Source organism: Amycolatopsis camponoti (assembly GCF_902497555.1).
Classification (GTDB): domain Bacteria; phylum Actinomycetota; class Actinomycetes; order Mycobacteriales; family Pseudonocardiaceae; genus Amycolatopsis; species Amycolatopsis camponoti.
Genome location: NZ_CABVGP010000002.1, coordinates 3,004,505 through 3,061,281 on the forward strand (window position 1 = coordinate 3,004,505; position 56,777 = coordinate 3,061,281).

Here is a 56,777-nt window from a genome sequence, read left to right on the forward strand (position 1 = left end):
CACCACCGGCGCGGCGAACCGCCGGCCGAGGACCGCGGCGACGGCCAGCAGGCCGGCACCTTCGGACCCGAGCCGGGCCATCCGGGTGGCGACGCTGCCGGCCAGCGCCGCGGGCACGGTCCCGGTGTCCGCCAGCTGCCAGCCGCCGGGGTGCTCGGTCAGCAGCCGGTCGTGGACCAGCTCGTGCAGCAGTTCTTCGACGAGGAACGGGATCCCGGTGCTGAGCTGCCACAGGTGGGCGGCCGTCTCGGCCGGGACCCGCGCGCGGTCCGTCCCGAGGCACGCCGCGACGACGTCGTGCACCGCGGCGGGGCCGAGCCGCGGCAGCGTGCGCAAGGCGCAGACGCCTCGGCGCGCGGCGGACCGGGCGATGTCCCGGGCGGCGGACGGGTCGGCGCGGAGCGTGCCGATCAGCAGCACGCGCACGGACTCCAGGTTGTTGACCAGGTACTCCAGCACGAACAGCGTTTCGGCGTCGGTGTCGTGCAGGTCGTCGAGGACCAGCACGCAGCCGCCGGCCCGGCCGACCACGGCCAGCAGCCGCAGCACCGCCTCGGCGACGACCAGCAGCGGCGGTGCCGGGTCGTCGTCCGGGACCCCGCGCCAGTCGGGCACGAGCACACCCAGCGCCGGCAGGTAGGGCCCGAGCTCGCCGACGTCGACCGGCTCGGTGTCCCGGGTCAGGGAGAACAGCGCTTCGGCCAGCGGCCGGAACGGCACCACCGGCCCGACCGAGCTGCCCTGCCCGCGCAGCACCCGCGCGCCCCGGCCGGCCGCCCGTGCCGCCACCTCACGGGCCAGCCGGGACTTGCCGATCCCGCTTTCCCCGGCGAGGAAGACGGCGCCGCCGCGCCCGGCCAGCGCGTCGTCGAAGGCCGTGTTCAGCTCCCGCAGCTCCTCGTCCCGGCCGACCAGCTCCGGCGAGCGGATCAGCATGCCGGGAAAAAGGCATGATCATCGGAATAATCGTATTCACGCATCGAATGGTTCCCCCAGGTATCCGGCCCCCCCGTTATGGGATACACGACCGTCCGGACAACGCCAACCGGGACCGAATGCTGGAATTCACCGCGGCGATACCCGCCGGCCTTTCGGTGGGTGGTGGGGCAGGTTCCCCCAGGTTTCCCGCTCGGGCGGGAGGAAGGGCGATCCCGGCGAATGGTCCGTTCGGAGGTTGACACGCACCGGGCGGCCCGCGTCCCACGCCGGCGGCGTGACCAAGAGCGCAGGGAAAGGTTCAGGCCACTGGCGCCGAGGAGCTGAACAGGCAGGATTCGCCTGTTCGTGAGGAATTCGCGAAGCCGGCGAAAACTTGGGGGAGTCACCCCCATAGCGCCGCGGCGTCCGGCATGGGCAGACTGGCGAACGCCACGGCTGGGGTGAAGTGAACCGGGGCACTGGGGAACCACGGCTGAATTCGGTGCGGGCGAACCGCGGCCGGACATCGGCGTGGACTGGTTCCGGCGCGGCCGGATCAGGCCCTTTCGTGAGAACGATCGGGCATTTCGTTCTGAACAGGACAGCTCCTTCACGCGCCGCCCCGAATGCGGCGGCTCGGCAGAATGCGGGGACAACAAGTGGGTGCGAACGGAATCACCCGGGTCGGCGTGGTCGGCTCGGGCACGATGGGCGCCGGGATCGCGGAGCTCTGCGCGACCAGGGGACTCGACGTCCGGCTGGCGGTATCCCGGGAGTCGTCCCTGGTGTCGGCCCCGGCGCGGATCGCGGCGTCGCTGAGCCGCCGCGTCGAAAAGGGCAAGCTCACGGCCGGGGAACGCGACGCGGCACTGGGCCGGATCAGCGTCGGCACGGACCTGGCCGACCTCGGCGACCGGCAGCTGGTCATCGAGGCGATCCCGGAGGACGAGCAGCTCAAGCTCGGCCTCTTCGCCACCCTGGACAAGATCGCCGGCGACGACACGATCCTCGCCAGCACGACCTCGGCGATCGCGATCACCCGGCTCGCCGCCGCGACCGGCCGGCCGGAACGCGTGCTGGGCCTGCACTTCTTCAACCCCGTCACGGCGCTGAAGCTCGTCGAGGTCGTCCCCGCCCTGCCGACCGCGGCGGCCGTGACCGAGCGCGTGACCGCGTTCGCCGAACACACGCTGGACCGGCAGCCGATCACCGTCGCCGACCAGAGCGGCTTCGTCGTCAACGCCCTGCTGATCCCGTACCTGCTCGCGGCGATCCGCATGGTCGACACCGGATACTGCCCGGCCGAGGACGTCGACCGCGCCATGGAACTGGGCTGCGCGCACCCGATGGGCCCGCTGAAGCTGGCCGACCTCATCGGCCTCGACGTCGTCGCCGCCATCGCGGCCGCGCTGCACGAGGAGTTCAAGCAGCCCCTCTACGCCGCCCCGCCGTCGCTGTCCCGGCTGGTCGAAGCCGGCCACCTCGGCCGCAAGACCGGCCGCGGCTTCCACACGTACTGAACCGAGGAGAAACCGTGCACTCGTTCCTGAACATCAAGAAGTCCGCCCGGATCAGCGACGACTTCTGGGACGTCACCGACAAGGCCGGGCTGTTCGACGTCGTCGTGGCCGGCCTCGGCGACGGCCGTCACCGCGCGCTCGACGACGGCCACGAGTTCGTCAACATGTCCTCCTACTCCTACCTCGGCCTCGACACGCACCCGAAGCTGGTGCGGGCCGCGGCCGACGCCGTGCTCGCCGAAGGCGCGCTGAACACCTCGACGTCCCGGATGCGGGTCCGCTTCGGCGCGCTGAGGGACGCCGAAGCGGCGCTGTCCGAGTTGTTCGACGTCGAGGCCGTGACGCTCAACTCCTGCGCCGCCGCCGCGTGGGCGGCCCTGCCGCTGGTCGCCTCCGGGATCTTCACCGACGGCGAACCGCCGCTGATGGTGTTCGACAAGAACGCGCACTTCTGCCTCAACGCGATGAAGCCGAGCGTCGCCGACGAAACCGAGGTCGCGGTCGTGCCGCACAACGACGTCGAGGCGCTCGAGGAGCTGTGCAAGCGGCACAAGCGGGTCGCCTACGTCGCCGACGGCGTCTACAGCACCGGCGGGCAGGCACCGGTCAAGGAACTCCTGGCCCTGCAGGACAAGTACGGCCTGTTCCTCGTGTTCGACGAGGCGCACGGCATCTCGACGGTCGGCCACCGCGGCCGTGGCGTCGTGCTGGAGGAGCTCGGGCAGATCAACGACCGGACGATCATCATCACCTCGCTCAACAAGGGCTTCGGCGCGTCCGGCGGCGCGATCTTCCTCGGCAAGCGGGGATCCCAGTGGCGGCTGGACACCGCGCAGCGCAACGGTGGCCCGCTGATGTGGTCACAGCGGATCAACACCGCCGGCCTCGGTGGCCTGCTCGCGTCCGCGGAGCTGCACCGCACCGACGAGCTGACCGCGTTGCAGCAGCGGCTGCAGGACAACATCGCGCTCTTCGACCGCCTGGTCGAGACCGGCGAACGCGGCGACGGGCTGCCGATCCGGTTCGTGCGGGTCGGGTCGGAGGACGCGACCGTCCGGCTCGCGCAAGAGCTGTTCCGCAACGGTTTCTACGTCTCGCCGATCTTCTTCCCGATCATCGGCCGCGGCAAGGCGGGCCTGCGGATCATGCTGCGCGCCAGCATGACCACGGCCGAGATCGAGCGGTTCGCCGTCCTGCTGGGTGCGCTGGGGGAGGCGTGACGGCGCTGCGTTCGCACATCGACGTCGCGTCGGAGGGCTTCCGTCGCAACGCCGAGGACTTCGAGGTCAACCGCGAGGTCATCGCCCGGGCCCGGGCCGCCGCGCTCGCCGGGGGCACCGAAAAGGCCCACCGCAAGCACGCCGCGCGCGGCAAGCTGACCGCCCGTCAGCGCGTCGCCCGGTTGCTCGACCCGGGGACGCCGTTGCTGGAGGTCGGCCAGCTCGCCGCCCACGACGTCTACGACGAGCCGGTGCCGTCCGCCGCGCTGGTCACCGGGGTCGGGATCGTCGCCGGACGGCCGTTCATGGTCTTCGCCAACGACGCCACCGTGAAGGGCGGGACGTACTTCCCGCTCGGCGTCCGCAAGCACCTGCGCGGCCAGAAGATCGCCAGGGAGAACGGCCTGGGCTGCATCTACCTGGTCGACTCGGGCGGTGTCTTCCTGCCCCTGCAGGAAGATCTGTTCCCCGACGAGGACCACCTCGGGCGCATCTTCCGCAACATCGCGGAGATGTCCGCCGAGGGGCTGCCGCAGCTGGCCGGCGTGCTGGGCTCGTGCACCGCGGGTGGCGCGTACATCCCGGCGATGTGCGACGAGACGGTGATGGTCCGGGGCACCGGCACGGTGTTCCTCGGCGGCCCGCAGCTGGTGCGCGCGGCGACCGGCGAGGTCGTCGACGCGGAAACGCTCGGCGGCGCCGATCTGCACACCCGCGTCACCGGGGTCGCCGACCACCTCGCCGAGACCGACGACCACGCTCTCCAGATCCTGCGTGACCTGGCGGCCCGCAGCTCCCGGCCACCGCTGTCACCGCCGGCCAGGACACCGCGTCCGCCGAAGTACGACCCCGCCGAGCTGCCCGGCGTCGTGAGCGCCGGCCTGAAGGAGCACATCCCGGCGCGGGAGATCCTCGCGCGGCTGCTCGACGAGAGCGAGTTCACCGAGTACCGCGCCCGCTTCGGCCCGACGATCGTCTGCGGGACCGGGCACGTCGGCGGCTACCCGGTCGGCGTGCTGATCAACGACGGAGTCCTGTTCTCCGAGAGCGCGCAGAAGGCCGCGAACTTCATCGAGGTGTGCGCGCAACGGGACATCCCGCTGCTGTTCCTGCACAACATCAACGGGTTCATGGTCGGCGCCGAGTACGAGGCCGGCGGCATCACCAAGCACGGCGCCAAGCTAGTCAACGCCGTGTCGTGCGCGAAGGTGCCGAAGTTCAGCCTGGTGATCGGCGGCAGCTACGGCGCGGGCAACTTCGCCATGTGCGGCCGGTCCATGGGTTCGCAGCTGATGGCGATGTGGCCGAGTGCCCGGTCCACTGTGGTCGGTGCGGAACAGACGGCGAAGGTGATGACGCTCATCCGCGGTGACCAGCTCGCCAAGGAGGGCCGCGAGCTGACGCCCGAGGAGGAGGCGGAGATTCGCGAGCCGATCCTCGCCTCCTACGAACGGCAGGCGCAGCCGCTGTACTACGCGGCCCGCCTGTGGGTCGACGCCGTGGTGGACCCGGTCGAGACGCGCGACTGGCTGGCGCTGTGCCTGGCCATGGCCGCCGACGCGCCGAAGCGGGAAACCCGCTTCGGGGTCTTCAGGATGTGAGGGACGATGCCGAAACGTGTGCTCATCGCCAACCGCGGGGAGATCGCCCGCCGGATCGCGCGCACCTGCCGCCGGCTCGGCGTCGACCACGTCGCGGTGCACTCCACCGCCGACGCCGGGGCGGCCCACCTCGAGGACGCCGTCGAGACCGTCCACATCGGACCTGCGCCGGCCCGCGAGAGCTACCTCGACATCGAGGCCGTGATCGACGCGGCGCTGCGGACCGACTGCGACGCCGTCCACCCCGGCTACGGCTTCCTGTCCGAAAACCCGGAGTTCGCCGCCCGCGTCACCGAAGCCGGGCTCGTCTACATCGGACCGGACGCGGCCACGATCGCGGCGATGGGGGACAAGGCCCGGGCCCGGGAGCTGATGGCCGCCGCCGGGGTCCCGGTGCTGCCGGGCTCCGAGCACGCGACGGAGTCGGCGGACGTCCTGCTCGCCGACGCGTGCCGGATCGGCTACCCGGTGATCCTCAAGCCGGTCGCCGGGGGCGGTGGCAAGGGCATGCGCGTGGTCCACGCCGAAACCGACCTGCCCGACGCGGTCGCGGAAGCCGTCCGGCTGGGCCGGGCCGGGTTCGGCGACGGCCGGCTGCTGGCCGAGCGGTACGTCGCCGCGCCGCGGCACATCGAGGTGCAGGTCTTCGGGGACCGGCACGGGAACGTCGTCCACCTCTTCGAACGCGAGTGCTCGCTGCAGCGCCGGCACCAGAAGATCGTCGAGGAGGCACCGGCACCGCACCTGCCGTCGACCACCCGCCACGCCCTGCTGGACGCGGCGGTGCGCGGCGCGTCCGCGCTGGGCTACGTCGGCGCGGGGACGTTCGAGTTCATCCTCGATGGCGACGGCCGGTTCTTCTTCCTCGAGGTGAACACCCGGCTGCAGGTGGAGCACCCGGTCACCGAGGAGATCACCGGGCTCGACCTCGTCGAGTGGCAGCTGCGCGTCGCCGACGGCGAACCGCTCCCGCTGCCGCAGTGGCAAATCCGCGACACCGGGCACGCGATCGAGTGCCGCGTCTACGCCGAGGACCCCGAGCACGGTTTCCGGCCGGCGCCGGGGCACGCCGAGGCCGTCCGGTGGCCCCGGGACGTGCGCGTCGAGGCCGCGTTCGACGAGTCCGGCGCCGTGCCCGGGTTCTACGACCCGATGGTCGCCAAGCTGGTGGCCACCGGAGCGGACCGGCCCGCGGCGCTCGCCCGCCTGCGCACGGCGATCGCCGGAACCACGCTCGTCGGCCTGACCACGAACCTCGGCTTCCTCGGCGAACTGCTGGCCGAACCCCGGGTCGCCGAGGGCCGGGTGGACACCCACCTCGTCGACGACTTCACCGCCCGGCCCGCTCCGCACGACCGGGACGCGCGAGCGCTGGCGTGCGCGGCGGCGATGGCGGTCCCGGACCGGGCGGCCACGGCGTCGCCGTGGACCGGGACCGTCGGGGCGTTCGACCGCGCCGCCCTCGATCCGGACGCGCCGCTCGGGCGGATCGTCCTGCGCCGCGACGGCCGCGACCACGAGGCCCGGCTGGTGGCCCGCGACCGCGCCGGGCTGCACGTCGAGGCCGGCGGCCGTCGCTTCACCGTGTCCGCCGAACCGGTACCCGGCGGGCTCTTCCGCGGCACGGTGGGGACCACCCGCTGGACGGGTTTGCCCACCGCGGACGGCTACGAGATCGTCCTCGACGGCCACCGCGTCGCGGTGGCCCGCCGGACGTTCGCCGAAGGCGGCGGCGACGCCTCCGACGGTGCGGTGCGCACACCGATGCCCGGGGTCGTGGTCGGCGTGGCCTGCGAGCCCGGCGCGCGGGTCGAAGCGGGGGAGCTGCTGGTGGTCGTCGAGGCCATGAAGATGGAGAACCGCATCGTCGCGCCCTTCGACGGCACCGTCGACCGGCTGTCCTGCGCGCTGAACGACGGCGTCACCGCCGACCAGGTCCTCGTCACCCTGAACCCGTTAGGAGACTCCGATGTCTGACGCACCCACCCTGTTGTTCGTCGGCGGTGCCCGGCCGTTGTCCTTCAGCCTCGACATGGCCGCGGAGGCGCTCGCCCAGGCGGCGGCCCGCGGCCTCCGCGTGCACGTCACCAACACCGCCGAGGTGCTCGCCGCGACCAGGGACGTCGTCGCGAAGGCGACCGAAACGTCCACTGTGGACGTCCTGAAGCCCGGCGAGTCCGCGTCCTGGGCCCGGGAGCGGGGCGAGCGTTTCGACGCCGTCTACGCGCTGCAGGAGCTGGCCCAGGTCGCCGTCGCCGAGACGGCGGAAGCGGTCGGCGTCGCGGGGAACCCGCCCGATGCCGTGCACCGCGTCCGGACCAAGGACGCCTGCCGGGAAGCACTGGCCGCCGCCGGGTTCCCGCAGCCGGTCGTCCGGCTGTGCGCGAACGAAGCCGAGGCGGCAGCGTTCCTGGGCGAGTACGCCGGGCCGTGGATCGTGAAACCGCGCGACGCCATGGGCAGCACCGGCGTGAGCCTGGTGACCGAGCCCGCGCGGCTGCCCGCGGCGATCGCGCTGCTGCCGGACGCGAAGCCGTTCCTCGTCGAGCAGTTCGTCGAGGGCCCGGAGTTCAGCGTCGAGGGCGTCTTCCTCGGTGGCGTGCCGAAGATCCTCGCCGTCACCGCCAAGGAGAAGGTGCCGCCACCGTTCTTCGTCGAGACCGGCCACGTGCTGCCCGCGCCGCTGCCGGACGCCCGGCGGCAGGAGATCGAAGAGCAGGTGACGGGCGCGCTGAAGACGCTCGGGCTGCGGGTCGGCGGCTTCCACGTCGAGCTGTGGCTCACCCCCGCCGGGGTCGTGCTCGGCGAGGTGCACGGCCGGTTCGGCGGCGACTGGATCCACCGCATGCTCGCCCACGCCATCCCCGGCCTCGAGCTGTACGGGCTGGTCTTCGACGACCTGCTCGGCCGCCCGCGCACCGACGTCCCGCTCGAACCGAGCCGCGGTGCCGCCGTCCGGTACTTCACGCCGCCGCCGGGCCGGATCGCCGCCGTCGAGGGCTGGGAAGACGTTCTCGCGCACCCGGCCGTCCTGCACGCGGAACTCGGTGTCGGGCCCGGCGACGAAATCAAGCCGCTGACCCGGTCCGGCGACCGCGTCGGGCTGGTCGTCGTCGGTGCCGACACCCCCGAGGCGGCGAGCGCGCTGGCCGCCGACCTCGTGGACTCGGTGAAGTTCGTGCCCGAGTCCGCAACCGATCGCCTGCCGGGCCTGTGGGCCCTGCGCTGACCCCAGAGGAAGACACCGCGGACATGATCGACATCGGCATTCTCAGTACCGGCTCGTACCTGCCCGATCGGGTCGTCCCCAACGCCGAGATCGCCCCGGCGGCCGGGGTCGACGCGGCGTGGATCGAACGCAAGACCGGCATCCGCGAACGCCGGCACGCCGCACCCGGGCAGGCCACCTCCAACCTCGCGGCGATCGCGGCCGACCGCGCCCTGCTCGCCGCGGGCCTGAGCCCGGACGACGTCGACCACGTCGTCGTCGCGACCTCCACCCCGGACCACCCGCAGCCGGCCACGGCCAGCCTGGTCCAGCACCTCATCGGCGCCCGCTCGGCTTCGGCCGTCGACGTCAACGCCGTCTGCAGCGGGTTCGTCTACGCGCTGGAGATGGCTCGCGGGCTCGTGCGGGACGGCGGGCGCGCGCTGGTGATCGGCGCCGACATCTACTCCCGCATCCTGGACGTGCGTGACCGCAAGACCTCGATCCTGTTCGGTGACGGTGCGGGAGCGGTCGTGCTCGGCCCCGTACCGGCGGGAGGGGGCGTCATCGGCACGAGGCTGCGCGGACACGGCGACGCCCACCGGCTCATCGGCGTGCGCGCCGGCGGCAGCCGGCTGCCCGCGTCGGTGCGGTCGGTGCTGGACGGCGAGCACTTCTTCCGGATGGACGGCCGCGGGGTCCGCGAGTTCGTCAACGGCCACGTTCCCGACGCGATTTCCCACGCACTGCGGGAAAGCGGACTGCCCGCCACCGCCGTCGACCACCTGGTGCCGCACCAGGCCAACGGCGTCATGCTGCGCGAGCTGGGCGAGGCGCTCGACCTGCCGAACGCCGCCCTGCACCTGACCGTCGACCGGTTCGCCAACACCGGCGCGGCGTCCGTGCCGATCACGCTCGACGCCGCCCACCGCGCGGGCGCCCTGTCCGTCGGCGACGTCGTGCTGCTGGCGGCGTTCGGCGGCGGCATGAACCTCGGCGTGACCCTCTGCCGGTGGACCGCCACCCCGCCGCGCGGCGACCTCGACGGCCGGCACCGCGCCGATGCCCTGTCCCACCGCTGAGAAAGGCCTGCCATGCCCGCGCTCCTTCCCCGCGGCGGACCACCCCGGCTCCTCGCGGTGGCGACCCTGGTCACGATGACCGGCTACGGCGTCTACCTGACCGCCGGCGTCCTGTACTTCACCCGCGTCGTCCACCTGCCCGCCGGCCAGGTCGGCCTCGGGCTGACGGTCGCCGGCGCGGTGTCGCTCTCGGCCGGGATCCCGTTCGGGCACCTCGCCGACCGCCACGGCGCCCGCACGGTCTACGCGCTCACGCTGGTCCTCGGCGCGGTCTCCATGGCGGGACTGTGCCTGGCGCAAGGGTTCTGGTCGTTCGTCGTGTTCGCGAGCCTCGGCGCCGCGGCCCAGACGGCCGGGCCCGCCGCCCGCAGCCCACTGGTGCAGGAGTACGGCGGCGACCGCCCCGCGGAGTTCCGCGGCTACCTCCGGTCGGTGACGAACCTGGGCATCGCGCTCGGCGCGCTGCTGGCCGGCTGGGGCGTCGCGGCGGACACCCGCAACGCGTACCTGCTGCTCATCGCGGGCAGCGCGGTGGCCTACGCGGCGAGCACGGCCATCGTGTTGTTCCTGCCGGCGGTACCCCCGAAACCGGCCGGGACGGGCCCGCGCTGGGTGGCGCTGCGGGACCGGCCGTACCTGGTGCTGACGCTGCTCGACGGCGTCATGGCGATCCAGTACCGCGTGCTGACGGCAGCGGTCCCGCTCTGGCTGGTCGCCCGGACGACGGCGCCGAACTGGACGGTCTCCGGCGTGATGGTGGTCAACACGGTGATCGTGGTGTTCTTCCAGGTCCGCGCGAGCCGCCGGATCGACACGACGAAGGCGGGCGCGGTGGCGTTCCGGCGCGCCGGGTTCGCGTTCTTCGCCGCCTGCGTGGCGATCGCGGCGATGGCGGGCGCGCCGACCTGGCTCGCGCTGGTGCTCCTGCTGGCCGCGGTGATCGTGCACACGGTGGGCGAGATCTGGCAGGCGGCGGGCGGGTTCGAGCTGTCGTTCACGCTCGCGCCGCCGCACGCGGTCGGGCAGTACCAGGGGTTGTTCGGCATGGGGCTGGGCCTGGGCGTGACGCTCGGCCCGGCGGTCCTGATCGCGCTGTGCATCACCTGGGGCACGCCGGGCTGGCTCGTCGTCGGCGGCCTCTTCGCGGCGACGGGCCTCGCCGTCCCGGCCGTCGTCCGCTGGGCCGAGCGCGACCGGGCGCGCCCGGCTCTCGTCTGATCACCCGGCCAGCAGCGGGACGACGTCGCGGAGGATCCGCCCGGCGTCCTCGGGGAGCACCGCCGGCCGCAGCCGGACCCCGGCGAGTCCGTGCTCGTCGCGCCACCGGGTCAGGACTTCGGCGAGTCCGGCCGGGGAGCCGGTGAAGATCCCCGTGTCGGTCGTCCAGGGTGCGCCGGCTTCGCGGTCGAGCCGGGCGAGCCTCGCGTGTGCGTGCTCGTCGGTGTCGCCGAGGACCACCGCGATGTCCGCGTAGGCCTCGGTGGGCGTGGCGTCCGGGGTCAGGCCTTCGACCGTCCGGAAGGCGGCCAGCACCCGGGGAAGCGGGTGGTCGCCGGTCGGGGTGAGCAGGACCCGGTCGGCGACCGCCGCGGCGAGCCGGTAGGGCTCCAGGGCGTGGTGGGCGAGCGTGACGACCGGGGGCGTCGCGAACACCGGGACGTTCAGCGGGCCGGGGGTCGTGCCGATCCGGTCCGGTCGCCAGAACTCGTCCCCGGAACCGAGTGCGCCGGCGGGGAACGTCGTCCAGAGGTCGCGCACGGTCCGCACGTGGGTTTCCGCGTCCCGGAACAGATCCCGCAGGCGACGGGCGATCCGGGCCGGGACGTGGACGTCCTCGGGCCGCAGCTCCGGTGTCGGTGTCCCGCCGACGACCACGGCGTCGCGCGCGTTGGCCGACACCTGCGGCCGCCACGCCACCCGGCCCGGCCCGATCGCCGCCAGGGACGCCAGCTGGGTGGCGATGGGGAAGGGGCCGGTGTGCGTCACGTTCCGGGTGACCACGACCTCGCCGACGGTCGAGGCCGACAGCAGGACCGCGGCGGTCACCACCGGATCCAGCCGGCCGCGGACCCGGGCGGCCGGGTCCGCGGGGGCGGCGCCGAACTGCTCGGTCTGGGCGGTCAGGCCGTCTTCGAGCGTGATGAAGCCGATGCCGGCTTCCGCGCCGGCCCGGCCCCAGCCGGCCCAGTACTCGCCACCGAAGAGCGCGGCCGGTTCGGTCACCGCCGACGCCTGCCAGGCCGCGGGATGCCAGCCGACGCCGTCCAAAGCCAGTCCGAGACGAAATTCGGTCACCATGGATGGATTACAGGACCTTCACACCAGTGTGAGGGTCAACCGATCCCACGGCGTGGGCGACCGCGCGCAGCGTGGCGATCGGGTCGTCGCCGAGGGGGAAGACGCCGACCTGGTCCGCGCCCGCCGCCCGGTGGGCCAGCAGCCGCGTCGCGACCGTCGCCGGGTCGCCGTGGGCGACGAGCGCGTCGGTGAGGCGGTCGCTGCCGGTGCCGGCGAGGTCGTCGTCGGTGAAGCCCAGCCGGCGGAGGTTGGCGGCGTAGTTGGTGACGCCCAGCGCGGCCCCGGCCGGGCCCGACCGGGCGATCGCGCGGGCCCTTCCGGCATCGGGCTCGACCAGGGCGAAGTGGCCGGGCAGCACCAGCTTGCCGGCGCCGAGGACCGCCCGCGCCCGGCGGGTGTGCTCCGGGCTGACCATGCACGGGATGGTGCCGGCGGTGCGGTCGCGGGCCAGGCGCAGCATCCTCGGCCCGAGGGCGGCGATCACGATCCGGTCGGCCGGCACGCCCGCGGCGGCAAGCCGGTCCAGGTAGGCCACCAGCGTGTCGAACGGCGAGGCGTACTCGGTGTGGACTTCGCGGTGCCCGATCCCGACGCCCAGCAGGAAGCGTCCCGGGTGCCGGCCTTCGATCCGGTGGTAGGACGCGGCGACGGTCTCCGCGTCGGCGGTCCACACGTTCACCACGCTCGTGCCGATGACCAGCCGCGTGGTGGCGTCGAGCAGCTCTTCGGCCAAGGCGAGGTCGGCGGGTGGTGAGGCGTCCAGCCAGAGCGTGCCGTAGCCGGCCCGCTCGACTTCCGCGGCGCTTTCCGGGGTCACTTCGTGCTCGCGCAGGTGGGCGCCGAGCAGACCGAGATCGAGGTTCATGATCCGACTCCAGCACCGCGGCCCGCCGTGGACCAGGGCCAGTGCCGACGCGCAGCGATAACCTGGAGGCATCGTCGCAGGGGAGGATCGGTGGAACTACGGGCTTTGCGGTACTTCGTCACGGTCGCCGACGAGCTGCACTTCGGCCGGGCCGCGGACCGGCTGCACATCGCCCAGCCCGCGGTCAGCAGGCAGATCGCCCGGCTGGAGCGCGAGCTGGGGGAGCGGCTGTTCGACCGGTCGCCGCGGCGGGTCCGGCTGACCGCGGCCGGGCACCGGGTCCTCACCGCCGCACGGGAAGCACTCGCGGCCGCCGACCGGGTCCGGAGCGCGGCGGCCGGCCCCGCGGGAGTCATGCGCATCGGCACGGCCACCGGGGTCACCGCCCGGCTGGAACGCGGGATCGACGCGTTGCGCGCGCAGTCCCCGGCGTTCGACGTCGTGCTCGTCGACCTGCCGCCGGCCGATCGCCTGAACGCGTTGCGGCAGGGGGAGATCGACGTGGCGCTGGCGCGCGGAGTGGGCGCGGCACCCGGGGTGCGGGTGCTGCCGGCCTGGACGGAGCCGCTGTACGCGGTCGTGTCCACGCGGCACCCCGCCGCCGGCCGCGAGGTCGTGACCGTGGCCGACCTGGCCGGCGGCGACCTGCGCGTCCCGGACCCGTCCGTGCTCGCGGTGCTGCGGGAAGCGGGCGTCCCGGTGCGGCCGGGCCGTCCGGCGGGGACGGTCCCGGACACGATCGTCGAGGTCGGCTCGGACCCCCGGGCCTGGATGGTGCTGCCGGCCGGCCAGGTGACGGAGATCAGCTCCACGAGGGTCCGCGCGATCCCCCTCGCCCCGCGCACGACGATCACGGGCAGCGTCGTCGTCCCGGACGACCTCCCCCACACCTGCGCGGCGGCCACCCGGGCGGCGTTCGGCGATTGAGGCGGGGCTCGGTGGCGAAATGGTTGCGCCACTGGAGGTGCGCACGGTTCAGGCGGAGTGCAGCCGCACGGGCAGTTCGCGCACCCCCCAGGTGAAGTTCGACGCCGTGTAGCGGGGTTCGCCCACGATGTCCACGGCCGCTACCCGGTCCAGCAGCTCCTCCAGGAACACCGTGAGTTCGAGGCGGGCGAGGCGGGCCCCCAGACATTGGTGGCGGCCGCCTCCGAACGCGAGGTGGCGGTTCGGTGTGCGGTTCACCCGGAAGCGTCCCGCGTCGCCGAACTCGGCGTCGTCGCGGTTGGCCGAGACGTTCCACAAGGTCACCCGGTCGCCCTCGGCGATGTCGACGCCGCCGATCGTCGTGGGGGCGGTCGCGGTGCGCAGCACGTGCACGCCGGGGGTGGTCCAGCGCAGGACCTCCTCCACCGCGCTCGGCAGCAGCGCCCGGTCGGTTCGCAGCGCTTCCCACTGGTCCGGGTTTTCGATCAGGGCGAGCACGGCGCCGGCCGCGGAGTAGCGTGTGGTCTCGTTGCCGCCCGCGAGGACGCCGTTGCAGTTCACCACGATCTCGGTGTCGGTCAGCGGCCGCTTCGTCCCGTCCGCGGTGGACCGCCGGTCGGCGGCGATGCGGCTGACGAAGTCGTCGCCCGGGTTGTCCCGGCGGTCGAGCACCAGTTCCGAGAAGTACAGGAAGATCTCCGCGTGGGCGGCCAGCCTGCTCTGCTCGTCCTCGCCCTCGAAGGCATCGTTCATCGTGCCGCCGAGCCAGTCCCACTCCTCGCGCGGCACGCCCATCAGCGCGCACACCACGCGAGTCGGCAGCCGGCGCGCGGTCTCCACGACGTCCACCTCGCCCGCGGCGAGGGCGTCGTCGAGCAGGCCGCGCACCACGGTGCGCACCAGGTCCTCCGCGTGCGGGATCGCGGCGGGCGAGAACCCCTTGGCCAGCACGGTTTTCAGCTGCGCGTGGTCCGGCTGGTCGGAGACGATCAGCATCTGCCCCGTCACGGCGTCGACCGCGGTCGGGTTGGTGCCCAGCCGCATCCCGTGCCGGGAGCTGAACCCGGTGGCGTCGCGGTAGACCGACAGCACGTCGGCATACCGGGTGACCACCCAGAAACCGCCACGGGAGTCGGGGTGCCTGCTCACCGGGTCGTGCTCGCGCAGCCACGCGAAGTGCGGCCAGAACTCGGTGCCGGCGAAGCTCAGGTCGTCGGTCAGGTCCATCAGCACAGCAGGCTCCCCAGCGCGGGCACGGTCTCGTCGGCGAGGTCGGTCAGGAAGGTGTGGCCGCCGGCGAAGGAACGCCGGGTGGTGCCGGCGGTGCTGTAGCCGGCCCAGCCGTCGAGCAGGTGCCCGGGCACCACCGCGTCCAGGTCGCCGGACCAGGCGTGGATCGGGCAGTCCACCCGGAACTGTTCGGCGAGGACGTGGGTGTCGGCGAGCTTGTCGTCCCGGCGCAGCACGTCGAGCAGGAACTCCTGGCTGTCCTCGTCGAGGTCGCGCAGCTCGGGCGGGCCGGAGACGAACAGGTCGCGCAGGATCCGCTCGTCGATGACCAGGTGCTCGGCGGCCGACCGGTTGCCCGGGGGCTCGGTCGCGGCGAGCACCAGCGCGTCCGGGCCGGTCGCCCGAGCCAGCTCGTAGGCCAGCAGGCCGCCGAAGCTTTCCCCGACGATGACGAGCGGTGCGCCCGCCCGGAGCGCGGCGAGGTCCGCCGCGACTGCGGCGACGGCTTCGGCGAAGGTCGCCGGATGCTCTTCGGCGAACCGGTTTTCCCGCCCGGGCAGCTGCACGCCGACCACCGACACGGCCAGGCCGAGCCGGGCCTGCCAGCCGCGAAAGCGGTTGCAGCCGGAGCCACCCGGCGGTGCGCAGACCAGGGTCGGGCGGCCGGCGGGGGAGGGGTGCCACGGCACCACCCAGCCGCTCATGAGGACACCTCCGCGAGCCGGTCCAGCTCCGCGGCCAGCGCGGCCGGGTTGGGATTGCCCAGGAGCAACGGGATCGACGCCCGCAGCCCGGTCCGCTTGCGCAGCACCGCGACCATGCGCGCGGCGAGCAGCGAGTGCCCGCCGAGCTCGAAGAAGTCGGCGGCCACGTCGGCCACCGGCTGGTCCAGTACCTCGGCGAAGACCGCGCAGACCTCGTGCTCGCGGGCGGTGGCCGGCGCGCGCCCCGCGGACCGCGCCGCGTCGGCGGCCAGCGCGAGCGCTGCCCGGTCGACCTTGCCGCGGTCGGTGTAGGGCAGCGCCGGCACGAAGTCCACTGTGGAGGGATACAGGTGCTCGGGCAGGAAGGTCCGGCAGTGCTCGCGCACGAGCAGGGCGCCGGCAACCGGGTCGTGCCCGTCGGCGAGCACGACCGCGACACCGAGGGTGCCGCCCGCGGTCCGCACGAACGCCGTCGCCGCGATCACCGCCGGCAGCTGCTCCACGACCCGCTCGAGCTCGCCGAGCTCGATCCGGAACCCGCGCACCTTGACCTGGGTGTCGAGCCGGCCGAAGAACTCGAGCTGCCCGTCCGGGCGGGCGAGCACCTCGTCGCCGGTGCGGAACAGCCGTTCCCCGTCCACGGTCACGAACTTGCGCGCGGTGAGGTCCGGGTCGCCGCGGTAGCCCCGGGCCAGCGCGGGCCCGCCGAGGCACAGCTCGCCGCGGGTGCCCGCGGGCACCGGCCGCAGGTCGTCGTCGAGCACCCGGGTCAGGTAGCCGGGCAGCGCGCGCCCGATGGTCGTGACGTCGTCGCCGCGGGCGCTGTCGGCACACGTCGCGGCGATCGTGGCCTCGGTGGGGCCGTAGACGTTCAGCACCCGGTGCCGGGCCAGCAGCACCTCGAGCATCCCGCGCGGGCAGCGTTCCCCGGCGACCACCACGACCTCGGCACCGGCGAGCGCGTCGGCGCACGAGGCCAGCAGTGACGGGGTGAGGCTGGCCGTGCGCGGGGCGACCGCGGCGATCCGGCCGGCGAGGTCGACGTGCTCGCCGTCGTCGGCCAGGTCGAGGATCGCCGTGCCGACCCCGTTCAGCAGGTGCAGCAGCACGCACCAGAGCCAGCCGTCGAACGCGGGTGACAGCGGGTTGACGCCGAGGCCGCCCGGTCCGATGTGGATGGTGCTCATGGCACCCAGCGCCGTTTCCAGGCCCGCGTAGGTGACCTCGACACCTTTCGGCCGCCCCGCGCTGCCCGAAGTGTGGACGAGGTAGGCGATCTCTCCCTCGACCACCGCGAACGGGCCGCCTCGGGCGGTTTCCGGGTCGACGAAAGGCAGCTCGGCCGGCGCACCCGGAGGCCGCCGCCCGAGGATCAGCGACACGCCGGCGTCGTCGAGCACCTCGGCGGTCCGGGCGGCCGGGTGCCGTTCGTCCAAAGGCACGGCCGTCGCGCCGAGGCGCCACACGGCGAGCAGGCTCGCCACGGCGAGCCGGGACCGTCCGGTGGTCAGCGCGATCGCGGTGCCCGGCCCCGCTCCGGCGGCGGCCAACGCCCCGGCGATCGCCGTCGTCCGCTCGGCCAGGCCGGCGAAGTCGAGCACGCCGTCCGGTGCGGAGCAGGCCGTGGCCGTGGGCCGCTCGGCCGCCCACCTCGCGACCGCGGCCTCCAGCGACCCGATGCCCCTGCTTCGGGCGGCGTGCACCGGCAACGCGAGATCCGTCATCGTGCTGGAATCCATTCTTTCGGACGCGACAATGAAAAGGCGGCTGATCGCTGGAGAAGCTACGGCGGAACCGGGGCCGAGGCAATACTGCGCCAAGGTGATCGGCGCCGGTGTGCGACCGTTCGTGGCAGGGTGGGATAAGCCGATCAGCGTAAGTCTGCGGATTCCCCTGATTCGCCTCCGTCGTCCCTTCCCTGGTCCGATGTGGATGGTGTAGTGGACGGCCGCTCGGTGATCCACGTCACGACCGGTGATCCGACCTGCTTTTATTCGAGCACGGGGAAAAAAGGCGGTTTCTGCCCTGTCGGACGCGGCGCGGCGGCCCGTACGATGCGTCGTCGCCCGACCTGATCACATGAGGCCGACCGAATGAGGGACCCCGGATGTCACAGACCATCGGCTGGAACAGCTTCGTCGACACCCAGGCGGAGGCCGAGCACCGCCGGCTCCGCCTGCTGCAGGAGAGCTTCGATCCGTTCAGCTTCCGGCAGCTCGAAAACCTCGGGGTCCGGCCGGGGTCGCGGTGCCTGGAGGTGGGAGCCGGTGCGGGGTCGGTGGCGCGCAGGATGGCGGAGCTGGCTGGTCCGGACAACGTGGTGGCGACCGACCTCAGCCTCGCGTTCCTCGGCTCGCTCACCGATCTCGGGGTGACGGTGCTGCGGCACGACGTCACCACGGACGACGCGCCCGGCGAGTTCGACGTCATCCACACCCGGTTCGTGCTGGAGCACCTGCCCGAGCGCGAAGCCGTGATCAAGCGGTTGTCGTCGTGGCTCAAGCCGGGCGGGTGGCTGCTCATCGAGATCGGCACCCCGCTGCCCGAGCTGTCCTCGCACCCGGCGACCCGCCGGACGATGGCGGCGCTCACGCGGGTCATGGCGGACCGGGTCGGCACCGCCCCGGAGTGGGCCCGCACCCTGCCGGTCCCGCTGGAGGAAGCCGGTCTGGTCGACTGCGCCGCGGAGGGCCAGGTCCTGCCGGCGCGGGGCGGGCAGCCGCTGGCGGGCTGGCTCAAGAACACGACGAAGCTCGTCGAGGAGCACGCTCTCGCCACCGGCCTGGTCACCCGGGAGGTGCTCGACGAGGCCTACGCGACCTACGAGAACACATCCTTTGTGGACTACAGCTGGATGACGGTCGGCGCGCGCGGCCGCCGTGGCTGAGCGCTCCGCCGCTCTCCGGCCGGATTTCGCCCTGATTTCGCCTGCCGGATTCGACTTCCGTCTTCCACCGGCGCCCGAAGATCGATAGTCTCATGTCCTCGGTCGAACCTGCTTTCGGTGGAAACACCGCGGCCGAGCGCTGCCCGCCCGACCTCGGCCTGCTGAGGCTCGGCGAGTGGCAGGACCCCGTGCGCCTGGTGAGAGGCGCGCGGGGTCCTACGCGTTTTTCGACGTGGTCGACCGGGTCCCGGCGGCCCTTTGGGGGCTTTCCTTCGCAAGACTAAGCATTATCCTGTGGGCATGAACAAGCGCACTGTCCTTGACGCCACCCGCGAGCTCCTCCGGGAACTCGGCCTCACCACAGTTTTCGGCAACCCCGGCACCACCGAGGTCCCGTTCCTCACCGACTGGCCGGACGACTTCGACTACGTCCTCGGCCTGCAGGAGTCCACCGTCGTGGGAATGGCCGACGCGTTTTCCCAAGCCACGCGCCAGGCCGTCCTCGTCAACCTGCACTCCGCCGGGGGTGTCGGACACGGTCTCGGCAGCCTCTACACCGCCCACCGCAACCGAAGCCCGTTGATCGTCCTCGCGGGACAGCAGAGCCGGAACCTCCTGCCGCACGATCCCTTCCTCGGTGCCGTCGACGCCCCCCAGTTTCCCAAGCCGTACGTGAAGTGGTCGATCGAGCCCGCCACCGCCGAGGACGTCCCGGCCGCGCTCGCCCGGGCCTACCACGTCGCGATGCAGGCGCCGGCCGGGCCGGTTTTCGTGTCCGTTCCGGCCGACGACTGGACCGCCACGACCGAACGCCCGATCATCAGCCGCCCGCGGATTCGCGGCTACGCGGCGGATCCCGCGGCGATCGAGGAGCTGGCGACCGCGCTCGCGAGCTCCGAACGGCCGGCGTTCGTCGTCGGGAGCGCCGTCGACGAGGACGCCGCCGTCCTGGAGACCGTCGCGCTCGCCGAGCGCGTGAACGCCGGCGTGTACGTCGCGCCGATGTCGTCACGGTGTTCGTTCCCCGAGGATCACCCGCTGTTCCAGGGTTTCCTCGAACCCGAACGCGGTGCCGTCTCGGACAAGCTCGCGGCGCACGACCTCGTCGTCGTGCTCGGAGCACCCGCGTTCATCTACCACGTCGACCGCGGGCGCGGGGAAGCTCCGCTGCCGCCGCTGTTCATCGTCAGCGACGACGAGCAGATCCTCGCGCGCGCCTTCGAAGGCACCGGTATCCGCGCCACCCTGAAGCTCGGCGTGCACGCCCTGCTGAACGCGGTCGACCGGAGCGAGCGGCCCGCGCCGTCGCCGCTCGAGCGGCCCGCGAAGCCGAGCGGGGAGAAGCTCACCGGCGGCTTCGTCTACGCGACGCTCGCGGAGTTGTTGCCGGACAACGCGATCGTCGTCGAGGAGGCGCCGAGCCACCGCGGCGTCCTGCACGACCACCTGCCGATCACCCAGACCGACACCGGTTTCCTGACGATGGCGAGCGGCACGCTCGGCTACGGCGTCCCGGGCGCGGTCGGCGCGGCGCTCGCCCGGCCGGACCGCAAGGTCGTCGGCGTCATCGGTGACGGTTCGAGCATGTACGGCATCCAGGCACTGTGGACGGCCGCGCGCCAGAACGTCCCGGTGACGATCCTGATCATGGACAACACGGAGTACGCGGCGGTCCGCATCTTCGGCGACTCGATCGGCGGCGACAAGATCCCGGGCACCGAGCTGGGCGGCATCGACTTCGCGGCGCTGGCGGCGAGCATGGGCTGCCAGGGCGTGACGATCACCGAAGCGTCCGGTTTGGTCCCGGGGTTGACCGCGGCCCTGGACGACAAGCGTCCGACGCTGGTACACATCCGCGTCACGTCAGCGGAAAAGTCGCTGTACTGACGCACCGGGAAAGCTGCTCGTTTCACGAACGAAGCCCGTCGTCAGCCGCGAGGAACCGCGGCTGACGACGGGCTTCATTCAGGTCGGCTCGGTCAGGTGGTCGCCTGCGGCGCGATCATCGACGCGGCGTCGACCTTGGTCGTGATCGCGCCCATCTGCAGCATCAGGTCGGGAACCCGCTGCAGGCGCCGGGCATCCAGCTTCGCGCTGAAGCTGGGCAGGCCCATCAGCTTGGTCGTGTCTTCATCGGTCTTCACGTACTTCATCAGCAGCGGCTCGATCTTGGACCGGTCCTTGTTCGTTTCGCTGGTCGCCTTCTGCAGTGCGCGCTGGAAAGCGGCGAGGGTCTTCGGGTTCGCCTGCACCCACTTCGTCGCCGCGCCGTAGCCGGAAAGCGGGAAGTCCTGAGTGGCGCCGGTGTTGACGTCGATCACCGGGATCGCGCCGGCGGTCTTGGCGGCCTGCGAGAGGAACGGCTCGGGCAGCAGGGCCGCGTCGACCTGGCCCTGCGCCAGCGCCGCCGCGGTGTTCGGGAAGGGGCTCGGGATCCAGTTCACCTTGGTCATGTCGACGCCGTGGTCGGCCATCAGGGACTTGGCGAGCAGGTCGCTCGCCGTGTTCTTGGCCGTCATGGCGATGCGCCGGCCCGCGAGGTCCTTGATGCTCTTCACCGGCGAGTTCGGCGTGGTGACGATCGCGACGGACTTCGGGCTGACCGAAGTCGCGTCGGCGACGAGCTGGATGTCGGCCGCACCCGTGCTCTTCGCGACGAAGAACGGCATGTAGCTCGAAATCGCGATGTCGGTTTCGCCGGAAACCGCTTTCGTCAGTGCCGCCTGGCCGCTCGAGGCCATGACCGTCTCGACCTCGAGCCCTTCGGCCTTGAAGTAGCCGGCGTCCTGCGCGAGCCACAGCGGAGCGGTGTCCACCGTGGGCAAGATGGCGACCTTGATCTTCGACTTCTCCAGGCCGCCGCCCCCGGTCGACGAGGCGTTCGAGTCGTCCGAGCCGAGCGCGCTGCAGCCGGTGAGGGCTGTCGCGGCGACGACGGTGAGGGCGAGCCCGAGCGCGGCGCGGCGAGTGCTAACCCGGCCACTGCTCATGGCGTTTCCAAGCAAGGCCTGCTCCTTGAAAGAGGTGTTGGTCCGTGAACCGAATCCGATGGGAGATGTGACTCGATCTTCAGAGGCACCCGGGACACTGTAGAGAAGGTGACTGCTTGCTCACAACGGGTGCGATCTACACCCATGAGGGTGACGCGCGTCACTCTTTCGGCCTCTGGTCTAGATCTACTGCTCCACTCGTCGTAATTGAGCACCCAGCGTGAGGTGCGGATCTTGAATCCAGGATTTCGGGGCGTCCGAGCGGCGAAGTTCTCCGGCGTCACCGGCATCGCCGTTTGCCGACGCCTGCCTGTGGACGGCTCGCGTCCGTTCGACTATTTCGATGGATTTTCGGCGTGGTCGCGGCGGGGCGGACTTCCCGGTGAGGCCGCACCGTGAAGACCTGCCCCGCGGGTGCGCGAGCCGCGAACCGAACTGGAGCTGCGCCGAGCCGGGTCGTTTCAGGAAACCGCTCGGGATCGCTTTGGCAGTCCAGAATGCCGAACGCTCCGGTGAATTGTCACTGTGCAGTACTGCGGCTCGGACCCAGCGTCGGCTCGCTCGATTCCGATGGACCCGTCCGGGGTTCCTTGAGCTCGACGAAGATCGAGTGTGTCGGAGTCTCGCCGATGTTGTGGCCGGCGTGTTCCTGCGCGCCGACCCAGCGCGCCGTCCCGGCGGGAAGGTCGACCTCGATCGAGGTGCCGCCGGCGCTGATCCGGCGTCGGAACGCGCTCAGCGTCACCATCACGGAGTCCGGGTGCCGGTGGGGTGAGGTGTGATCGCCGGGGGCGTCCAGGTACTCGAGCACCCGCACTCGGTCGTTCTCCAGCACCACGCGGTAGAGGTCGGAATCGGTCTCGACGGGATCGGTGGTCATGAGCGGCTCCGTTCATGGGACTTCGGTACCATGATGGCATGGAAGTTCCATATGAGTCCACGGGTCGCCGCCGTCAAAAGGAACGGACTCGTGCGGCTTTGGTCAGCGCGGCGCGGGATCTCCTCGCTGAGGGTCATTCACCGACGGTCGAGGACGCCGCGACCCGGGCCGACATTTCCCGCACGACGGCGTACCGCTATTTCCCGAGCCGACGCGCTCTGCTGCTCGCCGCACACCCCGAGATTCGCGAAGGCACCAGCCTTCTGCCCGCCGACGCGCCCGCCGATCCGGTCGCCCGGCTGGAACTGGTGATGCGTGAGTTCACGCGAATCACCGTGGAGTGGGAGCCGCAGCTGCGAGCCCAGTTGCGGCTGTCCCTCGAACCCGGTGTCGACCAACCGGTGCTGCGTCAGGGGCGCGCGATCGGCTGGATCGCCGAGGCGCTGAGCCCGCTGAGCCGCAGTCACCCGGACATCGACGTCCACGATCTGGCCGTGGCGATCCGCTCCGCGACGGGCATCGAGTCCCTGATCTGGCTGACCGACGTCGGCGGACTCGATCGGCAGGACGCCGCGGCGACGATGACGCGGTCCGCCGTGGCCATCCTGCGGGCGGCGATGACGCCTTGAGCGCCCGCGGGCGGTCTCAAGCCCCGAAGATGGGGACCGAGGTGCAAGCGTTTCCGTTCACGCCCTGGCAGCAGCCGGGCCGACGAGTGCCGAGCTGGCTGCGCCTCGATCACGCCGGGCCGCCACCTCGACAAGCGGCACTGGATCTCGCTGGGGCCGAAACCGGGCGACCGGTCGCCGACGCGGTCGAGGATTCCTGCGAACTGGTCGTCGAACGGCCGCCGCGGCGCGACCGCCCTCATGCTCGGTGAGCCGATTTTGTCGGTGTCCCGTGCCAAGCTCGTCATGCCCGCCTGTCCACCTCCGAGCCGAGAGTCCGATGGAACCGACCGAACCCACCCTGCCGCTCTTCGACGACGAGCCCGGTCGGCCCCTCGCCGATCGCCTGCGCCCCACGCGGCTCGACGATGTCGTCGGGCAGGACCACCTCCTGGCCCCGGACGGCCCGCTGGGCCGCATGGTCGCCCAGCAGCGCCTGGGCTCCGCCATCCTGTGGGGGCCGCCCGGCGTCGGGAAGACGACCATCGCCCGGCTCCTCGCCGACGGCGGCAACCTGGTCTTCGAATCGGTGTCGGCCACCTTTTCCGGCGTGGCCGAGCTGCGGAAGGTCTTCGCCGCCGCGCGGAACCGGCGGAGCGTCGGCCAGGGCACCCTGCTGTTCGTCGACGAAATCCACCGCTTCAACCGCGCCCAGCAGGACAGTTTCCTGCCCTACGTCGAGGACGGCACGATCACCCTGATCGGTGCCACCACGGAGAACCCGAGCTTCGAACTCAACGGCGCCCTCCTCTCGCGCACCCAGGTCCTCGTCCTCAAACGCCTCGACGAAGCCGCGTTGTCCACGCTGGTCGACCGCGCCGAGCAGCTCACCGGCCACCCGGTGCCCCTGGACGAAGACGCCCGCCGCGCCCTGATCGCCATGGCCGACGGCGACGGCCGCTACCTCCTGAACATGGCCGAGCAGCTCCAGGCCCTGCCGGCCGCCGAGACGCCGTTGGACACCACCGCGCTCGCCCACCACATCCAGCAGCGCGCCCCGCTGTACGACAAGGCGCAGGAAAGCCACTACAACCTGATCTCCGCGCTGCACAAGTCGATGCGCGGCTCCGACCCGGACGCGGCCCTGTACTGGCTCGCCCGCATGCTCGACGGTGGCGAGGACCCGCTGTACGTGGCCCGCCGGCTGGTCCGCTTCGCGAGCGAGGACATCGGCATGGCCGACCCGCAGGCGGTCCAGCAGACGCTCGCCGCCTGGAACGTGTACGAGCGCCTCGGCTCCCCGGAAGGCGAGCTGGCGATCGCGCAGGCCGTCGTCTACCTCGCCACCGCCCCGAAGTCCATCGCCGTCTACCGCGGCTTCGGCGCGGCACATCGCGCCGCCCGGCGCACCGGCTCGCTCACGCCTCCCGCCCACATCCTCAACGCCCCGACCCGGCTGATGAAAGACCTCGGCTACGGCAAGGACTACGAATACGACCCGGACACCGCCGACGGCTTTTCCGGCGCCGACTACTTCCCCGGTGGCATGGACCGCGAGACGTACTACCAGCCCACCCGAAACGGTTACGAAGCCGAGATCACCGAGCGCCTGCGCCAGTGGGCCGCCTCGCGTGCGCGCCGACAACGCGGATGACATTCCGGCACCCGCGCGGCGAGCGGCGGCGGCGACACCCGGCGTCCGCGTCTGCACGGTCCGCCGAAAGCCGAACCGGCCACGCATCCGAACGCCGGAAGGGCCGCGCTCCCGGACGGTCGGCGCCTCGACGTCGAGGGTCGGTCAGCCGGGGCCGGGGGAGTCGCCCGAGCTGACGTCGGTGCACGTCCGCGGCGCCGGGTCGATGGCCGGTCTTTCGCGGAGGATCCGCCAGCACAGGTAAATGCAAGCGCCCGCCGCGGGCGCGCCACCCAGCAGCGTGGCCGCGATGCCGAGTGCCGTGGTCTGCCCGGCCAGGTACAGGGGCAGCTGCACCGCCGTGGCGATGGTGCACTTCACCACGAACACCGCCGTGCACCACTGGTAGCGCCGCCGCTGGGCCGGATCGTGCCGCCAGGACCGGTCGCGACGCACCGCCGCCACGGCCACCCCGACCATCGGCCACCGCACCACCATGGACAGCAGGAACACCGCCCCCTGCACCGCCTGGACGAGCACGGCCGGCAGGTAGAAGTTGATCGCCTGCCCGGTGCTCCCGGCCAGCAGGGCGGACCCGCCGACGATGGCCAGCCCGATCGCCGCCGGCCAGTAGCGCCGGTCGGTCCACGCCCGGGCGGCCGCGAGCACCGCCACCCCGCCGACCGCGATCAGCGCGGAGGTCCACACCCGGCCGGTCAGCAGGTAGGCGAGCAGGAACACCACCCGGGACGCGACACCTTCGGCGACCGTGCGCCAGCCGCCCACCGCGTCGAACAGCGAGAGGGACTTCCGGGTCAGCACGTCAAGGCTCATGCGCTCGCCTTCGCCGCGACGGACGTGAAGCTGGTGCGGCGCATCGTGTCCTCGTAGGCGCCGATCGCGTCGAGCAGGCCGAGCCGGCCGCCGCACGCCTCGGCCAGTGCGTCGCGGAGGCGGTGCGCGTCCCGCATCGCCAGGTTGGCACCGAACCCCGGGGCCAGGTGGATGGCGTCGCCGATGACCGTCACCGCGGTGGCGGGCCAGGCGGGCACCGGCGGGATCGTCCCGATCCGCAGGGCGGCCGTGACGTCCGGCCACGCCTGCGCGACGACCGACCGCAGGGCCGGGTGCAGGTCCGCGGCCAGCTCCCCGGCCTGCTGCCACACCGCGGCCGGTGAGCGTGCCGCGCCGAGCCGTTCCCGGGTGACGGGCACGGCCCACATCACGTAGTCCTCGGCCTCGGCGACCACGCGGGAATCCAGTGCGGGCAGCCATTCCTCCCGCGCGAGCGCCGGTCGCCGGGCGAACCGCAGCACGCCCAGCACCATCGTCGTGCCGCGCACCTGCGCGGCGGCCGGACTGTCGCCGATCAGCTCCGGCAACCCGGTACCGGCCACCGCTCGCAGCGGAGTCGCGCCCATGATCATGCGCCGTCCCGTGTCGAGCACCCGCGCGTCCGGCAGGTACCGGCGGCGTACGGCCGAACCGATGCCGTCCGCGCCGACGAGCACGTCCGCGGTGTCCGTGCGGCCGTCGGCGAAGAACGCGTGGACCGTGCCGTCGGCGCGCTGCTCGAACCGCGTGAACTCCGCCCCGAACCGGACCACGTCGTCCAGCCCCGTCAGCAGCACCGCCCGGAGCAGCGGCCGGTGGACCTGCCGGCCGGGGCGTGCCCGGCCCGCGAGCCCGTCGGACGGCCGGGTGCCCTCGACGGCGAGTTCCCCGCCCGCTTCGGACAGGGTCAGGGGCCGCTCACGCGGTCCTCCCGCGGTGGCCTCCACCATGGCCACGTGCGCCGGGGGCAGGCACGCCCGCAGCGCCGCCGCGCCCCGGTCGTCGAGGTGCAGGCTCACGCCCTGCGGACGTCCCCGCGCGCTGTCCCGTTCGTAGACCGCGACGTCGATCCCTCTCCGGCGGAGCCCGTGGGCCAGGGTCAGCCCACCCGGACCGGCGCCGATCACGATCACCTTCATCCTCGTCACCCTTTCTTCACCGCCTGGTGAAGAACACGCTACGGCGAGTCCGGGCAAAACTCCACCGACTGATGAAGAAAGAGTGTTAAGCTCCGGTGGTCATGGCAGAACACGACACCCCCGGCCGCCCCGGACGCTGGCGGTCCGGCGCGGAGAGCAAGCAGCGGATCCTCGATACCGCGCGCGAACTGTTCGGCGAGCACGGCTACGGCGCCACGACCGTGCGCGCGATCGCCAAGGCGGCGGGGGTCGACCCGGCGATGGTGTTCTACTTCTTCGGCACCAAACAGGACCTGTTCGGCGCCGCCGTGGACATGTCCGGCGCCGTCCCGCCCGCCATCGCGTCGATCTTCACCGGCGGTCTCGACACGATCGGCGAGCGCATCGTCCGGACCCTGGTGGAGAACCTCGACAAGTCCGGCCGCACCCCGTTGGTGATGCTGACCCGGTCGGCGCCGACCGACGCCCGGTCCGAGACGCTGCTGCGCGAGTTCATCGACCGGGAGATCACCGACCGCCTCGCGGCCCTGCTCGGCACCCCGGACGCCACGGTGCGGGCCGCCATGGTCAACGTCCAGATCCTCGGTCTCACGGTCGCGCGCTACATCATGCGGATCGAGCCGATCGCGTCCGCCTCCGTCGACGAACTGGTCGAGCGGTTCGGCCCGCTCGTGCAGTACTGCCTGACCGGACCACCGGCGGCGTGATCCGCGGGGTGGGCCGGCTGCCGGTGCAGCCGGCCCCTCCGAGCCCGGCGACGAAACTCAGGCGGTGGCCGGCACCGGCTCGACCTGCAGGACGACGGCCGTCCACGTCATGCCGACCCCGATCCCCAGCAGCAGCACGTGCTCGCCCGGGCCCGCTTCGCCGGTGCGGAGCAGGTGGTCGAGCGCCACGATCTGGTCGCTGGCGCCGAGGTGGCCCACGCGCAGTCCCAGCCCGGTCATCGTGCGGGACTCGGAAATGCCGAGCGGGCGCAGGATCTGCGTCTCCACCAGCCGGCGGCCGTAGTGCGGGGCGCAGATCTTCGCGATGTCGGGAAGGTCGAGGCCGACGTCGGACAGCGCTGTCTTGACGACCGCGGTCACGCCGTCGGCGTTGCGGCTGTCGACGTGCGCCGGACCGCCGTGACGGCCGAGCCACTGCCGCTTGCGGCGGCGGATGTCCAGGGACCGGTGGGCGGTCACGCTGGCCGTGCGGAACGGTTCGTCGCCCCGCTGCAGGCCTTCCAGTGACGGGTCCGTGTAGGACGCGATCGCGCGGACGCGCGCCAGGCCCGGCCGGCGGGACAACACGACCGCGCTGCCCGCGTCGCCGTAGACGATGCCGGTGTCGGTGTTCCAGTGCGGGAACCCCGGCGCGCCGAACCGGTCGCCGGCGGTGATGAGCGCGGCGTCGTGGTCCGGGCGGCCGCGCAGGACGCTCGCCGCGACGTCCAGGCTCGCCACCACGCTGTTGCTCATCGCGCCGAGCTCGAGCGTGAGCCCGGGACCGGCGCCGACACCGAGCCGGTCGCGCACGAAGGACGCCGCGTGCCAGAAGTCGATGCCGGCGTGGTAGATCCCGGCGTGCAGGCACAGCATCGGCCAGACCGGCTCGCCGGTCACGGTTTCGGCCTGGCGCAAGGCTTCCCGGCCGGCCCGCACCGCGAGCTCGGGGCCGGGCAGCGCGGCGACGGCGGTGGAGAGCTGACCGGTCCGGTCGGCCTCGGCGGTGGTGAACTCCCCGGCCGCGAGCGGGACGGCGACCGGCGTCAGCGCGCCGACCTCGCTGCCGATCCCGGTGAGGTACAGGTCATCGACGCGCATCCGGGGTCACCTCCGGGAGCACGGCTTCGATCTCGGAAAGCATGTCGTCGAGGTGCAGCGGGGGAGCGGACACGCACCCCGCGGCGGCGAGCTCGGCAGCGACGGCTTCGGCGCTCCCACCGGCGAACCGGTGAAAACCCGCGAAGCAGGCGAGGCCACTGCCCGGAACGGCGATGGCCAGGTGCGCCCAGCCGGTTTCGCGGTCCCAGCGCACGATCAGCCGGGCGATCCCGGTGACGGTGTGGGTTTCGCGCAGCACCCGTGTCAACGTCGTGGCGGTCAAGCAACTTCCTTTCGGCACGGCGAACAGCACGCACCACCGGGCGCGCGCTGCTGGAAAGGGGGTGGGAACCGCGTCGTCGGGGCCCCGGGAACGCCGACAAACCTACCGCGTTGATCATGCGCGCCGAGTCACCCCCTGATACGCAGAGTGATCGCGGCTGCTGGTACGGGGAGCGGATTGCCGAAAACAGTGGGGTTTTCGGCCAAGTCGATCATGAGGTTCCTTCGGGTTAGTCTCACGCTCCGTAGTTGTGGGTCTGGGTGCCTCGGGGTTGCGGCGCGCTTCCTGACCGTCGGCCAGCTATCGGTCTTCCCAGGTCGTGACGTGCAGGATGACCGCGTTGTCGGCGTCGCGGCGAAGAATGGATACGTACCCGGTGTGCTGTTTCGATGAGCGGAAACAGAAGGATCCGCCGACGCCCAGGGAGGGAAAAGGTGGCCAGGCGAACGTGTCCTGGCAGCTGAAGTAGAGTTTGGCCGGCGCGGTGACGGCCGGATAATAGTAGACGTTGGGCGCGTTTACGGCTTGTACGGAATCGTATTGGTTTCCTCCTCCTTCGTGGTACAGGTCGTAGTCGCCTGTGGCGCCGTTTTCGTTGTCCGGCTTCACGACGGGCGGCGACCGGTCCACGTCCACGGCGGCGTGGCGCGGCAGCGTGATGGTCTGGTCGACGAGTTTCCGCGGCTGGTCAGTGTCCGGTGCCCCGGTGGCGCCGCCGGGATCCGTCGTCTGCGTCTGTGGTGGAGCCGAACTGGTTGAAGGTCGAGTGGTGGGTGGGGTCGGTGCCGGCAATACGGCAGGCGTGCTGCCCGAGTTGATCAGGTCTCTGATCTTCATCGTGCCGCCCGCTCCCAATATCAGGCAGCCGACGACCAGCAAGGCCACGGCCGGACCGGTTCGGCGGCGCCAGAACCAGGAACTGGCGACGAACAGGAATGCGACGATCGTGAGCACCGTCAGCAAGATGTCGGAGTTCAGGAAGCTGTACAGCCCCGCTGCCGCGGCAATTGTATCGGCAACGACCCCGACTCGCCATAGCCGGTTTCGGTGCGTTGCTCCGGAATCGGACGGTGGTGATTCCGGTGGGGCGTGCTGTTCGTTCATGGACCTGTTCCGGTGGGTCGCGTTTTTGAGAGGTGGCCTGGAAGGGTGCAGTGAGGAAATCTGCGTTGTCGAACCCAGGTTGGCGGCCATAAAAGTTACTGTTCAAGCGCTTGGCGTGTGCGTTCGAGAATTTTCGTGATCAATTTTCCGCAAATTGGGAAATGGTGGTCGTTGATGTTCGGAAAGCGGCACCGTCTGGCAATCCCTCGGCTTTGCCGGATCCGGTTCCGCTCAGGCGGCCGCGCAGGTTGCCGGCAACGGGTCCCGCGGCACCCTCTCCGTCTGCCGTGCGACGATCTGGGGGATGCCGGATCGGATGAAGGAGCCACAGACCTTGCCCCTGGTGCATGCTCTGTGGTCGCCGGGCCGGGGGCTGGTGCTCTGGGCGGAGCACGACCGGCGCCCGGCCGGCACGGCGAGTCGCTCGGCGCAGATCGCGCTTCCGCATCCGTTCGCCGTCTCCAGCGCGAACCTGACCGCCCTGCACCCCGGCAAGCCCACCTCGGCGACCTTGCTGCTGCCGTCGCGGGCGAATCGGCCGCTCGCTTCCTCCGAGGCGGCGGCGACGTCCGGCAAAAGGCGTGGCCCGACACTGCGGCCCTGGTCGGTGCCAGCCTTGATCGTGGACGCGTCCGAGCTGGACGACCTCGACGACGCCGCCTCGTACGGCGCTTCGGTCACCTACCTGCGGGCGGTGGCCCGCCTGGCCGCGGATCTGGTGCGACGCGGGCGGGTGCTGCCGACGCTGGTCCGCCAGGGCGACGCGGCGGAGGCCCGGTGGCGGCCCGTGCTCCAGGGCGTCGACTTCGTCGCGTTCGACGCGCTGGTCGCGGCCATGCCGCCGGTCGGGCGGGCCGAGCAGATCGCGCCGCTCACCGGGGCCTCGCCGCGCGCGCTCGTCACCGATGCCCTGCACACCCTGGTCGACGCGGCGGTCCGGGACCGGCTGGCGCGGGCGGATCCGCCCGTCGACCTGCGCGGCGACCGGGGCGCGGCCGGCGTGTGGCTGTCCGCTCTGCAGGGCGGCGATCCCCGGGTCGAGCTGCCGCTCGACGAGCTCGGGGTCGTGGCCGGCGCCGTCGCGAAGTGGGATGAGGTCGCCGACACCGACGTCGTCGACGGCCGGGCGTGCTTCCGGCTGGCCGAGGTCGCCACCCTGCGTCAGCCGGCCGACGACGAGGACGATCCCGACGACCAGACCGGCGACGGCACCAAGTGGCAGCTGCGGTTCCTCCTGCGCGCGACGGCCGATCCGAGCCTGCTGCTCTCAGCCGGGCAGATCTGGTCGGGCGAGGCGAACGGGCTGGTCAGGGACCCGAGAGGGTTGTTCGCCGCCGAGCTGGGCCGGGCCGCGCTGGTGGAACCGATGCTGGCGCCGGCGCTGCGCAGGACGCAGCCGTCCGAGTACGACCTGACCGTCGAGGAAGCCGAGCGGTTCCTCACCTCGGGCGCGAACCGGCTGGTCGAGGCCGGGTTCGAAGTGCAGCTCCCGGCCACCTGGGACGGCAGGCGCCGGCTCGGGCTGCGGCTCTCCGTCCGCGGCACGCCGTCGGAGCAGGTCGTCGCCCGCAGCCGGGTGGGCCGCGACGAGCTGGGCGGGTTCCGCTGGTCGATCGCGGTGGGCGACGACGAAATCGGCGAGGAAACCCTGGCGAAGCTCGTCGCGGCGAAGACACCGTTGGTGCGGCTGCGGGGCCGGTGGATCAGCGTCGACGCCGACCGGCTCCGCGCCGGTCTCGAATTCCTGCGCCGCGACCCCCATCGGCGCGGTCAACGCCCCACCGCGGCCGAGCTGCTGGCGCTCGTCCACCTCACGCGGGAGGCGCCGCTCCCGGTCACCGACGTCAGCGCCGACGGCTGGGTCGGGGACATCCTGGCCGAGCGGGTCCACCGGACGCTACGGCCGGTCGAGCTGCCGCCGTCGTTCCGCGCCACCCTGCGCCCCTACCAGCAGCGGGGGGTCGCCTGGCTGGCGTTCATGTCGGCACTCGGGCTCGGTGCGTGCCTGGCCGACGACATGGGCCTCGGCAAGACCGTCCAGACGCTCGCGCTCGAGGCCGTCGAGCGAGCGGCCGGTGATCGCCGTCCGACGCTGGTGCTGTGCCCGATGTCGCTGGTCGGCATGTGGCAGCGGGAGGCGGCGAAGTTCGCCCCGGGCCTGCGCGTCCACGCCCACCACGGCAGCGCCCGCGCGCACGGCGACACGCTCGCCGAGCAGGTTGCCGCGGCCGACCTCGTCGTCACGACCTACGCCACCGCCGCCCGTGACGCCGACGAACTCGCGAAGGTCGCCTGGCGACGCCTGGTGCTCGACGAAGCGCACGCCATCAAGAACGCCGACACCGCGACGGCCAAGGCCGTGCGGCGGTTCCCGGCCGGGCACCGGCTCGCGCTGACGGGCACCCCGGTGGAGAACCGGCTGGCGGACCTGTGGTCGGTGCTGGACCTGCTCAACCCCGGGCTGCTCGGCAGCAGGTTCGAGTTCCGGCAGCGGTTCGCGGCCCCGATCGAGCGCGGCGGCGACACCGCTACGGCCGCAGCGCTGCGCCGCCTCACGCAGCCGTACCTGCTGCGCCGGGTGAAGACGGACCCCGCGATCGTTCCCGAGCTTCCCGAAAAGCTCGAAATCACGCAGGAGTACCGGCTCACCCGCGAACAGGGGACGCTGTACGCCGCGATCGTCGACGAGATGATGAAGAAGATCGAGAACAGCCAGGGCATCAAGCGCCGGGGCAACATCCTCGCCGCGATCACGAAGCTCAAGCAGGTCTGCAACCACCCCGCGCACCTGCTGCACGACGGTTCCCCGATCGGGCGGCGCTCCGGCAAGGTCGTCCGCCTCGAAGAGATCCTGACGGAAATCCTGGCGTCGGGCGATCGGGTGCTGTGCTTCACGCAGTACACCGAATTCGGCCACCTGCTCGTGCCCCACCTGGCGGACCGGCTCGGCGTCGAGGTCGCGTTTTTGCACGGTGGCCTGGCCAAGGGAGCGCGAGACGCGATCGTGGAACGCTTCCAAGCCGGCGACGGGCCGCGGATCCTCTTGCTCTCGCTCAAAGCCGGCGGCTCCGGGCTCACGCTGACCGCCGCCAGCCAGGTCCTGCACCTGGACCGCTGGTGGAACCCGGCGGTGGAGAACCAGGCCACCGACCGGGCGTTCCGGATCGGGCAGGGACGGAACGTCCAGGTCCGGAAGTTCGTCTGTCCCGGCACCATCGAGGAACGCATCGACACCCTGATCGCCCGGAAGCGCGCGCTCGCGGGCCTGGTCGTCGGCGAGGGCGAAAGCTGGCTCACCGAGCTGTCCACGGACGCGCTGCGCGGCGTGCTCACCCTGGGGGAGGAGGCGATCGATGACTGATCCGCTCCCTTGGTGGCCGACCCGGTTCATCCGTGCGCTGACGGCGATCGGCGTCCTCCTGCCCGCGCCGGGCCAAGGTCGCGTCGTGTCCATGGAAGTCGGCGCCGGGCGCGTCGACGCCGAGGTGCACGACGGCCGCCCTCGCCAGGTGCGCATCGGGCTGACGGCGTTCGGGAAAGCGGACTGGGCGGCGATCACCCACGCCCTCGCCGCGAAAGCGTCGCTCACGGTTCTGCTGCTCCGCGGTGAGCTGCCCCGCGACGTCGAACAGATCTTCAAGGCGGTCCGGCTGCCGCTGTTCCCGTCGTCGGCGCGGGAGGTGTCCCTGGACTGCACCTGCCCGGCCGTCGAGGTGCCGTGCGGCCACCTGAACGCCGTGTTCACCGCGCTCGTGGCGCGGGTCGACGACGATCCGTTCACCGTGCTCGCCCTGCGCGGCCGGACCCGCGAAGCGCTGCTGGAGGAGCTGAAGAACCGGCTCATCTCCGCCGAGCCGCTCGACCCCGACGACCGGTCTCCGGCCTTGACCGAGGTCATGGACACCTTCTTCGAGTGCGGCCCGGCCCCGGGCCTGGGCGGCGCGGCGCCGTTGCACGGGCCGCGGACGTCGTTCGACGCGCTGCTGGACCAGGCCCCGCCGTTCGCGATCACGGTGGGCGGCGAAAACGTCGCCGACCTGCTCCGGCCGGTGTACCGGGCACTCGCGGACGGCAGTTAGCGGTCCTGGTCGGCGCCGCGCCACCAGGCCGCGGTGGTGGCGACGCCGGTCGCCCCGACGAGGAGCACCAGGAGGTATCCGACGACGCCGGGCGGGTCGTGGCCGGGACCGGCCAGCCCGGTGAACAGCGCGGGGACGGACCAGGGGAAGTAGCGGCCGTAGCCGACGAGCGCGACGACCTGGGCCAGGAAGACGGCGGTGATCAGGGCCGCGACCCCGGCGAGGTAGCCCCGGCCGAGGCTGGCGGCGAACGCGAACGGCGTCACCAGCAGGATGGTCATGACCGCGGTCGCGAGGACCTCGCCGAGGCCGCGGGCCGCGACGGCGGCCGACCAGCCGCGCAGTCCGATGGTGGTTCCCAGGAGCAGGCCGAGCAGCAAGAGGTAGCCGGCCAGTGCCAGGCACCACAGCGCCGCGACGGCGAACTTGGCGCCGACGACCGTGGTGCGGGCCGTCGGCAGCGCGAGCAGGTCCTTGATCGTGTGCTGGCTGAACTCCCGGCCGAACAGCCAGATCACGACGAGCCCGAAGACCCCCACGCCGCCGACCGCGACGATCTGGGCCAGCAGGGCGAAGGAGGCCGGCCAGTCGGCGCTGCCGCCGGTGAGCGACGCCTTCGTGCCCAGCAGGCCGAGCGCCCTCGCCCGGGACAGGTCCTGCAGGACGAACATGACCAGCGTGCCGAACACCCCGGCGACGGTGAAGGCCAGCACGGTCACCCACGGCAGCCGGGAGCGGCGCGCCTTCAGGACCTCGGCCCACAGTGCGCCCCTCACGGCGTGCCGACCAGGCGCAGGAAGCAGGTCTCGAGGTCGTCCTGTTCGACGGCGAGCCGGGTCGGTGGGCAGCCCGCTGCGGCCAGGAGCGCGGCGACGTCGTCGGGACGCCGGATCGCGGTGTCCTCGCTCAGGACGAACCCGGGTTCGCCGGTGTCCTCGGCGCGGTAGCCGGCGGCGTGCAGGGCCGCCGCCCCCGCCACCCGGTCCCGGACGGCGACGCGCAGGCGGGGCCGCGCCCGCGCGACCAGGTCGGAGGTGGCGCCTTCCCAGACGAGCCGGCCGCGGTCGAGGACGCCGATGCGGCCGGCCAGCCGGGCGACCTCGGTGAGGATGTGGCTGGACAGCAGGACCGTCACCCCCTCGCGGGCGAGGTCGTGCAGCAGCGCGCGGATCTCGGCGACGCCCGCGGGGTCGAGGCCGTTCGCCGGCTCGTCGAGGACCAGCAGCTCAGGCCGGTGCAGCAGCGCCTTGGCCAGGCCGAGCCGCTGGGCGTTCCCCAGCGACAGCGTGCGGGCCCGCCGGGTGGCGTAGGGCTCGAGCCCGAGCCGCGCGATCACCTCTCCGACCGGAGCGTCGCCGAGCCCGCGCAGGCGGGCGGCGACGGCGAGGTTCTCGGCGACCGTCAGCTCCGGGTACGCGGCGGGGGTCTCGACGAGGTAGCCGACCCGCGACCACACCGCGCGCGCGGCCGGGCGGACCGGGGTGCCCAGCAGGGAGACCGTGCCGCTCGTCGGCCGGACCATGCCGAGCAGCATCCGGATGGTGGTGGTCTTGCCGGCGCCGTTGAGCCCCAGCAGCGCGTAGATCTCCCCGGGCGGAACGCGCAGCGAGAGCCGGTCGACGGCGACGACGTCGCGGTAGCGCTTGGTCAGCTCGGTGGCGGCGATCGTGGTCACGGGAAGCCCTTTCCTCGCACGGCGATCTTCTCGCCGACCAGGCTTCCCGGCACACCGTTCCGTACTGTACGCCTCCCCGGGGCGAGCTACTTCTTGAGCCTGCGGCTGCCGGCGTGCCAGTCTTCGGTCTTGCCCGTCTCCCGCGCCGTGACGCCGAAGGACGGCAGTTGCGGACGCTCGCGCAGGCTCCGCTTGAGCTCGGCGAAGCCGGGGAACCGGGCGAGGCCGACGACGTGGTCCCACAGCTGCCCGGCCTGCTCCTCGTCGGGCAGCCGGCTGATCACCGGCCCGAAGAAGGCGACGCCCGCCGGCGGTTCGAAGTGGACGATCGGCGTGCCGACGTCCTTGCCCGTCAACGACAACGCCTCGTCGGACTCCGCCTGGATCCCGGCGTCACGCGAGGTGTCCTCGAGCGCGTCGACGAGCGAGGCCGGCAGGCCGGCTTCGGCGAGCGCGTCGGCGGCCAGACCGGGAGTGCCCTGCCAGCCGGGAGACCGCCCTTCGACGGGCTCGGCCTCGAAGATGCGCGCGCCGAAGGCGGCGTAGAGCGGGCCGATCGCCTCGCGGCCGTGCTGCTCGCGTGCCGCCGACGCCACCCGCAGCAGCCGCAGGCCCGCGGTGTGCTGCGCGGGGTAGTCCTCGGGGAAGTGGGTGTTGTAGTCGAGGTGCGAGTTGATGAGGCGCAGGGAGATGAACCGCCAGTCGACGGAGTAGTCGCGCTGCGCCTGGACGATCCGGATCCACTTGCTCGTCATCCAGGCGAACGGGCAGATGGGGTCGAAGTAGAAGTCGATGTCGGCGTGGTCCGCTGAACCGGTGCTCATGCCCGCGATCCTAGGTCGCCGGCGGTGAGGGTGTGCGCCGGCCGCGGCTGGTCCCGCTCCCGCGAACGGGACCGGCCGGGCGTTGCGGGTCAGCTCTTCTTGCTCTTGGTCTTGGCGGCTTTGACCTTGCCCTTCACGGTGCCCTTGGCGTCCTGGAGCGGGGCGTACGTGCCGTACAGCGCGGGGTCGGGCTTCGGTGCCGTTCCCGGGCCGCCGAGGGGTTCGGGGTCCATCAGGTACTCGATGCCGGCCTCGGTGGTCCAGCCGCCCTTGGCTCCGTCCGGGCCGTCCGAGAGGTGCCAGATGGTGTTGTTGTGCTTCTGGTCCTCCTCGTCGAGGAGCGCGTTGGGCGCGATTTCGTCCTCGAGGCCGTCGGCCTTCAGCTCTTCGATCGCGGCCAGCCACTGCTTCTGGTGCACGGTGTCGCGGGCAAGGTTGAACTGCAGCATCGCCTTGACGCCCGGGTCGTCGGTCATGTTGTACAGCCGGGCGGTCTGCAGGCGGCCCTGCGCCTCGGCGGCGACGTTGGCGCGGAAGTCGGCCAGCAGGTTGCCGGAAGCGACGATGTACTTGCCGTTCCACGGGGTTCCGTTGCTGTCGGCCGGAAGCGCGCCGCCGCCGGCGACGATCGTCTGCTGGACGTCCATGCCGCCGATCATCGCGGCCATCACCGGGTCCTTCACGGCGGCGGCGGTGGCCGTGGCGGGCGCGCCTTCGAGGAGGCGGGCGACCATGGTGGCGAGCATTTCGACGTGCCCGATCTCCTCGGTCGCGGTGTCCATGATGAGGTCCTTGTACTTGCCTTCGATGCGGCAGTTCCAGCCCTGGAACAGGTATTGCATCGTGACGCTCATTTCGCCGAAGGCGCCGCCGATGAGCTCCTGGAGCTTGTGGGCGTACACGGCGTCGGGCTTTTCGGGCTTGGCTTCGAACTGCAGCAGCTTCGTGTGACGGAACACGGTGGTCCCTCCGTCTTCGCAGATGGGGTTCCGCCGGACATCGGCGGTCGCTGCTCTGATTCCCGGTTAGCGGGCGGTTAACCGTGGCTTCGAAATGCGCGGGATTTCCTTGCGGACGCGGAAAACCGCGTGGGTGAAGGCATGACCTTCACCCACGCGGTTTTCTTCTGTGGCGCTGCGAATTCAGCTCAGGCGGGGGCGCCGAAGACCTGAACGAGGCTCTTCTCCGTGTCGGCGCCCACTTTTTCGAACACGATCTTCGTCAGCGGCGCCGCCAGTTTCGCGGCTCCGCTGAATTCGATAGTCGCGTGGTAAGTGATCGTCGTTCCCGATCCGTTCGCCGCGGTGACGCCGATGTCGTCGGTGGAGGTCGCGGTGTCGTTGCGGCCCACGAACACCACCCGGCCCGGCTCGAGCCGGGTCAGCTCGTACGTCAGCTCGGTCTCGATGCCCGCGATCTTCGAGACGTTGCGCCACCGGGAACCGACCTCGACCGGGCCTTCGACGAGCGGTTCGCAGGAAACCGTTCCGGGGTCCCATTCTTCGGCGTTGGCGAAGTTCTTCAGGTAGTCCAGCACCCGCTCCGGCGGTGCGGCGACGTCGAAGCTGCGGGTGACATCGACCATGGGGGCTCCTTGCCTGGTGGGTGTCTTCCGGGTCAGTCGGTGCGCTGGCCGGGGCGGTCGACGTCGCCGCGCCACGCGCCCGTCTCGTGGCCGTCGCGGGTCTCGATGAACGTCTTGAACCGGTCGAGGTCGCCCTGGACCCGGCGGTCGAGGATGCCGAGCTTGTCGGCGACGTTCTCCACGAAACCCTCCGGGTCGACGTCCATCTGCACGGTGACCCGGGTGCTGGTGTCGTCGAGGCGGTGCACGGTGACGACACCGGCGTGGTCGGGGCCCGAGTCGGACTTCCACGCGACCCGCTCGTCCGGGTTCTGCTCGGTGATCGTCGCGTCGAACTCGCGGGTGACGCCGGCGACACTGACTGTCCAGTGCGTGTGGGTGGCGTCACGCTGCTCGATGTGGTCGACGCCTTCCATGAACCGGGGGAAGTCGGCGAACTGGGTCCACTGGTTGTAGACCGTGGTCACATCGGCGTCGACGTCGACGGACTTGGTGATCGTGCTCATGCGCGGATCAGCTCCTCGGGGGTGCGGGGGAATGAGCGACTGCTTCCCGGCTACCCCCTTCGCCGGGGGACAAACGCGCGAGCGCGGCGTCGTCGACGATCGCGCCGGGGCCGTCGCGCGCCACCCGGACCTGGCGCTCGGCCCCGGTTTCCCCGGCGACGACCCGCCGGAGCAGCGCCTGGGTGACCGCTTCGTCGCCGGCGGCGGCCAGCGCCGGCCGGACGTGGTTCACCAGTTCGTGGAGCAGGGCCGTGGCCGGGACGCGCCGGCCGGTCAGGGGATCGACGCCCGGTCCGTGGATGCCGTGGCGCGCGGCGGTCCACAACGCCGCGGCGGCGAGCTGACCGTCCACATCGGGCGCTTCGACGCCGCGGCCGAGGTCGGCGAGTGCGGTGCGGACCAGGGCCCGGGTGAGCGCCACCTGCAGGAGGGCTTCGTCGACCGTCCGGGCGACGTCGGCGATCCGCACTTCGACGGTCGGGTGCGCCGCCGACGGCCGGGCGGCCCAGAACGTCATCCGGTCGTCGACGAGGACGCCGCTGTCCACCAGGCGCCCGAGGCAGCGTTCGTAGGCGCCGAGGTCGCCGAAGCGGGGCGGGATGCCCCCACCGGGCAGCGGGGCCTGCTGGATCACGCGCCAGCTCTGGTGACCGGTGTGCTGTCCGTGGTGGACGGCGGAGTTCCCGGACAGCGCGAGCAACGTCGGCAGCCGGGGCCGCAGGTGATCGACGACGGCGACGGCGTGCGCCCGGTCGGGGACGCCGACGTGGACGTGGCAGCCGCAGGTCTCGTAGCCGGCGAGGACACCCCGGTAGGTGTCCCCGATGGCGTGGTGGCGCGGGCTGCCGGTCAGCCGGGGCCGGTCCCCGGCCAGCGGCGGCGTGCCGAGCGGCACGACCAGCGCGTCTTCCTCCTGCGCGGCGCCGGCCAGCACCGCGCGCTGGACGCGCAGCGCCCGGCCGACGTCGCGCAGGTCGGTGTGCACGCCGGTGACCGCTTCGACCTGCGACTGGTACAGCTCGGGCACGAACGTGCCGTCGTCCGGGAGACGGGCGAGGATCGCCGTCGCCCGGGACGCCGGTCGCCGGGTGGCGGCGTCGACGATGAGGAACTCCTCTTCGACGCCCACGGTTTCGATGCCTACGGTGCTGCCGGCCGTCATCGCCGGCCTCCTGGCTTGGCCGGGCACCGGGCGGGGTACCCGGGGCCGGTGAACGACGACACGACACGCGCCACCGTCACCCCGTACGAAGACGGCCCGCTGCTGCTGCGCGGCGACTTCGAAATCCGCTCACCGGACGGCGAGGTCATCGATCCCGGCCGGAGCACCGTCGCGCTGTGCCGGTGCGGCCTCTCGGCCGTCAAACCCTTCTGCGACGGAACGCACAAGGTCCGCGGCTTCCGGGCCCGGGGTGGCCGCTGAGCGCAGCGAAGACCGGCCGTCTTCCCAGCGCGTCAGCAGCATCCGGGCGAACTCGGCGTCCACCGCGAGCCCGCACGCCGCGCCGAAGACGACGTCGGCCGCGGCGGCCGGATTCTCGCGGGCGAACGTGCCGCAGAGATCGTGGGCGGCGATCTGCTCGTGGACGGCGTCGGCTTCGACGTGCACGTCGAAGAACCGCGTCGCGTCGGCGTCACCGCCGAGCCGGCGCAATCCGTTGCCGTAGCGGCGGTTCGGCAGCGACGAGGTCATCTCGAACGCGGCCAGGTGCCCGAGCGTGGCGCCGAGCCAGCGCCGGTGGAAGCCGAACAGCGACATCAGGTTGCTCACCGCGAGCGTCACGGCGGGGACGTCGTCGATGTAGTGGCCGTAGGCGTCGTCGAGCCCGAGCCCGCGCATGGTGGCGCGGAACAGCTCGGAGTGCATGCGCTCCAGCCTGCCGTCGCCGTACTCGTCGGACTGGATCTCCAGGAGGGCCACCTTGGCGGCGCCGGACAGGCGGGGAATGGCCCAGCTGTGCGGATCCGCTTCCTTGAGGTGGTAAACCGAGCGGTGCACGACGAACTCGCGGAACTGCCCGGCCGAAGCGCGGCGCTGCAGGAACTTCGCCAGCGAGGGCCCGTCGTCGTTCCGGACCAGCTCGAGGAGCGCTTTCGGCACGTCCTCGGGCCGCACGGCGACCGTGGGCACGAGCTCGCGCAGCCCCGCCAGCCAGCGCTTCTCCGCCTCCCGTCTGACGCGGTCGACGAACGGCGTGTGCTCCCAGCCCGGGTCGACGTCGTCGAAGCCGCGGTAGCCGAGTTCGTAGCAGATCCACAGCGTGAGCTGCAGATCGTCGTCGTGCAGCACCGGCAGCTCCGCGAAGCCCGGCAGGGGACCGCCGTCGGTGTCGTCCGGCTTCCCGCCGAGGAGCCGGTGGGCGACCGCGGTGCTCAACGGGCCGCGGGGGTGGGGCAAGAACATGGAACCTCCTGATCACTGGGCGCCCCGGATACCCATTCGGACGCTCTTCACGCGTGGCCGGACGAGCGGCCGAAGAGGAACGGCGGACCCCGCGGCACCGTTGTTCCGGCCGGCCCGCAGGTGCTATACCGGCAGCTGCCCGGTGTCGCGACGACGCGATGCCCAAGCGAGCGGAGTGTCTGGTGGCGAACCGTGCTTTGCGCTCATCCGCCGTGGTGGCGGCCCTGACCGCGCCCGTCCTCCTGCTGGGGACCGCGAGCGCGGTGGCCGCGCCCGGCTCGCCACCGGGGCGGCAGCTGACGATCGAGACGGTCTCGAACCCGCGGCCGTCCCTCGTCAGCGGGGGACAGGTCCTGGTCAGGGTCGTCCCGCCGGAGCGGACGCACGCCGGGCGGGTCACCGTCAGCGGCAACGGCCACGACGTCACGTCGAGCTTCCGCACCCAGCCGGACGGCAGCCTGCTCGGCCTGGTGACCGGCCTGCGCGACGGCGTCAACGACCTGAGCGCCCGGGCCGGCGGACCCGGCCCGGACCAGCGGGCGAACCTGCGCGTCACCAACCACCCGATCACCGGGCCCGTCTTCTCCGGCGCGCAGCAGCACCCGTTCTACTGCGAAACCCAGGCGTTCGGCCTGCCCGCGGCCTCCCAGCCCCTCTGCAGCGCGCCGACGCAGGTGAGCTACCAGTACAAGACCACCGCCGGGGCGTTCGCGCCGCTGGCGGACCCGGCGACCCGGCCCGCGGACCTCGCGACGGCCACGGTCAACGGACACGCGGTGCCGTACGTGGTCCGCGTCGAGCGCGGCACGATCGACCGCGCCGTCTACGAGATGGCGGTGCTCTACGACGGCGCGCCGTCGCCCGTCGCCCCGGACGCCGGCTGGAACGGGAAGCTGGTCTACACCTTCGGCGGCGGCTGCAACGCGGGCTACCACCAGGGCGCCGCGACCGGCGGGGTCGTCAACGACCTGTTCCTGGCCCAGGGCTACGCGGTCGCGTCGTCGACCCTGAACGTGCTCGACACCAACTGCAGCCCGATCATCTCGGCCGAAGCGGCGATGATGGTCAAGGAGCACTTCATCGAGACCTACGGCCCGGTCGCCCACACCATCGGCTGGGGTGGCTCGGGCGGGGCGATCCAGCAGTACGACATCGCCGAGAACTACCCCGGCATCGTCGACGGCATCATCCCCGGCGTCTCGTTCCCGGACCCGCTGAGCGTCGGCGGGCCGGTGTCGGACTGCCGCCTGCTCGAGCAGTACTTCGCCGGGCCGGGCGCGTCGTTCACCGCGGCGCAGAAGCAGGCCGTCGCGGGCTTCGCCAGCTACGACTCCTGCGTCTCCTGGAACCTGACCTTCGCCAGCCGCGCGACCGCGACCGGCAGCTGCAACGCGGCGATCCCGGTCGCGGCGCGGTGGGACCCGGTCACCAACCCGCGCGGGGTGAAGTGCAACTCCAACGAGCAGCTGGTGAACCAGATCGGGCGGGACCCGAAGACCGGGTTCGTGCGCAGCCCGCTGGACACCACCGGCGTGCAGTACGGCCTGGCCGCGCTGAAGGCCGGGAAGATCACCGCGGCGCAGTTCACCGACCTCAACGCCGGCATCGGCGGTCTCGACTACACCGGAAAGCCCGTGGCGCAGCGGATCGCGGCCGATCCGAAGGCGCTCAGCGCGGTTTATGCCGACGACATCATGAACTCGGCGTCGCAGGGCCTGCGGGAGACGCCGATCATCGACCAGCGGACCGATCTCGACCTCGCCGGGTTCGGCAACGACATTCACACCACCGAGTGGTCTTACGTGATGCGGCAACGGCTTCTGCGGGCCAACGGCACGGCGGCCAACCAGGTCATCATCGAAAACCACGCCACCCCGGCCGAAGCGGCGGCCGCCAGCGTCTACGAGCTGGGCGCGATGGACCGCTGGCTGACCGCGATCGACGCGGACCGCTCGCACCGGAGCCCCCAGCAGAAGGTGCTGGCGAACCGGCCGGCCGATCTCGGCGACGGGTGTTACCTCTCGGCCGCGTCGCGCATCACCGAGAAGCTGACGTACCCGGCGAGCGGCCAGTGCGGCGCGCAGTACCCGGTGGCGGCCAACACCCGGATGGTCGCGGGGGAGAGCCTGGCCCTCGATGTGCTGAAATGCCGGCTGAAGCCGCTCGACTTCCGCGACTACCCGGTCGCCTTCACCGCCGCGGAACGGCAGCGGTTGCGCGCGACGTTCCCCGGCGGGGTGTGCGACTACGGCCGTCCGGGCGTCGGGCAGCGCGCCCCGATCGGGACCTGGCTGAGCTACGGCGACGAACGGACCGGCACCACCCCGCCGACGAAGGTGTGGTGACGGAGGCGGGTCAGCCGGGCGGGTTCCCGTAACCGCGCAGGAACAGCGCTTCGGTCAGCGCCATGGCCGCGATCTCCTGGGGTGCCACGCTTTCGTTGGGCGCGTGGATGCGCGACCGCGGTTCCTCGACGCCGATGAGGAGAATCTCCGCGTCCGGGTAGGTTTCGGCGAAGACCGTGCACAGCGGGATCGACCCGCCCTGCCCGAGCCGGCTCATCGGGGTCCCGTACGCGGTCCGCATGGCCTCGCCCAGCACGTGGTGGGCGAGGCCGTGGGTGGCCGGGCGGAACGGGCGGCCGCTCGCCTCGATCGCCACCGACAGGCGGGCGCCGCGCGGGGTGGCCGCGATCAGGTGCTCGGTCAGGGCGCGCGCCGCTTCGTGCGGCTCGATGCCGGGTGGGATGCGGAGGTTCAGCCTGGCCCTGGCCCGCGGGGTGATGGCCGCGGCGGAGCCGACGACCGGCGGGCAGTCGATGCCGAGCACCGTCAGCGCCGGCCGGGCCCACAGCATGTCCGCGACGCCGGCATCACCGTCGGCACCGAGCAGGGCGGCGTCGGGGGACAGTCCCGCGTCCGCCCGGAACTGGGCCGCCGGGTAGGGGGCGCCGGACCAGCGGCCGTCGCCGGGCAGGCCGTCGACGGTCGTGGCGCCGTCGGCGTCACGCAAGGAGGCCAGCACCGACACCAAAGCGGCCAGCGCGTCCGGGGCGGGGCCGCCGAACATGCCGGAGTGCAGCTCGGACGGCAGCGCCTCGACGGAGACGACGACGTTGACCATGCCACGCAGGCTGACCGTGACGGCGGGCCGCCCGACCGCGACGTTCCCGGTGTCGCACACCAGGATCGCGTCCGCCCGCAGGAGGTCGGCGTGCTCCGGGACGAACGCCTCCAGACCGCCGGTGCCCTGCTCCTCCGAACCTTCGACGACCAGCTTGAGGTCGACCGGCAGGTCGTCGCCGAGCGCGCGCAACGCCGTGAGGTGCATGAGGATGTTGCCCTTGCAGTCGGCCGCGCCGCGCCCGTACCAGCGGCCGTCCACCTCGGTCAGCCGGAACGGCGGTGTCCGCCAGGCGCCGGGGTCCAGCGGCGGCTGGACGTCGTAGTGCGCGTAGAGGAGCACCGTCGGCGCGTTTTCCCGGCCGCACGAACGGAAACCGAGCACGGCCTGGCTGCCGTCTGGGGTGTCCGCCACCCGGGTGTCGAACCCGGTGTCCGCGAACGCGCCGGCCACCCAGGCCGCGGCCCGCCGGCACTCTTCGGGTGGGAACTGCCGCGGGTCCGCGACGGAGGGGATCGCGACGAGGTCGGCGAGGTCTTCGCGCGCTCGTGGCATGAGCCCGTTCACGCGGGCACGGAGGTCCATCGCGCTCACCCGCCCGTCGCGAGCTTCTCGGGACAATAGATTTCGATGACGAGCCGCTGTGCGCGCGCCGCGGCTTCGGGCGAAAGCACCCGGCGGGCCCCGGGCGTGGGCGTCGCGCCCGGGTCGGCGCAGGTCGAGCCGCCGTCCGTGCCGAGCAGCCGGACGACCTGGTCCCGCGACGGCGTCCGCGCACCCGCCTGGGCCAGCCGCGAGACGAGCAGGTCGGCCTTCGCCTCGGCTTCGGCGGAGACCCGGGCGGAGTGGAAGAGCAGGTACCCGGCCACCAGGAGGCCGCCCAGCACGACCCCCACGACGAGGTAGACCACCACCCGTTGCCCGCCGGTCGATCGTTCGTCCACAGTGGTCACGACGTGCTCACCTCCGGCAGCCGCCACGACGGCTTGCGCAGGCGGTAGAACAGGAAGGGCACCAGCAGGCCGAGGCCGAGGGCGCCGCCCGCGACGACCCCGAGGTAGATCCACGGGTTGCCCGAGCCGAACTGGGACGGCGGGACGAACCCGACCAGCAGTGCGGCGAGGGACGCGCAGAACCCGACACCGCACAGCCCGAGCAGCATCGGCGCGCGGTACCCGCGCGGGTGTTCGGGGTGCTTGCGCCGCAACCGCACCGCCGCGACGAACATCAGCAGGTACATGATCAGGTACACCTGGGTGGTGATCACCGAGAAGATCCAGTACGCGCTCGAGACGTCCGGGATGAACGCGTAGCACAGGGCGATCAGCGTGGTGAGCACGCCCTGGGTGACGAGGATGTTCTGCTGCACGCCCTGTTTGTTGAGCCGCTGCAGGAACGGCGGCAGGTACCCCTCCTGCCGGGAGATCAGCAGCAGGCCCTTCGACGGGCCGGCCAGCCAGGTCAGCATCCCGCCGAGCGAGGCCAGGACGAGCATGACACCGATCAGCGGCGTCAGCCACTGGATGCCGAAGGTGGTGAACACGGCTTCGAAGGCCTGCATCACCCCGGCCGTGAGCGACAGCTGGTCGGCGGGGATGACCCAGCTGATCGCCAGCGCGGGCAGGACGAAGATGAGCAGCACCAGCCCCATCGCCAGGAACATGGCCCGCGGGAACTCCTTGCCCGGTTCGCGCAGCGACGAGACGTGCACGGCGTTCATCTCCATGCCGGAGTAGGACAGGAAGTTGTTGACGATCAGCACGAGGCTCGCGAGCCCGGCCCACGCGGGGAGCAGGTGGTCCGCCGACATCGGCGCGGCGGAGGGGTGGCCCTGGGCCAGGAACACGATGCCGAGGACCACGAGGAGCGCGCCGGGAACCAGGGTCCCGATGACGAGCCCGCCGCCGGCGAGCCCGGCCACGCCCTTGGTGCCGCGGGAGGAGATCCAGACCCCCGACCAGTAGGCGACGACGATGACGGCGGCGGTCCACCACCCGTTGTCCGCCAGGCTCGGGTCGAAGACGTACGCGAGCGTGCTCGCGACGTACCCGAGCAGGCTCGGGTAGTAGAAGATCGTCATCGCGAACTGGCACCAGACCGCCAGGAAGCCCATCGGCTTGGAGATCCCGAGCGCCACCCAGTTGTAGACCCCGCCCGGCCAGCCGGAGGCCAGCTCGGCCGAGACCAGGGAGGTCGGCAGCAGGAACACGATCGCCGGGACGACGTAGAGGAAGACGGCGGCGAGGCCGTAGACGGCCATCGTCGGCGCCGGGCGCAGGCTCGCGACGGAACTGGTCGTCATGAGCGCGAGCGCGATCCAGGAGATCCACGCGGCGGCCGGCGGTTTCGCGCGGCCGGTTCCCGCGGTGGCCGGCGGTGACGCCCCGGGTGACTCCGGTGGCCGGTGCGGTCGGTTCGTGGCGGTCATGGGTGGTGGCCTCCCGGCTTCACGTCGGTGGGGTGCCTCATCGTGTTCCGCGCCGGGCCCGGCCGGGTCACCCGTCGCGGGCGAGACCGGCGGGCGGCGGGTCAGCCGAGCGCGGCGTCGAGCGTGACGGCGGCGTCGATGAGGGCGAGGTGGGTGAAGGCCTGCGGGAAGTTGCCGAGCTGCTCGCCGGTCGGCGCGATTTCCTCGGCGTAGAGGCCGACGTGGTTGGCGTAGGTGAGCATCTTCTCGAACGCCGTGCGGGCTTCCTCGAGCCGGCCCGCGCGGGCCAGCGCGTCGACGTAGGTGAAGCTGCACAAGGAAAAGGTGCCTTCGTCGCCGCTGAGACCGTCCGGGGACGCGGCCGGGTCGTAGCGGTAGACCAGGCTGTCGGTGACCAGCTCGGCCCGGATCGCGTCCAGTGTGGACAGCCACAGCGGGTCGTGGGCGGGGAGGAAACCGGTGCGGGGCATGCGCAGCAGGGCCGCGTCCAGCTCCTCGCCGGTGTAGTGCTGGACGAAGGCGTTGCGCGTCCGGTGCCAGCCGCGGCCGAGGATCTGGCCGTAGATGGTGTCGCGCTGCCAGGCCCAGTCCTCGACCGGCGCGGGGCGGCCGTGGGCGGCGGCCAGCCGGATGCCGCGGTCGAAGGCGACCCAGCTCATCAAGCGGCCGTAGGTGAACGACCGGCGGCCGCCCCGGGTCTCCCAGATGCCTTCTTCGGCCTGGTCCCAGTGTTCGGCGAGCCAATCCAGCGCCGCCCGCAGGGCGGTCCAGCCCTGGTGGGGGAGCTCGAACCCGGCGCGGTCGGCGGCGTAGACGCTGTCGAGGGCCTCGCCGTAGATGTCGAGCTGCAGCTGCCCGGCCGCGTCGTTGCCGATCCGCACCGGGCTCGACCCCCGGTAGCCGGACCAGTGCGCGAGGCTCTCCTCCTGCAGGTCGGTGGCGCCGTCGACGCGGTACAGCACCGCGAGCGGCCCGCCGCTGCCCGCCCGGCCTTCGCGGATGCGGTCGCCCAGCCAGCTCCCGAACCGGGCCGCTTCCTCGGTGAAGCCGAGGGCCAGCAACGCCGAAACCGAGAACGACGCGTCCCGGACCCAGGTGTAGCGGTAGTCCCAGTTGCGCTCCCCGCCGATCCGCTCGGGCAGGCCGAGGGTGGGCGCGGCGACCAGTCCGCCGGTCGGTGCGTAGGTGAGCAGCTTGAGGGTGATCGCCGAGCGGGCCACGACCTCCCGCCAGCGGCCGCGGTAGGTCGAGCGGGCCAGCCACGCGCGCCACCAGTCCACGGTGGTGTCGAAGAGCTCCGTGAACTCGGCGACGCGGATTTCGCGCGGGGGCGCCGCGGCGTCGGTCTCGAGCACGAGCCCGCGGACCTGCCGCGCGGTCAGGGTGAGCCGCAGGTGCACGTCGCCCTCCTCGACGCGCGCGTCGGCGAGGTGTTCGTCGCCGGGCTCGCGGACCGCGTGCAGCACCAGGGAAGTACCCCGCGCGTTGAACACGGCCCCGCTCCGGACGAGCGTCGCCTGGTGCGGACGGCGGCCGTAGTCGAAGCGGGGGGCGACCAGCACGTCGAAGGTCATCCGGCCGCGGACGCAGCGCACGAGCCGGGCGATCCGGTGTTCGGTGGTGGCGGCCGGGCCGCAGGGCGGCATGAAGTCGACCACCTCGCCGATGCCGTCCGGGCCGGAGAAGCGGGTGATCAGCACCGCGGTGTCCGGGTGGTACATCTGCGACGTCGTGTGCTCGCCGGCCGGGCGGATGCGGAACCGGCCGCCGCGTTCGTCGTCGAGCAGCGCGCCGAAGACCGACGGGGAATCGAAGCGGGGGCAGCAGAACCAGTCGATCGACCCGTCGGTCGTCACCAGCGCGGCGGTCTGCAGGTCGCCGATGATCCCGTGCTCGGCGATCGTCGTCTCGGTCATGGGCTCCTCCACGGCAGGCGGGTCCGGTCGCCTGCACCGTCGCGGGAGCGGGTGGGCGCTGCCTCATCCGCGTGGGGTGAGGTGGCCCGGCGGCGGTCGCGCCACCGTGTGCGGTACCCGACCGGAAGGCCCGCCGATGATCGTGCTGCCCCTGGCGCTCGCCCAGTTCGTCGCCAGCTACGCGGCGACCACCATGACCGTGGCCGTCACCGACATCGCCGCCGACCTCGGCACCACGGTGATCGGCGTGCAGACGGCGATCACCGTGTTCACCCTCACCATGGCGTCGCTCATGGTGCCCGGCAGCAAGCTGAGCGACCTGCTGGGCCGCAAGCGGTGCTTCCTGGCCGGGCTGGTCGTCTACGGCGCGGGCGCGCTGCTGGCCTCGGCGGCCCCCGGACCGGGGCTGCTGATCACCGGTTACTCGGTGCTGGAGGGGATCGGGTCGGCGCTGATGATCCCGCCGATCTACATCCTGGTCACGGTGACCAGCCGCGACGTCGAGACCCGTGCCCGCGCGTTCGGCGTGGTGAGCGGGGCGGGCGCGCTGGGTGCCGCGGCCGGGCCGCTGGTCGGCGGCCTGGTCACGACGTGGCTCGGGTGGCGTGCATCCTTTCTCCTGCAGGTGCTCCTGGTCGTGCTGATCCTCCTGCTGGCGCTGCGCCTCCCCGAGCCGCCCGCCCCGCCCCGCGAGAAGCGGTTCGACGTCGCCGGCGCGATCCTGTCGGCGGCCGGCCTGTTCTTCGTCGTCTTCGGCGTCCTGCAGGCGGGCACGTACGGCTGGCTGGTCTCACGGGCGGACTTCGCCGTCGGCGGGGTCGTGCTGCTGCGGGCCGGCGGGCTCTCGCCGGTGTGGCTGTTCGCCGGCATCGGCGCCGCCTTCCTGTGGGTGTTCTTCGCACACGTCCGCGCGCGGGAGCGGGCGGGCCGTGAGCCGCTCGTGCCCTCGGGGCTCTTCCGCGACCGCGTCACCGGGCTCGGGCTGCTGACCCAGCACGTGCAGTGGCTCGTCCTGCAGGGCTCGTTCTTCGTCGTGGCGGTCTTCCTGCAGCAGGTTCGCGGCTACGACGCGATCGAAACCGGGCTGATGCTGACCCCCGCGACGGTCGGCATCCTGGGCGCCTCGGCCACCGCCGGCCGGATGGCGCGGCGGCATCCCCAGCGGCGCCTGGTCCGCGCCGGCTTCGTCCTCGCCCTCGCGGGGCTGGTCCTCGTCCTGCTGCTGGTGCGGGCCGGCTCCGGCGTGGCGAGCGCGATCCCCGGGCTGTTCCTGCTCGGTGCCGGGGTCGGGATCATGCTGACGGCGTCGGTGAACCTGGTGCAGTCCCGGTTTCCGGACTCCGCCCAGGGCGACATCTCGGGGGTGTCGCGCAGCGTGTCGAACCTCGGCTCGGCGGTGGGGACGGCGCTCGCCGGCGCCGTCCTGGCCGGGACGCCGCACCTCGGCGGACGGTCCTTCGCGCTGGCTCTCGCGACCTTGGCGGTCGTGGCGGTGGCCGGGCTGGTCGCCGCCCTGCTGCTGCCGGCGCCGGACTGATCCGTCCCTTGTGGACGAACGCCGGTGCCGCACGGCGGTCACGATCACCCGCAGCACCACGCTCAGCACCACCAGGTCCGCGGCCATCTGGAAGGTCACCAGCACCCGGGCGGCTGGCGAGATCGGTGTGATGTCGCCGAAGCCGACCGTGGCGAACACGGTGACCGTGAAGTAGAGCGCGTCGGTGCGGGTCAGGCCGGTGCCGAAGGACCCCGGCCGGTCGTGGGCGAGCACGTAGTAGACGTCGGCGAACAGGAGCAGGAACAGCGGGACGACGAGCGCGAGCGCCTGGACGCCCTGCCAGGCGGGGTAGGGCGAGCGCAGGATCATCCGCACCTCGCCGGCGACCAGCAGGACCACGACGGCGAGACCGGCGGCGAAGACGGCCACCGTCCACGGCCGCAGGGCCTGGTCGACCGGGAGCAGGTAGTACAGGCAGAGCAGCGCGGTGACCGTCAGCAGGGGTCGAAGCACCGCGAGGTGGACGAACCGCCACCGCCGCGTCGCGGTCAACGCGCGAGAGCCTTCTGCTTGAGCGCGTGGTATTCCGCGTCGTCGATGACGCCTTCCTCCAGCAGCCGCCGGGCTTCGGCGATCTGCGCCGCGCCCGTGGTGTCCGAAGTGGACACCGAGCGGACGTAGTCCTCGAACCGGCGCTGCTGGGCCAGGTGGTACGCCCGCCGCCGTTCACCGAGGTGCCTGCCCTGGATGCCCAGGTACAGCAGGACGCCGAGGATCGGCAGCACGAGCACCAGCACCGTCCAGCCGGCCTTGGCCCAGCCGGACACGTCGGTGCGGCGGTACAGGTCGCCCAGTGCCACGAACAGCAGGCAGAACCAGGCGACCCAGCAGAAGAAGACCAGCATCGTCCCCAAGAGGTCGAAGAACGGGTACTCCGCGTTCGCCAGGGTCATGACGTCTCCTCACACACGGGATCGGGGCCGGGCACGCTCGGGCGTGCCCGGCTCACTCGACCGGATCCCGGGTCCGCCCGCCTCACCCGCGCCGGGTGGGGCGAGCGGTGCGTCAGGTCGTGAAGTCGGCGACCTCGGCGTCGAGGAGACCGCGCTCCTGCGCGATCGCCACCGCCTCGCGCCTGCTGCGGACGTCGAGCTTCGTGTAGATGCCGCGGACGTGGGTCTTGACGGTGTTCGGCGAGACGGTCAGGTCCTCGGCGATCTCGTCGATCGACCGCTGGGTCGGCAGCAGGCGCAGGACGCTGCGTTCGCGTTCGGTCAGCGGGGCCGGCATCGGCGGGGTGCGCAGCCGGCGTCGCAGGGCGAGGATCTCACCGGCGAACCGTTCGCCGGTGCCCAGGCCGCCCAGCCGGCTGGTCAGGAACCCGACCAGCTCCGGCGGGGCGAAGACGAACGGGAACCGGACGCCGGTCGGTTCGGCGACGCGCAACGCCTCGTCCAGCAAGCGGACCGCCCGCTCCCGCGCACCCGCCGCCAGCGCGGCCTGCACGCCGACGAGGGACGCCTCGATCGTGGCCCACGGCAGCGCCATGGGTGGTCCGTCCTCCGCCAGGGACCGCAGCACGGAGCTCGCCGCGAGGTGGCGGCCGAGCCGCAGCTGGGTCCGCGCGCGCATCAGCAGCAGCTCACCCGACCCGGCGAGGATCGGGTGGGCCCAGCGCACGGCCTCCCTGGCCTGGCTCGCCGCCCCCAGCCGCAACGCCGCGCGCTGTTCCAGCACGGCGCACAAAGCCGCGTGGCCGGCGGGGCAGGCCCGGCCGGTCCCGAGCCGGATGCGGGCCCGGCGCATCCGCCGCAGTCCCGCGTGCCAGCCGCCGAGCTCGAACTCCGCGGCTCCCCGCAGCGTTTCCGCGACCAGCCGGAGGTCCTGGGCCGCTCGCGCGGGGGCGTCACCGACGAGCTGTCCGATCCGCTTCGCGTGCGTCAGGGCGTCGGCGGGTTGGCCGCGCAGCAGGGCGCCGTAAGCGAGCAGGGCGCACGCTTCGGCTCCTTGCAGCGACCGGAAATGATCCTGCCGCGCCCGCCGGGCCTCGGCGCGGCGGGCGAGCGTCTCCATCACGCGGTAGTCGCCGTCGTAGCCGGCCAGCTCGCCCAGCGTGGTGAGGCACTGGGCGACCGTGAAGTCTTCGTCGCGCCGCTCCGCGGTGTCGAGGACCCGGACCAGCTCCGCGCGGGCCGCCGCGCGGTCGTGCGGGGCGAGGAGGACGGCGGTCCGGTGGAGGGTCGCGAGGTCACCGAGGCCGGCCTCGGCGGCCAGCCGCTCATCGACCTGCTCGGCCGCGCGGACGGCCTGCACCGGAGTGCGGTCGAGCCGGGTGAGCCGGGAGTACGCCAGCTGGCGCAGGACGGTCAGCTCCGCCGTCGGCCGGTCCGGCCACGCCACCTCCGCCCGGGCCAGCTGCAGCCCGGCCGCCGACGTCTCCGCGGCCTCCAGGCACAGCGCGGCCGAGATCAGCGCCGCCAGCGGATCGGCCGTGACCCGCCGGTTTTCGAGCACGGTCAGTGCCAGCCGCAGGACGTGGTGCTCGCCCGCGAGGAACAGCGGCACGGCGTTCTCCCGCAGCAGTTCGCCGACCCGGGCGGGATTGCCCGAGCGGACGCTGTGCAGCAGCGCCGGTGCCGGGCGGTCGTGTCCGGCGAACCAGCGCGCCGCCGTCGCGTGCAGGGTCCGGCTCCGGTCCGGGGCGCGCCGCTGCAGGTCCGCGCGCAGGTAGGTGCGCAGCAGCGGCGTCACGCTGTGGTGCGGCGGACTGCCACCGGACTCGACCACCCGGGTGGCCGGCTCGCCCAGCTCGCGGAGCGTCGCCTCTGCGTCCGCGCGGCCGCAGAGCACCGGCGCGAGCCCGGCCGGGACCTCGTCGCAGATGCTGATCGTGCGGAGCAGCTCCCGCTGCACCGGGGTCAGTGGGGCGAGGACTTCGTCGGTCAGGTAGTCGAGCACCGCGGTGTCGCGGCCGGTGTCGAAGTCCCGCAGGCTGCCGTGGCGGACGGCGGACGCGGCGGCGAGGCGCAGCCCGGCCGGCCAGCCCCCGGTCCGGGCGACGAGCGGGCCGACCTCGTCCGGCGGGACCGTCGCCCGGGCCGTGGCGAGCAAGGCCTTCGCTTCCTCGGTGGAGAACCGCAACTGCTCGGCGCCGACCTCGACGAGCCGGTCCGCGAGCCGGGCCCGGCCCAGCGGCAGCGGCGGCTCCCGCCGGCTCGTGACGGCCAGGCACAGGCCCGCCGGCTGGTGCCGGACCAGTTCCCGCAGCCCGTGCCACGGGCCGGGGGCGGTGATCTCCTGGGCGCCGTCGAGGACGAGCACGACGGGCTCGGGCAACGCGTCCAGTGCGTCGGCCACCCGGGCCAGGAAGGCGAGGTCGGTGCTGGGCTCGCCGGGTACTTCCAGCTGCCGCAGCGAGGAGCCGTCCGGGACGGGCCCGCAGCGGCCCAGCGACTCGAGGACCGCGGCCCAGAAGAGCCGGTCATCGTTGTCATCGGCGTCGGCGGACAGCCAGGCGACCGCGTCGCGGCCCCGGCGGCGCGCCCAGTCGGCGAGGAGCACCGTCTTGCCGAACCCGGCCGGGGCGCCGACGAACACGATGGCCGCCTCGCCCCTTCCGTCGAGGGGGCCGAGCAGACGCGGTCGCGACACGAAATCCGACGGCGGGCCGGGGACGGTGATCTTCGCCCTCGGGACCCGTCTTCGGGGCGAGTCATCGCGGCACGGGTTCATGCGCAATTCTCCTTCGCGCTCGGTTCCGGACATTCTCGGCGGATCCTGCCACGCAATTAGCTCGGCTCACCCGCTGCGGGCGACGAAAACGACAGCCGTGCGCAGAATCGTGTGCGCCGTGAAAAGTCGTGGAGATTCCCCGGAAAGCCGTCGCGGCGGCACGCGCCGATTCGCCGCCTCCCAGTTCCTCTGGCTCGGGCCGGGTGAGGTCGTGGTGCTCGACGTGGTGCGGACGGGCCGGATCAGCGTCGGCTCGGTCCTGCTCTGGCTGGTCGTGGCGCTGGCCGCCCTGACGCCGGTGGCCGAGGTGCGGGTCGGCGTCCGGGCCGGTGCGGACCTGGTCGCCCGGCTGCTGTTCCTGCCGCCGCGCGGGTGGTCGATGGCCGTCGTCCTGATCGACGTCGTCGTGCTCGCCCGCGCGTGGTATTCGGCGGGCCGGGCGCGGCGGGACGGGGGCACCCGGTGAGCCGGCCCGCCCTCCTCGGCTTCCGGGCGGGCGTGAATTACGTCTTCCGGGGGTGCGGGGCAATTCCGGAATGGGTCGTCGAAGGCGTCGACGGCTTTCGGGGTGTGCTCGTCGTCCCCGTTCCACCCGAAACAATCGTCTTCGGCACGCTGGGAGACCCCGGCAGCCTGCCCCGAATCCTGGGCAGGCTCGAGGCGCTCGGGATGCGCGTGGCGTCCGTGCACCGCGTCCGGGAACTCCCGGGGTCGCCGCCCGGCGGGAGTTCCTGACCCGCCGCCGGGCTCCGCCCGCGCGAGGCGGTCCGTCACGACCCGGACGCCGCCGTGACGTGGCCGAGCCGGATCGCCTGGCGCAGCGCCGCGTGGTCGCGTTCGTTCTGGTCGGCGCAGGCCACCGCGAACTCCCGGACGGCCTCGGCGAACGCCGGACCGGAGCCGAGGTACGCGGCGATCGCGAGCGCGTCGCCGGTGCGCGCGTGCGCCCGCGCCAAGGTCCACCCGCACAGGCGGGCGTGCGACCGCAGCACGTCCGGGGTCATCGTCGTGCCGTCGCCGGTGAGCCGGCCGCCGCGCAGCCGCCGGACGTGGAAGTCGCGGGGGCGGCCGTCGACGTCGGCGTCGTGCGCCCAGCCGAGGAAGACGTCTCCGGCGGCCTGGATCAGCCGTTGCCCGGCGACCACCCGCCGGCCCGGACCACCCGCCGCGGCGACGCCGGCGTACTCCTGCAGCACCGACGGCCCGGCCTCCTTCAGCTGAAGGAAGAGCGGATCCCCGGTACCGGTCCGCGCGAGCAGCGCCACCCAGCACCGCGTGCCGGCTCCGCCGGGGCCGGGCACCGTGCGGGCGACGTCGGCCAGCCGGTAGCGGTCCAGCAAGGCCCGCCGCGCCGGGCCGAGCGTGTGCCGGTAGCGCGAAAGCACCGCGCCGAGACGGTCCGCGAGCGTCGCCGGGTCACCGTCGCCGGCGAGGTGGCCGGCCGGGACGACCACCGGCGGACGCGTGGCCAGCCGCAGCTGCCCGTCGCGGATTTCGGTGAACCGGCGGCCGCCGGTGTCGCGGCCGGGTACGCCGGACCTCGCCGGACCCAGGTGGTGGGCCGCGACCACGCGCAACGTCCGGGCGTCGGCGGGGGCGAAGAAGATTTCGAGCGACGTCCGGCGGGCGAAGTCGTGCATCGCGAGGCGGTACGACTCCACCGCGGCGACCACCGTGCGCCGCCGCTGGGCCGGCGGGTGTCCCGTCTCCCGGCTCGTGACCTCGAAGCTCGCGGCGAGCCGCTTGACGTCCCATTCCCAGGGCGCGCGCAGGGTTTCGTCGAAGTCGGCGAAGTCGAACACGAGCCGGCGGCCCTGGGCGGCGAACAACCCGAAGTTGGCGAGCTGGGCGTCTCCGCACGCCTGGACCGGGAACCCGGTCCGCGGCGTCGTGGCGAGGTCGGCCGCGGCCGGCAGCGCGGCGCCGTGGAAGTAGGCGAGGGGCGAAGCGGCCATCCGGCCGTAACGCAGCGGCAGCAGCTCCGGCACCCGGTCGGCGTCCTGGCCGGCCAGCAAAGCGAGCGGATCGCGTCCGGCGGGGCCGGGGAACTCGGCGTGGCGGGCCGCCGGCACCGCGATGCGGGCGGCCCGGGCACGAGCGGTCCGCACGTCGGGGGCCGCGGTGTCCATTTCGGTGAGTGGCATGGACGGATCGTCGGCCGCCGAACCGGCCGGGGCGTCGCCCGCCGGGGGTGAAGCGGGGAGTCATCCACCACGGGTGACGACTCGCGGCGGCCGGCGTCGCAGGCTGGGTCCGTGGAGACGCGGTGGTGGCGAAGCGGATGACGGGTGAGGCGTCGGTGCCCCGGCGGGTGTATCGCGGGGGATCTCCGAGGCGGTGCCGTTCGGGTTCCCCGGCTTCGCCACTTCGTCCGGCGGGCCCCGGTGGCGGCCGGGGCGGGCCGGTCGGACGCCGGTCGTGCCGTGTCCTCCGCGGGTGGCCGCGGCGGCGCTCGGGGGCGTCGCCGCGGTCCGGCCCGTGCCGGCGTATCCGCTCGCACCCGACCGGCGGTCCGCGGTGGACTGATCGGAACAGCGGCCGCCGCCGTCCGGTCGCATGCGGACGCCCTGCGCTACAAGCGTTCTCGCTGAGGTGCCTCGCCGAAGGCCTCGCGCAGCCGGGATTCTTCCTCCTCGGACAGGTTGGTGCTCAGCAACGTCGCGCCGGTTTCCTTGAACGGTTCGACCACCCGGTCCAGCACCGTGCCGTCCGACATCACGAACAGCGCCGAGGTGCCCGGGGTGACCTGGTTCCGGACGGTTTCAATGAACTCTTCGTCGATGCCGATGTGGCTCAGTGATCCCGTCAGTGCCCCGATCGCCGCGCCGACGGCCGCGCCGAGCAACGGGACGAGGAAGATGAGGCCGAACAGCAGGCCCCAGAAGGCCCCACCCATCGCGCCGGCACCGGTCAGGGAGCCGAGGTCCTTGGTCTTCGGCTTCTTCCGTCCTTCCGGCCAGGTGACGTAAGCCGCGTCCGCGATGGAGATCAGCTGCTGTTTCTGTAGCTGGCGAAGCAGTTCCAGTGCGTTTTCGGCGCCTTCGACGGTGGGGAACCTCCACACGGTCAACGTGGCCATGACTCCTCCTCGGTCCGGGATCGGTGGTCTGCCGAACTGTTTCCCGGGCGTCGAAGCGCGGCATCGCCCACGCCGTGTGAGCCGCGGACCGGCCGCGGCCGGAGCAGCCGATCTCACCTGGGGCGGGCGAGGACCGGCGGACGACCGACCGACCATGATCGCCCGGGTCCGCAGCTCCGAGGCAGGAAG

General features: G+C 72.5%; 47 protein-coding genes and 2 pseudogenes (1 of these 49 cut by a window edge). 19 read left to right on the plus strand and 30 right to left on the minus strand.

Annotated elements, in window-relative coordinates; all coding sequences use genetic code 11:
* Positions 1-936, minus strand: the beginning of a protein-coding gene (locus tag AA23TX_RS34485) for a helix-turn-helix transcriptional regulator (RefSeq protein ID WP_155546881.1). Its footprint begins 2,016 nt before the window's first position; 936 of the gene's 2,952 nt are visible here — the first part of the coding sequence; it begins with the start codon at positions 934-936; the stop codon falls past the left edge of the window.
* A 641-nt stretch (positions 937-1,577) separates the two neighbouring features.
* Here AA23TX_RS34485 and AA23TX_RS34490 point away from each other — a divergent pair.
* From AA23TX_RS34490 to AA23TX_RS34520, 7 genes are read left to right on the plus strand one after another with little or no spacing between them, the layout of a single operon-like run.
* Positions 1,578-2,438 carry a 3-hydroxybutyryl-CoA dehydrogenase gene (locus AA23TX_RS34490; protein ID WP_277875439.1) on the plus strand — a complete coding sequence of 287 codons (861 nt, stop codon included), beginning with the start codon at positions 1,578-1,580 and terminating at the stop codon, positions 2,436-2,438.
* Positions 2,439-2,452: 14 nt separating this feature from the next.
* Positions 2,453-3,658, plus strand: coding sequence for an 8-amino-7-oxononanoate synthase family protein (locus tag AA23TX_RS34495; protein ID WP_155546883.1), 1,206 nt, complete (start codon positions 2,453-2,455; stop codon positions 3,656-3,658).
* Positions 3,655-5,259 carry a carboxyl transferase domain-containing protein gene (locus tag AA23TX_RS34500; RefSeq protein ID WP_155546884.1) on the plus strand — a complete coding sequence of 535 codons (1,605 nt, stop codon included), beginning with the start codon at positions 3,655-3,657 and terminating at the stop codon, positions 5,257-5,259. Before AA23TX_RS34495 ends, AA23TX_RS34500 begins: the two co-directional genes overlap by 4 nt.
* Positions 5,260-5,265: 6 nt before the next feature.
* Positions 5,266-7,236, plus strand: coding sequence for an acetyl/propionyl/methylcrotonyl-CoA carboxylase subunit alpha (locus AA23TX_RS34505; protein ID WP_155546885.1), 1,971 nt, complete (start codon positions 5,266-5,268; stop codon positions 7,234-7,236).
* Positions 7,229-8,488 (plus strand): ATP-grasp domain-containing protein, encoded by a 1,260-nt coding sequence (locus AA23TX_RS34510; RefSeq protein WP_155546886.1) that lies wholly within the window; start codon positions 7,229-7,231, stop codon positions 8,486-8,488. The genes AA23TX_RS34505 and AA23TX_RS34510 overlap by 8 nt, the downstream gene beginning before the upstream one ends.
* Before the next feature lie 23 nt (positions 8,489-8,511).
* A complete protein-coding gene (locus AA23TX_RS34515; RefSeq protein ID WP_155546887.1) occupies positions 8,512-9,549 on the plus strand; it encodes a 3-oxoacyl-ACP synthase III family protein in 1,038 nt (345 codons plus the stop codon).
* A gap of 12 nt (positions 9,550-9,561) precedes the next feature.
* Positions 9,562-10,767, plus strand: a complete 1,206-nt coding sequence (locus AA23TX_RS34520; RefSeq protein WP_155546888.1) for an MFS transporter — start codon at positions 9,562-9,564, stop codon at positions 10,765-10,767.
* Here AA23TX_RS34520 and AA23TX_RS34525 read toward each other — a convergent pair whose 3' ends face one another.
* Together AA23TX_RS34525 and AA23TX_RS34530 are read right to left on the minus strand one after the other, a co-directional pair.
* Positions 10,768-11,847 carry an LLM class oxidoreductase gene (locus AA23TX_RS34525; protein ID WP_155546889.1) on the minus strand — a complete coding sequence of 360 codons (1,080 nt, stop codon included), beginning with the start codon at positions 11,845-11,847 and terminating at the stop codon, positions 10,768-10,770.
* Positions 11,848-11,854: 7 nt separating this feature from the next.
* Complete coding sequence (locus AA23TX_RS34530; protein WP_155546890.1) at positions 11,855-12,712, minus strand: TIGR03620 family F420-dependent LLM class oxidoreductase; 858 nt, start codon at positions 12,710-12,712, stop codon at positions 11,855-11,857.
* A 90-nt stretch (positions 12,713-12,802) separates the two neighbouring features.
* On the opposite strand from AA23TX_RS34530, the gene AA23TX_RS34535 reads away from it, so the two are divergent.
* Positions 12,803-13,639 carry a LysR family transcriptional regulator gene (locus tag AA23TX_RS34535; protein WP_155546891.1) on the plus strand — a complete coding sequence of 279 codons (837 nt, stop codon included), beginning with the start codon at positions 12,803-12,805 and terminating at the stop codon, positions 13,637-13,639.
* 48 nt (positions 13,640-13,687) lie between these two features.
* On the opposite strand, the gene AA23TX_RS34540 is transcribed toward AA23TX_RS34535, so the two are convergent.
* From AA23TX_RS34540 to AA23TX_RS34550, 3 genes are read right to left on the minus strand one after another with little or no spacing between them, the layout of a single operon-like run.
* Complete coding sequence (locus tag AA23TX_RS34540) at positions 13,688-14,866, minus strand: cytochrome P450 (RefSeq protein WP_155547497.1); 1,179 nt, start codon at positions 14,864-14,866, stop codon at positions 13,688-13,690.
* On the minus strand, positions 14,866-15,573 hold the full coding sequence (locus tag AA23TX_RS34545) for a thioesterase II family protein (RefSeq protein ID WP_155546892.1): 708 nt from the start codon (positions 15,571-15,573) through the stop codon (positions 14,866-14,868). The genes AA23TX_RS34540 and AA23TX_RS34545 overlap by 1 nt, the downstream gene beginning before the upstream one ends.
* Positions 15,570-17,297 (minus strand): non-ribosomal peptide synthetase, encoded by a 1,728-nt coding sequence (locus AA23TX_RS34550; RefSeq protein WP_155547498.1) that lies wholly within the window; start codon positions 17,295-17,297, stop codon positions 15,570-15,572. Before AA23TX_RS34550 ends, AA23TX_RS34545 begins: the two co-directional genes overlap by 4 nt.
* Positions 17,298-17,680: 383 nt before the next feature.
* Here AA23TX_RS34550 and AA23TX_RS34555 point away from each other — a divergent pair, with 383 nt between their 5' ends.
* A complete protein-coding gene (locus AA23TX_RS34555) occupies positions 17,681-18,460 on the plus strand; it encodes a class I SAM-dependent methyltransferase (protein WP_155546893.1) in 780 nt (259 codons plus the stop codon).
* 300 nt (positions 18,461-18,760) lie between these two features.
* Positions 18,761-20,347, plus strand: a complete 1,587-nt coding sequence (gene mdlC / locus AA23TX_RS34560; RefSeq protein ID WP_155546894.1) for a benzoylformate decarboxylase — start codon at positions 18,761-18,763, stop codon at positions 20,345-20,347.
* Positions 20,348-20,439: 92 nt separating this feature from the next.
* On the opposite strand, the gene AA23TX_RS34565 is transcribed toward mdlC, so the two are convergent.
* Together AA23TX_RS34565 and AA23TX_RS34570 are read right to left on the minus strand one after the other, a co-directional pair.
* A complete protein-coding gene (locus AA23TX_RS34565; RefSeq protein ID WP_155546895.1) occupies positions 20,440-21,450 on the minus strand; it encodes an ABC transporter substrate-binding protein in 1,011 nt (336 codons plus the stop codon).
* Between the two features lie 520 nt (positions 21,451-21,970).
* Entirely contained in the window at positions 21,971-22,330 is a 360-nt protein-coding gene (locus AA23TX_RS34570) for a cupin domain-containing protein (RefSeq protein ID WP_155546896.1), read from the minus strand.
* Positions 22,331-22,428: 98 nt separating this feature from the next.
* Between AA23TX_RS34570 and AA23TX_RS34575 the strand changes: the two genes are divergently transcribed.
* Complete coding sequence (locus AA23TX_RS34575) at positions 22,429-22,959, plus strand: TetR/AcrR family transcriptional regulator (RefSeq protein ID WP_230862888.1); 531 nt, start codon at positions 22,429-22,431, stop codon at positions 22,957-22,959.
* 319 nt (positions 22,960-23,278) lie between these two features.
* The gene (locus AA23TX_RS34580) at positions 23,279-24,592 is read left to right on the plus strand and encodes a replication-associated recombination protein A (protein ID WP_155546898.1); all 1,314 of its coding nucleotides are present in this window, start codon (positions 23,279-23,281) and stop codon (positions 24,590-24,592) included.
* A gap of 144 nt (positions 24,593-24,736) precedes the next feature.
* Here AA23TX_RS34580 and AA23TX_RS34585 read toward each other — a convergent pair whose 3' ends face one another.
* Both AA23TX_RS34585 and AA23TX_RS34590 read right to left on the minus strand, forming a co-directional pair.
* Positions 24,737-25,405 carry a DUF3159 domain-containing protein gene (locus tag AA23TX_RS34585; protein WP_155546899.1) on the minus strand — a complete coding sequence of 223 codons (669 nt, stop codon included), beginning with the start codon at positions 25,403-25,405 and terminating at the stop codon, positions 24,737-24,739.
* Positions 25,402-26,544: an FAD-dependent oxidoreductase gene (locus AA23TX_RS34590; protein WP_196425663.1), complete on the minus strand. Its 1,143-nt coding sequence runs from the start codon at positions 26,542-26,544 to the stop codon at positions 25,402-25,404. The genes AA23TX_RS34585 and AA23TX_RS34590 overlap by 4 nt, the downstream gene beginning before the upstream one ends.
* 101 nt (positions 26,545-26,645) lie before the next feature.
* Here AA23TX_RS34590 and AA23TX_RS34595 point away from each other — a divergent pair, with 101 nt between their 5' ends.
* Positions 26,646-27,251, plus strand: a complete 606-nt coding sequence (locus AA23TX_RS34595) for a TetR/AcrR family transcriptional regulator (RefSeq protein WP_155546900.1) — start codon at positions 26,646-26,648, stop codon at positions 27,249-27,251.
* A gap of 57 nt (positions 27,252-27,308) precedes the next feature.
* Here AA23TX_RS34595 and AA23TX_RS34600 read toward each other — a convergent pair whose 3' ends face one another.
* The 3 genes from AA23TX_RS34600 to AA23TX_RS34610 all read right to left on the minus strand — a co-directional run bounded on the left by AA23TX_RS34600 (position 27,309) and on the right by AA23TX_RS34610 (position 29,739).
* Positions 27,309-28,352, minus strand: coding sequence for a ketoacyl-ACP synthase III family protein (locus tag AA23TX_RS34600; protein ID WP_155546901.1), 1,044 nt, complete (start codon positions 28,350-28,352; stop codon positions 27,309-27,311).
* On the minus strand, positions 28,339-28,635 hold the full coding sequence (locus AA23TX_RS34605) for a hypothetical protein (RefSeq protein WP_155546902.1): 297 nt from the start codon (positions 28,633-28,635) through the stop codon (positions 28,339-28,341). Before AA23TX_RS34605 ends, AA23TX_RS34600 begins: the two co-directional genes overlap by 14 nt.
* Positions 28,636-28,935: 300 nt before the next feature.
* On the minus strand, positions 28,936-29,739 hold the full coding sequence (locus AA23TX_RS34610) for a hypothetical protein (RefSeq protein WP_155546903.1): 804 nt from the start codon (positions 29,737-29,739) through the stop codon (positions 28,936-28,938).
* 334 nt (positions 29,740-30,073) lie between these two features.
* Between AA23TX_RS34610 and AA23TX_RS34615 the strand changes: the two genes are divergently transcribed.
* Positions 30,074-33,100: a DEAD/DEAH box helicase gene (locus AA23TX_RS34615; RefSeq protein ID WP_155546904.1), complete on the plus strand. Its 3,027-nt coding sequence runs from the start codon at positions 30,074-30,076 to the stop codon at positions 33,098-33,100.
* Positions 33,093-33,818 (plus strand): SWIM zinc finger family protein, encoded by a 726-nt coding sequence (locus AA23TX_RS34620; protein ID WP_155546905.1) that lies wholly within the window; start codon positions 33,093-33,095, stop codon positions 33,816-33,818. The genes AA23TX_RS34615 and AA23TX_RS34620 overlap by 8 nt, the downstream gene beginning before the upstream one ends.
* Here the strand turns inward: AA23TX_RS34620 and AA23TX_RS34625 are convergent.
* From AA23TX_RS34625 to AA23TX_RS34655, 7 genes are all read right to left on the minus strand, one after another.
* Positions 33,815-34,594, minus strand: a complete 780-nt coding sequence (locus AA23TX_RS34625) for an ABC transporter permease (protein WP_155546906.1) — start codon at positions 34,592-34,594, stop codon at positions 33,815-33,817. The two genes, AA23TX_RS34620 and AA23TX_RS34625, sit on opposite strands and share 4 nt — an antisense overlap.
* Entirely contained in the window at positions 34,591-35,493 is a 903-nt protein-coding gene (locus AA23TX_RS34630; protein WP_155546907.1) for an ABC transporter ATP-binding protein, read from the minus strand. The genes AA23TX_RS34625 and AA23TX_RS34630 overlap by 4 nt, the downstream gene beginning before the upstream one ends.
* An 86-nt stretch (positions 35,494-35,579) precedes the next feature.
* Entirely contained in the window at positions 35,580-36,317 is a 738-nt protein-coding gene (locus tag AA23TX_RS34635) for a mycothiol-dependent nitroreductase Rv2466c family protein (RefSeq protein WP_155546908.1), read from the minus strand.
* A gap of 89 nt (positions 36,318-36,406) precedes the next feature.
* On the minus strand, positions 36,407-37,276 hold the full coding sequence (locus AA23TX_RS34640; protein ID WP_155546909.1) for a manganese catalase: 870 nt from the start codon (positions 37,274-37,276) through the stop codon (positions 36,407-36,409).
* 188 nt (positions 37,277-37,464) lie between these two features.
* Positions 37,465-37,902 (minus strand): SRPBCC family protein, encoded by a 438-nt coding sequence (locus tag AA23TX_RS34645; protein WP_155546910.1) that lies wholly within the window; start codon positions 37,900-37,902, stop codon positions 37,465-37,467.
* Positions 37,903-37,934: 32 nt separating this feature from the next.
* Positions 37,935-38,408, minus strand: a complete 474-nt coding sequence (locus AA23TX_RS34650; RefSeq protein WP_155546911.1) for an SRPBCC family protein — start codon at positions 38,406-38,408, stop codon at positions 37,935-37,937.
* Positions 38,409-38,415: 7 nt separating this feature from the next.
* The gene (locus tag AA23TX_RS34655; RefSeq protein WP_155546912.1) at positions 38,416-39,570 is read right to left on the minus strand and encodes a carboxylate-amine ligase; all 1,155 of its coding nucleotides are present in this window, start codon (positions 39,568-39,570) and stop codon (positions 38,416-38,418) included.
* A gap of 48 nt (positions 39,571-39,618) precedes the next feature.
* On the opposite strand from AA23TX_RS34655, the pseudogene AA23TX_RS50485 reads away from it, so the two are divergent.
* Positions 39,619-39,738 (plus strand): annotated as a pseudogene (locus AA23TX_RS50485) (hypothetical protein); the annotation flags it as partial.
* Here AA23TX_RS50485 and AA23TX_RS34665 read toward each other — a convergent pair.
* Complete coding sequence (locus AA23TX_RS34665) at positions 39,700-40,812, minus strand: iron-containing redox enzyme family protein (protein WP_230862889.1); 1,113 nt, start codon at positions 40,810-40,812, stop codon at positions 39,700-39,702. The pseudogene AA23TX_RS50485 and the gene AA23TX_RS34665 overlap by 39 nt on opposite strands.
* 182 nt (positions 40,813-40,994) lie before the next feature.
* Between AA23TX_RS34665 and AA23TX_RS34670 the strand changes: the two genes are divergently transcribed.
* On the plus strand, positions 40,995-43,157 hold the full coding sequence (locus AA23TX_RS34670) for a DUF6351 family protein (RefSeq protein ID WP_155546914.1): 2,163 nt from the start codon (positions 40,995-40,997) through the stop codon (positions 43,155-43,157).
* A gap of 10 nt (positions 43,158-43,167) precedes the next feature.
* On the opposite strand, the gene AA23TX_RS34675 is transcribed toward AA23TX_RS34670, so the two are convergent.
* The 4 genes from AA23TX_RS34675 to AA23TX_RS34690 form a co-directional block, all read right to left on the minus strand.
* Complete coding sequence (locus AA23TX_RS34675) at positions 43,168-44,520, minus strand: dipeptidase (protein ID WP_155546915.1); 1,353 nt, start codon at positions 44,518-44,520, stop codon at positions 43,168-43,170.
* A 5-nt stretch (positions 44,521-44,525) separates the two neighbouring features.
* Positions 44,526-44,888, minus strand: coding sequence for a hypothetical protein (locus AA23TX_RS34680; protein ID WP_155546916.1), 363 nt, complete (start codon positions 44,886-44,888; stop codon positions 44,526-44,528).
* Positions 44,885-46,363: a glutamate/gamma-aminobutyrate antiporter GadC gene (gene gadC / locus AA23TX_RS34685; RefSeq protein ID WP_155546917.1), complete on the minus strand. Its 1,479-nt coding sequence runs from the start codon at positions 46,361-46,363 to the stop codon at positions 44,885-44,887. Before gadC ends, AA23TX_RS34680 begins: the two co-directional genes overlap by 4 nt.
* 101 nt (positions 46,364-46,464) lie before the next feature.
* Complete coding sequence (locus AA23TX_RS34690) at positions 46,465-48,279, minus strand: glycoside hydrolase family 15 protein (RefSeq protein WP_155546918.1); 1,815 nt, start codon at positions 48,277-48,279, stop codon at positions 46,465-46,467.
* A 136-nt stretch (positions 48,280-48,415) separates the two neighbouring features.
* Between AA23TX_RS34690 and AA23TX_RS34695 the strand changes: the two genes are divergently transcribed.
* Entirely contained in the window at positions 48,416-49,816 is a 1,401-nt protein-coding gene (locus AA23TX_RS34695; RefSeq protein ID WP_155546919.1) for an MFS transporter, read from the plus strand.
* Positions 49,817-49,906: 90 nt separating this feature from the next.
* On the opposite strand, the pseudogene AA23TX_RS50490 reads toward AA23TX_RS34695, so the two are convergent.
* From AA23TX_RS50490 to AA23TX_RS34710, 3 genes and pseudogenes are all read right to left on the minus strand, one after another.
* A pseudogene (locus AA23TX_RS50490) lies at positions 49,907-50,146 on the minus strand (potassium channel family protein); the annotation flags it as partial.
* Between the two features lie 179 nt (positions 50,147-50,325).
* Positions 50,326-50,730 carry an SHOCT domain-containing protein gene (locus AA23TX_RS34705; RefSeq protein ID WP_155546920.1) on the minus strand — a complete coding sequence of 135 codons (405 nt, stop codon included), beginning with the start codon at positions 50,728-50,730 and terminating at the stop codon, positions 50,326-50,328.
* 112 nt (positions 50,731-50,842) lie between these two features.
* Positions 50,843-53,509, minus strand: a complete 2,667-nt coding sequence (locus tag AA23TX_RS34710) for a LuxR C-terminal-related transcriptional regulator (protein WP_155546921.1) — start codon at positions 53,507-53,509, stop codon at positions 50,843-50,845.
* A gap of 118 nt (positions 53,510-53,627) precedes the next feature.
* Between AA23TX_RS34710 and AA23TX_RS34715 the strand changes: the two genes are divergently transcribed.
* Entirely contained in the window at positions 53,628-53,975 is a 348-nt protein-coding gene (locus AA23TX_RS34715) for a hypothetical protein (protein WP_230862890.1), read from the plus strand.
* Between the two features lie 304 nt (positions 53,976-54,279).
* Here the strand turns inward: AA23TX_RS34715 and AA23TX_RS34725 are convergent, their stop codons facing one another.
* Together AA23TX_RS34725 and AA23TX_RS34730 are read right to left on the minus strand one after the other, a co-directional pair.
* The gene (locus AA23TX_RS34725; protein WP_155546922.1) at positions 54,280-55,653 is read right to left on the minus strand and encodes a DUF2252 domain-containing protein; all 1,374 of its coding nucleotides are present in this window, start codon (positions 55,651-55,653) and stop codon (positions 54,280-54,282) included.
* A gap of 428 nt (positions 55,654-56,081) precedes the next feature.
* A complete protein-coding gene (locus AA23TX_RS34730; protein ID WP_155546923.1) occupies positions 56,082-56,588 on the minus strand; it encodes a DUF1269 domain-containing protein in 507 nt (168 codons plus the stop codon).
* Between the last annotated feature and the right edge of the window lie 189 nt (positions 56,589-56,777).

Bases quoted from the DNA above. Each gene is read 5' to 3' on its own strand.
- AA23TX_RS34505 (WP_155546885.1), top strand. From the start codon at position 5,266: ATGCCGAAACGTGTGCTCATCGCCAACCGCGGGGAGATCGCCCGCCGG.
- AA23TX_RS34510 (WP_155546886.1), top strand. From the start codon at position 7,229: ATGTCTGACGCACCCACCCTGTTGTTCGTCGGCGGTGCCCGGCCGTTG.
- AA23TX_RS34515 (WP_155546887.1), top strand. From the start codon at position 8,512: ATGATCGACATCGGCATTCTCAGTACCGGCTCGTACCTGCCCGATCGG.
- AA23TX_RS34520 (WP_155546888.1), top strand. From the start codon at position 9,562: ATGCCCGCGCTCCTTCCCCGCGGCGGACCACCCCGGCTCCTCGCGGTG.
- AA23TX_RS34525 (WP_155546889.1), bottom strand. From the start codon at position 11,847: ATGGTGACCGAATTTCGTCTCGGACTGGCTTTGGACGGCGTCGGCTGG.
- AA23TX_RS34530 (WP_155546890.1), bottom strand. From the start codon at position 12,712: ATGAACCTCGATCTCGGTCTGCTCGGCGCCCACCTGCGCGAGCACGAA.
- AA23TX_RS34540 (WP_155547497.1), bottom strand. From the start codon at position 14,866: ATGGACCTGACCGACGACCTGAGCTTCGCCGGCACCGAGTTCTGGCCG.
- AA23TX_RS34545 (WP_155546892.1), bottom strand. From the start codon at position 15,573: ATGAGCGGCTGGGTGGTGCCGTGGCACCCCTCCCCCGCCGGCCGCCCG.
- AA23TX_RS34550 (WP_155547498.1), bottom strand. From the start codon at position 17,297: ATGACGGATCTCGCGTTGCCGGTGCACGCCGCCCGAAGCAGGGGCATC.
- AA23TX_RS34555 (WP_155546893.1), top strand. From the start codon at position 17,681: ATGTCACAGACCATCGGCTGGAACAGCTTCGTCGACACCCAGGCGGAG.
- mdlC (WP_155546894.1), top strand. From the start codon at position 18,761: ATGAACAAGCGCACTGTCCTTGACGCCACCCGCGAGCTCCTCCGGGAA.
- AA23TX_RS34565 (WP_155546895.1), bottom strand. From the start codon at position 21,450: ATGAGCAGTGGCCGGGTTAGCACTCGCCGCGCCGCGCTCGGGCTCGCC.
- AA23TX_RS34570 (WP_155546896.1), bottom strand. From the start codon at position 22,330: ATGACCACCGATCCCGTCGAGACCGATTCCGACCTCTACCGCGTGGTG.
- AA23TX_RS34580 (WP_155546898.1), top strand. From the start codon at position 23,279: ATGGAACCGACCGAACCCACCCTGCCGCTCTTCGACGACGAGCCCGGT.
- AA23TX_RS34585 (WP_155546899.1), bottom strand. From the start codon at position 25,405: ATGAGCCTTGACGTGCTGACCCGGAAGTCCCTCTCGCTGTTCGACGCG.
- AA23TX_RS34590 (WP_196425663.1), bottom strand. From the start codon at position 26,544: ATGAAGGTGATCGTGATCGGCGCCGGTCCGGGTGGGCTGACCCTGGCC.
- AA23TX_RS34595 (WP_155546900.1), top strand. From the start codon at position 26,646: ATGGCAGAACACGACACCCCCGGCCGCCCCGGACGCTGGCGGTCCGGC.
- AA23TX_RS34600 (WP_155546901.1), bottom strand. From the start codon at position 28,352: ATGCGCGTCGATGACCTGTACCTCACCGGGATCGGCAGCGAGGTCGGC.
- AA23TX_RS34610 (WP_155546903.1), bottom strand. From the start codon at position 29,739: ATGAACGAACAGCACGCCCCACCGGAATCACCACCGTCCGATTCCGGA.
- AA23TX_RS34620 (WP_155546905.1), top strand. From the start codon at position 33,093: ATGACTGATCCGCTCCCTTGGTGGCCGACCCGGTTCATCCGTGCGCTG.
- AA23TX_RS34635 (WP_155546908.1), bottom strand. From the start codon at position 36,317: ATGAGCACCGGTTCAGCGGACCACGCCGACATCGACTTCTACTTCGAC.
- AA23TX_RS34645 (WP_155546910.1), bottom strand. From the start codon at position 37,902: ATGGTCGATGTCACCCGCAGCTTCGACGTCGCCGCACCGCCGGAGCGG.
- AA23TX_RS34650 (WP_155546911.1), bottom strand. From the start codon at position 38,408: ATGAGCACGATCACCAAGTCCGTCGACGTCGACGCCGATGTGACCACG.
- AA23TX_RS34655 (WP_155546912.1), bottom strand. From the start codon at position 39,570: ATGACGGCCGGCAGCACCGTAGGCATCGAAACCGTGGGCGTCGAAGAG.
- AA23TX_RS34665 (WP_230862889.1), bottom strand. From the start codon at position 40,812: ATGTTCTTGCCCCACCCCCGCGGCCCGTTGAGCACCGCGGTCGCCCAC.
- AA23TX_RS34675 (WP_155546915.1), bottom strand. From the start codon at position 44,520: ATGGACCTCCGTGCCCGCGTGAACGGGCTCATGCCACGAGCGCGCGAA.
- gadC (WP_155546917.1), bottom strand. From the start codon at position 46,363: ATGACCGCCACGAACCGACCGCACCGGCCACCGGAGTCACCCGGGGCG.
- AA23TX_RS34690 (WP_155546918.1), bottom strand. From the start codon at position 48,279: ATGACCGAGACGACGATCGCCGAGCACGGGATCATCGGCGACCTGCAG.
- AA23TX_RS34695 (WP_155546919.1), top strand. From the start codon at position 48,416: ATGATCGTGCTGCCCCTGGCGCTCGCCCAGTTCGTCGCCAGCTACGCG.
- AA23TX_RS34705 (WP_155546920.1), bottom strand. From the start codon at position 50,730: ATGACCCTGGCGAACGCGGAGTACCCGTTCTTCGACCTCTTGGGGACG.
- AA23TX_RS34710 (WP_155546921.1), bottom strand. From the start codon at position 53,509: ATGAACCCGTGCCGCGATGACTCGCCCCGAAGACGGGTCCCGAGGGCG.
- AA23TX_RS34725 (WP_155546922.1), bottom strand. From the start codon at position 55,653: ATGCCACTCACCGAAATGGACACCGCGGCCCCCGACGTGCGGACCGCT.
- AA23TX_RS34730 (WP_155546923.1), bottom strand. From the start codon at position 56,588: ATGGCCACGTTGACCGTGTGGAGGTTCCCCACCGTCGAAGGCGCCGAA.